The sequence below is a fragment of the Mesorhizobium prunaredense genome (genome assembly GCF_900156895.1).
GTDB classification, from domain to species: Bacteria; Pseudomonadota; Alphaproteobacteria; order Rhizobiales; family Rhizobiaceae; genus Mesorhizobium; species Mesorhizobium prunaredense.
In genome coordinates, this window is record NZ_FTPD01000027.1 from 1 (window position 1) to 55,270 (window position 55,270).

Below are 55,270 nucleotides of genomic sequence, written 5' to 3' on the forward strand. Positions count from 1 at the left end.
AGTTGACGCGGGGTGGAGCAGCGCCCCGTCCGCCCGCAAAGGCCGAAGGCCTCGAGGACGGACAAAACAAAAAACAAAAAGTCCGGGCTGCCCGGCCGGCATTCGCCGTCTAGTTGACGCGGGGTGGAGCAGCCCGGTAGCTCGTCAGGCTCATAACCTGAAGGTCACAGGTTCAAATCCTGTCCCCGCAACCAAATCCACAAAACGGCCCGCCTCGCGCGGGCCGTTTTGCGTTTGGAACCTGGCGCGGCCAGTTTGATCCTCATCAAGTTACCCGATGGTGTGGGTCTCGGCAGGCGCCGTCTTCCCGTATTAAACTGCTTGGCATGGAGATGGACACCGAAAAAATCGACAATGCCGTTCTGGGCCTGCTTTGGCTAACGCTGCACGAAGAGAGGCGCGCCTGGAAGGGAATGGATTGGGATGCTCTGGATCGCTTGCACCAGAAGGGGCTGATCGCCAATCCAGCAAACAAGGCGAAATCGGTGGTTCTGACAGATGAGGGCCTGCGACGGGCTGAGGAGCTGTTCCGCACCCTGTTCACGCGGCCGGCGCCATGAGCGCTGGCCGGCGTTCCAATTCGACAGCAAGAGTCGCGCAGGCAAAACCGATAACTTGCTCCGCAGGCTTATCCCGCAATAATTGCGGTTGGGCGTTCCGCCCGACCACCGTTTGGCGGCGGTTTCCGGAGCGGCGGATTTTCAAGTCGAATTGCTACCGCCGGCGCTGCCATGGCGCCTGGTTCAGTTGACACGGTTTTCCAACCCCACCGTCAGCGGAATCTCGAGCCCCCGCCGCAATCCCGTGGCAACGACCGACACCCTGAATTTTCCTGCGAGCGCATTGTCGAAAATGGCGCCGACGATGATGTCGGCATCGGCGTCGACCTCCTCGCGGATGCGGGTGGCGGCTTCGTCGACCTCGAACAGCGTCATGTCAGTGCCTCCCGATATCGAGACAAGGACGCCCTTGGCGCCCATCATCGACGCTTCGTCGAGAAGCGGGTTTGCGATCGCCGCTTCGGCTGCCTTCCTGGCGCGGTCCTCCCCGGTGGCTTCGCCGGTGCCCATCATCGCGCGACCCATATCGCGCATCACCGACTTCACATCGGCAAAGTCGAGATTGATCAGGCCTTCCTTGACGATGAGATCAGTGATGCAGCCGACGCCGGCGTAGAGAACGCGGTCCGCCATGGCGAAAGCGTCCGCGAAGGTCGTCTTGGCATCGGCGATCCTGAAGAGGTTCTGGTTCGGTATGACGATGACGGTATCGGCGCTTTCGCGCAGCCGCTCGATGCCCTCATTGGCGGCATGCATTCGGCGGTTTCCTTCGAAGACGAACGGCTTGGTGACGACGGCCACGGTCAGTATTCCTGCGTTGCGCGCGGCCTGCGCTATGACCGGTGCTGCACCGGTTCCAGTTCCGCCTCCCATGCCTGCGGTCACGAAACACATATGCGTTCCCGCAAGATGGTCCATGATTTCGTCGATCGATTCCACGGCCGCGGCATGGCCGACCTCGGGCAGGGATCCTGCACCAAGGCCTTCCGTGACGTGCGCTCCCAATTGGATCAGCCGCGTTGCCTTCGACATGGTAAGCGCCTGGGCATCGGTGTTGGCAACGATAAACTCGGTGCCCTGCAGGCCTTCGGCGATCATGTTGTTAATGGCGTTGCCGCCACCGCCGCCAACCCCGATGACGGATATTTTGGGCCTCATCTCCGAGATTGCCGGCCTCGTTGCAGTGTTCATTTGCCGTCTCTCCCCTTGAATGCGCAAGCGCAGCGGTCGGTGGAAGGCTTGTTCCCGGCGCACTGCAAAGACTTTGGACAGTGCGCGAATCAGGACAGCCCAGCGTAACCAAGGGAATCAGACGGTTGAACCGGCTGCAAGTGCAGTATTCGCGCTCGCGCATGTTATGCGCTATTGGTTCGCCGTCGGTGCCACGTGTGGCGGCTGACCGAAAATCGTCCGATGACAACGTTTCCCGGTAAAGCCGAGACCGATCTTTCCGTTCTACTTCACGCCGATGCCGGCAGTCAGGCCGCCATCGATCCTGTAGTCCGCGCCGGTGCAGAACCCGGCTTTCGACGAGCACAGAAAGGCGATGAGTTCCGCCACTTCCTCCGGCTCGCCGATGCGCCCGATGGGGTGCGCTTCGCCGAAGCGCTTGTAGGCGGCCTCGACATCGGCGTCGGTGCCGTTTTCGCCGCGCGCCGCCTTTTCCAGGATCGGGGTGCGGATCGAGCCCGGGCTGACGGAATTGACGCGAATGCCGGAGCGCGCATGGTCGAGCGCCAGAGCGCGCGTCAATGTGTGGATGGCGCCCTTGGTCGTGGCATAGGCGGCGACGTTCTGCTGGCAGGCGAAACCTTGCACCGAAGCCACGTTGACGATGGCGCCGCCGCCTCGCCTGATCATTTCCGGAATACCGAAATGCGCGGTCAGGTAGATCGAGCCGACATTGACGGACATCGCCCGGTTCCAGATGTCGAAATCGGTGCTAACTGCGGTGCCATACGGATGGACCGCCGCGGAATTGACGATGATATCGAGGCCGCCGAACCGCTCGACACCGGCTGCGACCGCGTCGCGAACCTGATCCGGCACGGAGACGTCGACGGCCACGACCAGCGCCTCGGCGCCGGAGTTGCCCAGTTCCGCTCTCATCGCCGTGTTGGCCGCGCGGTCGATGCCGCAGGCGATGATCGCCGCCCCGCCCGCCGCAAGACGCCTGGCGGTTGCCAGGCCGATCCCGGTCGTCCCCGTCACCAGAGCGATCTTGCCGTCGAAATCCTTCATTGCGCAAACTCCTTTAATTTGACTTCCATTGTGGCCCAACAATACGGTTCCGTTTTATCGCAAAGGAAAAGCCTCGATGGAACAATGCTGGCGCTGGTATGGCCCTGACGACCCGGTGACGCTCGATCATGTCAAGCAGGCCGGCGCCACGGGCGTTGTATCCGCCCTGCATAATATCTATGACGGTCGCGCCTGGCCTTTGACGGACATTTTGGAGCGCAAGCGGATCATCGAGGCCGAAGGGCTGACCTGGTCGGTTGTAGAGAGCATTCCCGTCCACAATTCGATCAAGATCGGCTCGGCGGAACGGCTTCGCTATGTCGGCTGGTACAAGGACACGATCCGTGCGCTCGCCAAGGCTGGCATTGCGACGATCTGCTATAACTTCATGCCGGTGGTCGACTGGACCCGCACCGACCTTGCCTATCGGCTTCCAACGACGGGCTACGCACTGCGGTTCGATGCGATCGATTTTGCCGCCTACGACCTGTTCGTCCTGAAGCGCAGGAATGCCGAATTCGGCTACAGCGCGGCGCGTACCGCGGAAGCGGAATCGCGACTGAAGGAATTGAGCGAAGAGCAGATCGACAGGATCGAGCGCAATCTCATTGCCGGCCTGCCGGCAACCGAGCGCAGCTACGACCGTGATGGTTTTCGCGAGGCATTGGCGGAATATGACTCGATCGGGCCGAAGGAGCTGCGCGACAATCTTGCCTGGTTTCTGCGCGAGATCATTCCGGTGGCCGAGCAGGAGGGGGTGCGCATGTGCATCCATCCCGACGACCCGCCATTCTCGCTCTATGGCCTGCCACGGATCGTTTCGACCACCGAGGACGCGCGTTTCATTCTCAACGCTGTCGACAGCCCGGCCAACGGCCTGACATTCTGCACCGGCTCCTACGGTACGCGCGCAGACAACGACATTGTCGGCATGGTCAAGGAGTTCGCCGACCGGATCCATTTCGTCCATCTGCGCAATGTAACCATCGAGGATGACGGCTCCTTCTATGAAGCCGAACATCTGGAGGGCGGCACCGACATGGCGCATGTCATCCTCGCTTTGATGCAGGAAGAGACGCGCCGCCGTAGGGAAGGTCGCGCCGATTGGCGGATTCCCATGCGACCCGACCATGGCCATCTGCTCGCCAACGATATCGGCAAGACCAGGATCAACCCCGGCTACTCTTTGATCGGCCGCCTGAAAGGCCTGGCCGAGCTGCGTGGCATCATGCGCGCCGTCGAACGTTTTGAGCTGGCCTGAGGATCGCAACCGGCCCTAAGGCTGATGGCTTGACGCAACAAGCTCGGCCTTGCGCCGCGCCGTCTCCAGCCCGATGGCGATGAAGCGGCGCGCATGCCGGGCCAGCTCCATATTGTCGGTCCACAGATTGCGCCAGATGGCGGTTTTCTTCGACAGGTTCTCGTCGACGATCTCCGACGAGAAGGATTCGAAGCTGAGGTCGTCGCCATAGCCGATTGCGGTCAGCGCATCGAAGATCGCGGCAAAGTCGATGTTGCCGGTGCCGAGGAAGCCGCGATGGCTCTCGCCGATATGGACATAGCCGATCTTTTTGGCGGCGTGGCGGATGGCCAAGCCGATATCGGCCTCCTCGATGTTCATATGGAACGTGTCGAGATGCAGAAAAATGTTGTCGGAACCGGTGTCCTCGACGAAGGCCAGCCCTTGCGCGGCGGTGTTGAGCAGATTGCTCTCGAAGCGGTTGACGATTTCGAGGTTGAGCGTGACGCCGGCGGCCTTGGCGGTCTCCGCGACCTTGGCAAGCGTGGCGGCACTGCGGTTCCATTGATCGCGCGTCGGCGCCTCAGTCTGCAATCCATGGCTGGTGCTGAGGATGCCGGCGACCTTCCGGCCGCCGAGATCCCGAGTGAGCGCGATCGTGTCATTGAGGACTTCGACGCCGTGCGCGGCAATCGCCTTGTCGGCGCTTGAAATGTCGCCGTCGGGCGGCAGCCCGATGCTGATCGCCACGCCGAGATCGAGGTCGGCGATGCGCTTGGCCAGCCCGCCAACATCGACATTGGCGGGGTCAAGATAGGAGAATTCGATCAGGTCGAAGCCGGCCTCCCTGGTGTTGGCCAGCGTCCGTTCGAGGTCGTCTTGCACCGAGCTCGCCGACCAGACGAAAGAGTGGATTCCAATGCGCGACATGATCGTCTCCTGCTGCTCGAGAGCCTCGGAACCAAAAGTGGGAACCGGTTTTGGGAAAAATCCGATGCTCAAACAAAAATTGGTGCGGTCGGTCACCCGGCCGCACCAGCCTTGGGAGGCTTTAGCTAGCGGGCCGCGGTCCAGCCCTTGTAGTCCTTCAGGTTCTCTGCCGTGATCAGCTGCGGGTCGAGCAGCACGGTCGCCTCGGCCGGCTTTTTGCCGGCGAGCACTTCAGCTGCCATCTGCAGCGATTGGCCGGCCATGACGTAAGGATCCTGCGAGGCCGAGGCCTTGATCATCGACGTGTCGGAAGCGAGTTCCTTCTCGATGTCGGGCGCGCCGTCGACTGCGGTGAAGATGAACTCCGAGCGGTTGAGCTGCTTGGCTGCAAGCTGGGCGCCGATCGCCGTCGGGTCGTTGATGGCGAACACCGCGTCGATCTTGTCGAAGCGGGTCAGCAGCGACTGGAACACCTTCAGGCCGCCGTCGCGCGAGCCTTCGGCATTCTGGTCGTCGGAGAGTATCTTGATGTCCGGGTGTTTTGCCAGCACGTCCTTGCAACCCTTCACCCGCTCGAGGATCGATGACGATGCAGGGCCGTTCAGGATGACATAGTCACCTTTGCCACCGGTTTGGTCGACCAGGTACTGGCAGGCGGCTTCGCCGGCCTTGACGTTGTTGGTCATCACGGTGACGTCGGCGCCGGGCGCCGAGACGTCGAACGCGGCAACAACGATGCCCGCCGCTTGCGCCTTCTTCACCGCCGGCGCGATCGCCTTGGCGTCGACGGCGTTGAGCATGATCACGTCGACGCCGGCGGCGATGAACGAGTCGACCTGCGAGACCTGCTTGTTGAGGTCGTAGTCGGCCGACACCGACGTCACCTCGACGTTCGGGTTGATCTTCCTGGCGGCGTCCTCGATGCCCTTGATGGTGGCGACGAAGAACGGGTTGCCGAGCAGGCCGACCGAGATGCCGACCTTGTTTAGGTCCTTGGCCGAAGCCGGTGCGACGGCGACGCCCGCGAGGGCAACGCCGCAGAGCAGTTTAGCGATGGTCTTCATTCTTTTCCTCCTGATGCCCCGCGCCTCTCACGGTGCGTTAAATGAAACCGGGTCGTTGACGCCGGCGACTAAGGTCAATCATGTTCTTGCTCCTGCCTGGAGCCTGTAGCGGTCGAGGGCGACCGCCACGATGATGACCAATCCCTTGATGATGTACTGCCAGATGTCCGAGACACCGGCCAGGATGAGCCCGTTGGAGAGCACCGCTATGATCAGGCCACCGATCAGCGTGCCCCAGATCGAGCCGACGCCGCCGACGAAGCTGGTGCCGCCGAGAATGACCGCGGCGATGGCGTCGAGTTCGTAGGACTGCCCAAGCTGCAGCCCATTGGCAGCGTAGAGCCGGGCCGCCGACATGGCGCCGCCAAGGCCGGCGAGAAGGCCTGAAACGCCATAGACGAAGAGCAGCACCAGCGGCACCTTGATGCCGGTGAGGCGGGCGGCCTCGGCATTGCCGCCGACGGCATAGATCCAGGTGCCGAGCACGGTGCGCTTGAGCACCAGCCAGGACAGCACCACGACCGACAGAGCGATGATGACCAGCCAGGGGATGCCGAACAGCGACCCGTTGCCGATGAAGTCGAACGGCAGGTCCGAGTTGAACACCGTGGTGTCCTGGCCGAGCAGGCGGGCGACGCCGCGCACGGCGGTCAGCGAACCCAGCGTGACGATGAAGGGCGGCAGCTTGATGTAGGCGACGAGTAGCCCGTTGATGACGCCGAAGCCGAGGCCGACCAGAATGGCCGCGGGCACGCCGAGCATGCCCCACTCCGGCACCAGCGACACCATCACCGCCACCATCGCCGAGGCGGCAAGAATGGAGCCGACGGACAGGTCGATGCCGCCGGTCAGGATAACGAAGGTCATGCCGGCCGCGAGCACGATGTTGATCGACGACTGCTGGGTGACGATCAACAGGTTGGTCTCGGTGAGGAAGCGCGGGTTCATGATCTGGAAGCCGGCCGCCAACAGGATCAGGACCGGCAGCATGCCAAGCGCGGCGAAGGCGGTGCGCAGCCGCCGGCTCCTGCCGACCGCCTGGTCACCCGCGCTGATCTCGGTTGCCTTGTCGGTCATCCCTAGGCCGCTCTTGTCGGTCATCCCTGGGCCGCTCCCGTTGCGAGTTCCATGATTGCTTCCTGACTGAGCGGCTGGCCTTCGGATGCCGTCACCTCGCCAGCGACAGTGCCGTCGCGCATCACCAGCACGCGGTCGGCGACGCCGATCACCTCCGGCAGTTCGCTGGAGATCATCAGGATGGCGATGCCTTTTTTGGCAAGATCGTCGATCAGCCGGTAGATTTCCGACTTCGCCCCGACATCGACGCCGCGCGTCGGTTCATCGAGGATGAGGACCCGCGGCTCGGTTTCGAGCAGGCGGGCGAGCAACACCTTCTGCTGGTTGCCGCCCGACAGCGAGCCGGCATTGGCCTGCACTGACCTGGTGCGGATGGAGAGCTCGGAAACGGCCTTGGCGGCGCGCCTTTCGGCCGTGGCGAAGTCGCGCAAGCCGCCGGCCTGCGCGTCCTTGGCGAGCACGCCCATGCTGATATTGTCGGAAATCGACATGTCGAGGAACAGGCCGAGTTCCTTGCGGTCTTCGGTAAGATAGGCAATGCCGGCGTCCAGAGCCTCGCGCGGCGACCCGATGGCTATCGGCTTGCCGTCGAGTTCCAGCGTGCCTGATGTGCGCCTGTCGGCGCCGAAGATCAGCCGCGCGAGCTCGGTGCGGCCCGAGCCGACCAGACCCGCCAGCGCCAGCACTTCGCCCTTGTGCAGGTCGAAGGAGCAGCTTTTCAGGAGATTGCCGTCCGACATGTCGCGCGCCGACAGTGCGATGGCGCGCTTGCTGTCCGGCGGGCGGTGATCCTTCTTGTAGAAGGCGGACAGGTCACGGCCAACCATCATCGAGACGAGGCGCGAGGCGTTCAGATCGGCGCGTTCGAGCGTGCCGACATAGCCGCTGTCGCGCAGCACGCTGACGCGGTCGGCAAGCTGGTAGACCTCTTCCATGCGGTGGCTGATGTAGATGATGGCGATGTCCTGCGCCTTCAGCGTCGAAATCACCTCGAACAGGCTGTCGGTCTCGCGCGAGGTCAGCGAGGTGGTTGGCTCGTCCATGACGATGATGCGCGCGCTGGTCGACAGCGCGCGGGCGATTTCGACCATCTGGCGTTCGCCAAGCGACAGGCTGGAGACCGAGGCGCGCGCCGAGAAGGAAACGCCGAGCCGTGCGATGATCTCCTTGGCGCGCCGATTGCACTGGTCGCGGTCGACGATGCCGAACCGTCTCGGCTCGCTGCCGAGGAAGATGTTCTGCGCGACCGTCAGGTTGGGCGCCAGCGACAGCTCCTGGTAAATGACGGCAATGCCGTTGGCGCGGGCCTTGATCGGGTCGCCGGTGGCGACCGGTGTGCCGTCGATCAGAATCTCGCCGCCGGGATCAGGTCGATAGGCGCCGGACAGCACCTTCATCAGCGTCGACTTGCCGGCGCCGTTTTCGCCCATCAGCGCGTGCAGTTCACCGGCATGGACGGTCAGCGATACGTCCTGCAAGGCGCGAATTGGGCCGAACGTCTTGGAGATGTGGCGCATCTCCAGCACCGGCTGGCGCATTGTTTCGATCCGGGCAGCGGCGGTCATCGCGCGCCTCCCGCTGCGGCATCAGCGACGCCTCGGTCGGCGGCGAGGCCGCGCCAGCTATCGCGGTGGAAGGCAAGCCCGGTGAAGCTTGAAGCACGAACAGGCTCCGGCGCCTCGGCGGCAAATTCGCGTCCAACATTCTCGAAGGCCAGCGCCGCCGCTCCGGTGGCGCTGCCCTCCAGCGTGGCGCCCTGCATGAAGGCCTGGCCGGGACGCAGCTGCGCCAGCAGGCTGGCAAGCAGGCCGCCACTGTTCAGCCCGCCATCGACGATCACGGTGTCGTTCGAATGGATCAGGTCGAGACACAGATCGACCATCAGCGCGACATAGAGCAGTGCCACGGCCGCGCGCTCCTCCGCGTTGGGGGTGCGCCCGACCAGTTCGCCGCGATGGCCAGGCATCGGCCCGCCCGGCGCGAAGCTCGGCAGCGCCATGATGCCGGCGCCGATCACTTGCTGCACGGCTGAGGGGGCGATCGCGCCCTGCCAACCGGCGCTGATCGTTGCGAATTCACGGCCGCCCATGAAGCGGATGGTCGGCACCGGGCCGCCATCGACATCGACATTGACCAGCATGTCACGGTCGCGATCGAGCGAGTCGAGCGGACAGTCCGGATTGAGCACCACAACCCAGGTGCCGGTCGAGACGACGGTGACCGGACCAAGCTCCTGCCGACGATAGGCATGGAGCGCCGCATTGCTGTCATGGACACCGTTGTGAATGGCGATCGGCCGTGTCGCCCCGCCAAAGCTCTGCTCGCCGATGACCGCGCCGGCAGGCTCGAAGGCGGGCATTTGGCGGCGCCAACCTTCGGCGTCGACCAGCGAGGAGAAATCGCGTTTGCGCGGCGCCCAAAGATGCGAGTGGCAGCCGAGATAGGACACCTCCGAGACCGCCCGGCCACCAAAGCGCCAGCTCCAGTATTGGGGATAACCGAGGATCGATTTGGCGGCGGCGAACACGCTTGGTTGCACCGTCTTCAGCCACAGCATGTGGCGACCATAGTTGAAGCCGAGCGGCAGGCGCGGCGAGAAGGTCTCGGCAAAATCCGGAATGCGCCGATCGATCTGCGCGGCAATCTCGGCCGGTGGCTCCTGCTCGTAGTCGAGTATGGAATGCGTCAGCGCCGCATCGTCGACCAAGGCAAAGGTGCAGCCATGGCCCGAAACCATCAAGCCCTCTATGCCATGGATGTCGACCGCTTCGCCGACGGCGCGCGCCGCCCAATCGTGAAGCGCTGCTTCGTCGAGCACGCTGAAGTCGCATTCGCGCGTCCAGTTCGGCTGGGTCCGGCGCTCACCCAGAATCTGCCCGTGCTGGTCGAAGACGAACAGCTTCGAGTTGGTCTTGCCGAAGTCGAGGACGGCCACCTTCACTGGATGGCTCCTGAGGCAGAGGCGATCCGCACCATGACTCCGGCGTCTTCCAGCATACGCGCGTCGGCATCGGACAGGCCGTCATCGGTCACCAGCGTGCCGATGCGCGACAAGGGCAGCGCGACGTTGCGCGCATGGATCGACAGTTTGCGGCTGTCGGCCAGCACCACGATCTGGTCGGCGCATAGACTGAGTTCGGCGATGGAGCGGACCAGCAGCGGATGCGATTCCAGCACGCCGTCCGGGCCGATGCCTTGCGCGCCAAGAAAGAACTTCGATGCGTAGAAAGGCACCGTCTGGGTGAGCGAATGGATGATGCCAGGCTCGCGATGCAGTTCGCCGCCGGCAACGGTCAGGCTGCAATGGCCGTGGTCGCTCAAATAGGCCACGAGCGGCATCGAGTTGGTATAGAGCCGGATGTTGCGGTCGGCGAGCTTGGCGCCGAGATGGAAGCAGGTCGAACCGCCATGCACGATGACGGCGTCGCCATCGCGCACCATGGTCGCCGCGAGAGCGGCGATCTGCCGCTTGGCTTCGACCGCGAGATCGCGGTTCTCGTCGTAGGGCCTGGCATAGGCGACGCCCGCCTGCGCAGCGCCATCGAGCGCCGAGATGCCGCCATAGACCTTGCGTGCTTCGCCGGCCTCGTCGATCTTGTCGATGTCGCGCCGCACCGTCGCCGCCGACACGCCGAGGCGCTCCTGCAACTCGCGCACCGAGGCGAAGGGGCGATCCCGCAACAGCTCGACGATCTGACGCTGGCGGCCGGAGTCGCTCAACGGATACCCTCCCGAAGTGCCATTTTGCCACGGCAATTGGTGCAACTTACTCAACACAGACCAGATTGCAAGCTTGATTTGGTGGGATAAGATCACTATTGACGTAACTTACTCGCTTCTGCGATACCAGCGTCACTCGTTGTTCCGGCTACGGGGATCCAAAGCCGTGGCTAGACGGCCGGTTTGTGAAGGAGTTTCGATGGCAATCAATGCGGATGCGCAGGAACTGGCTGCTTTGCGGTCGCTTTCGGCCAGCATCGGGCGCGACCCGCACTTGACCCAGGCCGCGGGCGGCAACACGTCGCTGAAAGCCGGCGACACGCTCTGGATCAAGGCTTCCGGCACCTGGTTGAAGGACGCGCTCGCCGGGGACATCATGGTCCCGGTGGCGATCCCGCCGCTGATTAGCGCTGTCGAACAGCGCGACCCGGCGGCCGATCAGCCACAGGGTTTCGCCATCGAGGCGCTCAACGCCCGCAAGCTGCGTCCTTCGATCGAGACCACGGTTCACGCGCTGATGCCGCAGCGCGTCGTTCTGCATGTCCACTGCGTCGATACCATTTCGCTTGCCGTGCAGGCCGACTGCGAGGCTCAAGTTGCTAAGCGCCTGGATGGCCTCGAATGGGCGTATGTTCCCTATCGCCGGCCGGGCCTGCCGCTTGCCCAGGGCATTGCCGAGCGCCTTCGGCCTGGGGTCGATGTGCTGATCCTTGCCAACCATGGCCTGGTCGTCGCAGCCGAGACCGTCACCGGCGCTGAGGCGCTGCTGCGTCGCGTCACACGACTTCTGGCGCGGCCGCCACGCGAGGTGGCGGAGCCCAATGTTGTTGCATTGACGGCGCTCATCGGACGCACCGGTTACAGGCTGCCGGCGGCCGCCGAAGCGCATGCCGTCGCGATCGATCCTGAAAGCGGCCGCATGGCGTCAGGAGGCAGCCTCTATCCCGATCACGTCATCTTTCTCGGCCAGGGTTCGGTCGTGGCGAGACCCGGTGAGGACGTGTTGCGTGTCACCGAACGGTGCGGCACGGCACCGGTGGCGATCCTGTTTCCCGGGCTTGGCGTGCTGATGCGCGGCGACGCCAGTGCCGGCGCCGACGCCATGCAACGCTGCCTTGCCGACGTGACGGCGCGGGTCGACGTCGCGGCGAAGCTGAACTATCTGACCGCCGCTGAGAACGACGAACTGATCAATTGGGACGCCGAGCAATATCGCCAGAAACTCAATGCAGCCGGCAGCTGAGATGGCGCTTTCAACCGGACCGCTTTCGATCGGAATCGACATCGGCACATCAGGCGCCCGCGCCGTCGCCATGCGGCCGGACTTTTCGATTGCCGCGCGTTGCGCCGTTCCACTCGACAGATTTGGCCAGAACGCCCGCGACCCGTCCGTATGGTGGTCAGCGGTCGGCGCGGCGCTGGCGGAACTGCTTTCGGGCATCGATCGCGCGGCGGTCCGCTCGATTGCCGTCGACGGCACTTCGGGCACGCTGCTGCCGGTCGACGGCGCCGGCCGGCCGCTGGCCGAGCCGTTGATGTATAACGACAAGGTCGACGACGACGCCATTCTGGCGGTGATCGCGCGCGAGGCGCCGGCGGCGAGCGCAGCCCGTGGGGCGACGTCCGGTCTCGCCAAGGCGCTGTCATTCCAGCGCCTGCCCGGCGTCGCCGCGGTGCTGCATCAGGCCGACTGGATCGCGGCACAGTTTTCCGGCCGCTTCGACACCAGCGACGAGAACAATGCCTTGAAAACCGGCTACGATTTCGAGGCCCGCCGCTGGCCGGACTGGATCGCGGCGACCGGCATGCGCATGGGATTCCTGCCTGGTGTCGTCAAGCCGGGCGATGTCACGGGAAAGCTCACCGCGAGTGCGGCGGACCTGTTCGGCCTGGCGCGCGACGTTGCCGCGGTCGCTGGCACGACGGATGGCTGCGCGTCGTTCCTGGCGACGGGTGCTGCGGCTGTTGGCGACGGCGTCACCGCGCTGGGATCCTCGCTGACCATCAAGATCCTTTCCGACCGGCCGATCTCGGCGCCGCAGTTCGGCATCTACAGTCACCGGCTGGGAGATGCCTATCTGGCGGGTGGTGCTTCGAATTCGGGCGGCAAGGTGCTGGCGCAGCATTTTTCTCTCGCGCGCATCATCGAATTGAGCGCGGTGATCGACCCCATGACCGAGACCGGCCTCGATTACTATCCGCTTCCCGCGGTCGGCGAACGCTTTCCCGTAGCCGATCCTGATTTGCCGCCACGCCTGACGCCGCGGCCGGCGGACGACGCCGACTATCTGAAAGCGATGTTCGAGGGCATTGCGGCGATCGAGGCGCTCGGCTATCGCCGGCTTGCCGAACTCGGCGCCCCCCGATTGACGTCGGTCAGGAGCGTCGGCGGCGGTGCGGCAAATCCCGCCTGGACCGCGATCCGGCAGCGCAAGCTGGGCGTCGATTTTCTGCCGGCGCTTTCGGACGAGGCGGCCGCCGGCACGGCGCGGCTGGCGCTGATGGGCGCAATCGCAGCGGGGCTGTTGTGAGCACGAAACCGGTCGAACATCTCGACGGCATCGGAGCGCTGGTCGAATGCTATCAGGTGTTCCTGCTCGATCAGTTCGGCGTGCTGCACGACGGCACGAACCCCTATCCGGGCGCCGTGGAGGCGTTGTCGGCGCTGAAGCGCGCAGGCAAGACGATCGTGCTGGTCTCGAATTCCGGCAGGCGGGCGCGGCCCAACGAGACCCGCTTGCTGAAGCTCGGCTTCGAACCAGGAAGCTGGGATCAATTTGTCTCTTCCGGCGAGATCGCGTGGCGGTCCTTTCACGAAATGGCGATATCCGGAAAGCTGCGCCCAAACACAAAGTGCCTGCTGATCAGCCGCGAGGGCGATCGCTCGGCGATTGAAGGCCTGCCTTTCGCGTTGACCAGCGACGGCGACGATGCCGAACTGGTTCTGATCGCCGCCAGCGAGGGCGACCGCTACGACATCGAGCACTACCGCAGGCTTTTTGCACCGGCAGCGATGCGGCAGGTGCCATGCTTCTGCACCAACCCCGACAAGATCATGCTGACGGCAGTGGGGCCGCGCTTTGGCGCCGGCCAGCTTGCGGATCTCTACGAGAGCCTCGGCGGCAGCGTCACCCGTATCGGCAAGCCCTACACGCCGATCTTCGACGCCGCGCTGGCACTGGCGGGCAACCCGGGCCGCAGCAGTGTGGTCTGTGTCGGCGACAGCGTCGAACACGATGTCGCCGGTGGAATTGGTGCCGGCGTGGCGACTGCGCTGGTCTTGTCCGGAATATTGGCGGACACCCCTGACCTGGCCAAGCTTTTCGACAGCCTGGACGCCTACCCCGACTACACCACGGACAGTTTCAGATTCGCAGATTGAGGCCGGCAATTCCCAGGTTGGGCGCTGCCACGGTGATCGTGCTGCTTTCGGTGGCGCAGCCCTTTGGCTGCTGTTGCCAGTTCACATCTTGTTGGTCGCAGGCTATTGAACTGCATGCGTGATTTCCAACTCCCCGGGCTGTCGTCGGCGACCTCGCCTTCATAGAAGCCGGCACGGCCACGGCGCGAGACGATGCGCAAGGTGTCGGCCAGTTGCGGCTGCCGGTGCAGCTCGCCGGCCAGCGGCGCCGAACAGGGCTACGTCGTCCAAGACCGTGTGGCCTTCGACTGGGCTGAAAGTGCTGCCTTGCTGGCCGCCGACGAACATGCCGCGCGGATTTTTCTGCAGGATGGAAAGGCGTAACGTATGGCGGGTGCGAGCGCGGCGTCGATGCCCTTTCTGCCGTGATCCTCGAGCAGCCGGCACCAGGCGTCGATGGCGCCCCGGCACGGTGACCGCGTGCGGACCGGACTCAGGCAGTTCGTCATGCCCCCTGTCCAGATACCACTCAGCCGTCGCTGCTGCCGGTGCGCGGCCGGAGCCGTTGAAGGCCAGAACCTCGCCTTGGCCGTTGGGACAGTAGAGGACGAAACAGTCGCCGCCGATACCTGTCGATTGCGGCTCGACGACCGCCTGCACCGCCGCCGCGCAGACGGCTGCGTCCATTGCATTGCCGCCGGACCGCAGCATCTCGACCGCCGCCAGCGTCGCCAGCGGGTGCGATGTCGCCGCCATCGCTTCCGTCGCACGAACCGGCGAGCCATGGTGTCGCGTCTGCGCGCTCTCGGTGGGCTGCATGCGCTCGAGGATTTTGCGGCCACGAAGGGCGACTATGTCAGGCCAGTCGGCACATCCTACCGGGGCTACGACATCCATCAGATGCCGCCGAACAACCAGGGGCTGACGGCACTGATCATGCTGAATGTGCTGTCGGGCTTTTCGCTCGGCTCGCTGGAGCCGTACGGCGCCGAGCGCTTTCACCTCGAGATCGAGGCGGGGCGGCTTGCCTATCAGGACCGCGACAATTTCATCGGCGACCAGAACCAGGTCCATGTCCCCGTGCAGCAGTTGTTGTCCAGATCCCATGCCGACCAGCTTCGCGCCGAGATCGATCCGGCGCGCGCAATGACGCATCTGCCACGCCTTGAGCTTCAGCCGAGCGATACCGTCTACATCTCGGTGGTCGACCGCGACCGTAATGCGGTCAGCTTCATCAACTCGACCTTTGGTTCGTTCGGCAGCGGCGTGGTCGGCCCCAGGACCGGCGTCGTCCTGCAGAATCGCGGCAGCAGCTTCCGCCTGGCGGCGGACCATCCAAACCGCATCGCTCCGCGGAAACGCCCGATGCACACCATCATGCCGGGCATGGTGACAGCCAAGGGCCGGGCAGTCATGCCGTTTGGCGTGATGGGCGGCGGCTACCAGCCGTTCGGCCATGTCCATTTGCTCACCAACATGATCGATTTCGGCATGGACCCGCAGGAGGCGCTCGATGCGCCGAGAGTGTTTTACCGCCAGAACGCAGTGGAGGCCGAGCGTGGCGTTCCGGCCGAGGCGATCGCCGGCCTGCGTGAGCGAGGCCACGACGTGTCCGCCCCAACCGAGCCGCATGGCGGCGGCCAGCTGGTGCTGATCGACTGGGACAAGGGCACGCTTACCGGCGCGTCCGATCCACGCAAGGATGGTTGCGCGCTGGGTTACTGACGATCGGCCGCGCCCTGCGTGCTGGTCCTGTTCAGTTTTGGCGCTGCCGCCACCAACGCCTTGCCGATCGCAGACTGCGGGGCACCGATGACCGCACGGGCGTTGCCGCTTTCGGCGACGCGGCCGGCATCGAGAATGACGACACGATGGGCGATGGCGCTGATGACGCCGAGATCATGCGAAATGAACAGGTAGGCGATCCGTTCCTCGCGTTGCAGATCGAGCAGCAATTGCAGGATCTGCCGGCGCACCGATACGTCGAGCGCGGACACCGCCTCGTCGAGGACGATCAGCGACGGGTTTGTGGCGATGGCGCGCGCGATCGCGATGCGCTGGCGCTGGCCGCCCGAGATCTCGTGGATGGCGCGGCCGGCGAGATCAGCGCTCAGGCCGACGCGCTCCAGCAGAGCGGCGATGCGGTGCGGGCGTTCTGATCGGGCTGCGATGCTATGGATGCGCAAAGGATCGTCAAGCACGCGCGCCACGCTGGCGCGCGGATTGAAGGCGGCGAGCGGGTCCTGGAAAACCATTTGCAAACGCGCGCGCCGTGCGCGCAACGCAGTATCGTTCAGGGACAGAAAATCGCCGCCTTCGAACTCGATACGGCCGGCGTCCGGTTCGATCAGCCGCAACAGCAGACGCGCGACCGTCGACTTGCCGCTGCCGGACGGGCCGGCCAGCGCCAGCGTCTCGCCGGCCTCGATGTGAAAGGAAACGTCATCGACGGCGGCGATTGTCTTGCCGCCGCGGCGATATCGTTTGGTCAGGCCGGAAACAGCCAGCAATGGACTGCTCACCGCAACGCTCCTGCCTGCCGCAGCAGCGGTTCGGCGTCGAGGCCGAGATGGGCGTCGAGCAGCGCTCTTGTGTAGGCGTGGCGCGGGCTGGCGACGATCTGCGCCGTCGCGCCGAACTCGACCAGCTCGCCGTGCTGGAACACGGCGATGCGCTCGGCAAGATCGGCGGCCAGCGCGATGTCGTGGCTGACGAACAGCAGCGTCATGCCGTCCTCGGCCACCAATTGCCGGATCAGCGCGACGATCTCGGCCTGCACGATGGTGTCGAGCGCGCTGGTCGCCTCATCGGCGATCAGCAGTTTCGGACCGGCCGCGATCGCCGCGGCGATCGCCACGCGCTGCTTCTGGCCGCCGGAAAGCTGGTGCGGATAGGCGCGCAAGGCGGCGTCCGGGTCGGGCAGGCGGACGCGTTCGAGCAGGGCTTTTGCCTTGGCATAGGATTGCGACCAAGTAAGACCGAGATGCGTGTGCGCGACTTCGGCGATCTGCTCGCCAACCGCCATTACCGGATCGAGGCTGGCCGACGGGTCCTGGAAGACGAAGCCGATGTCGCGGCCTCCGAGGGGTGTGTGGTCGCGAAGACTGGCAGGTTGGCGATCCGTCGCGCCCCCCTCTGTCCTGCCGGACATCTCCCCCACTTGGGGGGAGATTGCGCTGTCATTTCCGCTTTCGCCAAACTCCAAGGCTGCAGGGGGGGTGCCGGCGACGGAACTGCCGATCTCCCCCCTTGTGGGGGAGATGCCAAGTTTTGGCAAAGAGGGCAGGACAGAGGGGGGCGCGAAGGCATGAGGCGATCGAAGGTTCGGTAACTTCCACTCGATCGAGCCTCCAACCTTGGAAGATCCCGGCAGCAGCCCGGCAATGGCCAGCGCCAGAGTGCTCTTGCCCGAACCGCTCTCGCCAATGATGGCGAAGCGTTCGCCGGCGGTGACATCGAGGCTGACATGGTTCAGCGCCGCCACCTCCCTGCCGTCGTGGCGATAGGTCACCGTCAAATCGCGGATCGAAAGCAGCGCCGTCACGACAAGCTCCTTCTCACCGCAGCCGTTTCGACAACGCCTTCGCCGGTGAGGTAGACGCCGAGCACGGTCAGCACGAGCGCCACGCCGGGAATGATCGACAGGGAGGGCGCGGTGCGCAGCACGGCGCGACCTTCGGCGATCATGCCGCCCCAGGTCACGCGGTTGGGGTCGCCGAGGCCGAGAAACGAAAGGGCCGCTTCGGTGAGAATCGCTGCGGCGACGATCACCGACGACAATGCCAGCACCGGCGGCAATGCGTTGGGCAGCACTTCGCGAAAGGCGATCTCCAGCGGATGCATGCCGATGACGCGGGCGCCGGCGACAAAATCGCGCTCGCGGATCGACAGCACTTCGGCTCGCGCAACGCGCGCCGGCGCCGTCCAGGCGCCGAGCGCGATCGCCGCAACGACGACGCCGAGCGATGGCCCGACGACACTGACGAAAGCCAGCGCCAGCAGGAAGCTCGGCACGGTCTGGAAGGCGTCGGTGATGCGCATCAGCACTTCGTCGACGAGACTGCCGGCAAAGCCGGCCAGCGTGCCGACTACAGCGCCGAAGGCAAGGGCTGCGGCCGCCGCGGCCAGCCCAACCGCCAGCGAGGTACGGGCGCCGTGGAGAAGCGCGGCCAGCACGTCGCGGCCGAGCCGGTCGGTGCCGAGCGGCAGCGACCAGTCCTGAAAGGGCGGCAGCAATGCCGGCCCGGCAATGGCTTGCGGGTCGCCGGGAAAGAACAGCGGCGCTGTCAGCGCCATGGCGAACAGCGCTACCAGAATGATCGCGCCGGCGACCGCTTCCGGCGTGCGAAGAAAGCGGCGAAGCGGGCTCACGCACCGGCCTCGCTGGCGCCGACGCGCGGATCGAGGAAAGCGTAGGCGATGTCGACGAGAAGATTGATAACGATGACCAGAACGGCGCTGACCAGGATGATGCCGAGCAGCAGCGGCGTGTCGCGCGCTGCCACCGCTTCCTGCGCCAGCCGGCCAAGGCCGGGAACGGAAAAGACGCTTTCGATGACGACGCTGCCGCCGAGCATCTGCGCCGATTGCAGGCCGAGCATGGTGACCAGCGGCAACAACGCGTTGCGGGCAACGTGGGCGAGCACGATGCGGCGGCGGGAGAGCCCTTTGGCGCGGGCGGCGAGGACAAAATCCTGTCGCCAGACCTCGGCCATGCCGGCGCGCATCATGCGCAGATAGAGTGCCAGATAGATGAAGCCGAGTGCCGACACCGGCAGCACGAGATGGCGGGCGATATCGGCCGCGCGGTCGAGGCCGGTCCTGCCCGACGCGATGCTCTCGATGCCGCCGATCGGGAACCAGCGCAGGTCGACGGCAAAGACGATGATCAGCACCAGCCCGAGCCAGAAGCCGGGAACGGCATAGAGTGCCAGCGAGCCGATCGACAGCAAGCGGTCGCGAAAGCTCCCGGGCCTGGCGCCGGCATAGATGCCGAGCGCCGAGCCGAGCCCGAAGGAGAGCGCGGTGGCGCTGCCCATCAACAGCAGCGTGTTGGGCAGGCGCTCGAGGATGACGTCGCGGATTGGCCGCGAAAAGGTCACCGACTGGCCGAGGTCGAGATGCAGCAGCGCCCAGAGATAGGTCGCCAGTCGCGTCAACGCCGACTGGTCGAGGCCCCAGCGATGGCGCAGCAGTTCGATCATGCCGGCGTCGCCGCCGGTCGAGACGATGTAGGCGTCGACCGCGTCGCCGGGGGCGGCTTCCAGCAAAAGGAAAGTGCCGATCACGACAATCAGCAGCACGAAGACGCTGCCGACGAGGCGACGGCGAAGCAGGAGAAGCGCGCGGGTCATGGTGCACCGACATTGGCAGGTGGGCCAATTCTTCCGCGTTGCCGTAGAGCTCTCATCACCGAAGCTGAGCACCCGGATACACCATGTGCAAGCCTGGAGCGAACGTTGCTAAGCCTCCAGCCAGGTGTCCGCCCAGTTCGACACCGCCCAGCGCGGGTTGTTGGCGACATTCGCAACCGTGTCTCTGACAACGCTGATGAAGTTCCATTCGGCGACATTGATCAGCGGCAGGTCGGCCACGACCTTTTTCTGAAACTCCTTGTAAAGTTCCGTCCGCGCGGCGGGGTCGAGCGTCTCGGACGCCTTGGCGATGACTGCGTCGAGTTCGTCGTTCTTGTAGCCGCCCTGGTTGGAGAACGGCACCCCGTCTGGAATGCCGCTCTGCACCAGGATGGTGGTCGAGATTGCCGGATCGCCGCGGAACACCGGCGGCCCGACCGCAAGGTCGAAGGCGTGGTCGGTGTAGACGGCCTTGATATGCGCGGCCGAGTCGTTGTTGACCAGCTGGGCGTCGATGCCGATGGTGGCGAGCGCCTGGCGCAGATAGTCGCCGAACTGCTTGGTCTCGTTGAAATAGGGCGCCGGCAGCAGCTTCAGCGAAAAGCGCTTGCCGTCATCACCCTTGCTGTAGCCGGCTTCGTCGAGCAGGGCGTTGGCCTTGGCTACGTCGAAGGCATAAGTCGGCACATCGGCCGTATAGAACTGCGGATCGTTTTTCGGCACCGGGCCGGTGGCGCTGGCGGCATAGCCGAGGAACACCGTCTTGACGACGAAATCCTTGTCGATGGCATGGGCGATCGCCTGGCGCACCTTCAGGTCGGCCAGTTCCTTGCGGCGATGGTTGATCTCGACGACGAGTTGATAAGTCAGCGCCTCATAACCCTTGGTGATCACCTTGAGGCCAGGCACTTTTGAGATGCGGTCGAGATCGGCCAGCGGCACCGCGGAAAAGGCGGCGAGCTGGATCTCTTCGGCCTCGAGCGCGCTTGCCGCCGAGGTGCGGTCGGGCAGCACCTGATAGATGATCTCGTCGAGGTAAGGTTGGTCCTTGCCCCAATAGTCCCCATTCTTCTCAAGCCGGTAATATTCGCCTGGCTTGTGTTCGGCGAATTTGAAAGGGCCGGTGCCGACAGGCGTATTGTTGGCCGGATTCTCTTCGATCTTTCCTGTCTCGTAGACGTGCTTCGGCACCACGCTGCTCAGCGCCGGCAAGGCGTTGCGGATCAGCTGGAATGGTGTCGGTTTGGCGAATTTTAACACTGCGGTCAGTTCGTCCGGCGTGTCGACCGCCTCCAGATCCTTGAACACGGTGCGGCCGAGATTCTGCAGCGGCTTCCAGATCTGCAGCGCCGAGAACGCGACGTCGGCCGAGGTAAAGGGTTTGCCGTCATGCCATTTGACGCCTTCGCGCAATTTGAACGTCACTGACAGGCCGTCGGTAGCGCCCTCCCAGCTTGTCGCCAGGCGCGGGTCGAGCCCGTCCTTGCCGTCAAAGGACGCCTCGGCCAGCGGTTCCACAATCTTGCTCGAAATGAAGAAGACGCCGTTGGACGCGACGATCGCCGGGTTGAGGTTGCGCGGCTCGGAATCGGCGGCGACGACCAGCCGCCCGCCTTTCTTCGGCGTCTGTGCCCAGCCGATCGTCGGCAGCGCCGTCGAAGCCAGCAGCAGTGCCGAACCGGCAAGCACGCTGCGTCTGGAAATTGTGACTTCTGACATGATCGAACTCCGTCCCTCTCAGCCACTCTGGCCCGGGTGGCGAATACCCTCGGACACCGGACGGCATCCTTGCAAGGGTGATTATGAGCCTTGCCGAGGGTTTCGCCAGAGACGGATTTGGCGCATCCTTATGTGGCTTTGAAAATTTCGTCCGCTGGACCAGTTACAGAAAGCGGTTCAAGCCGACCTTATCTGGTAGGACCAGACTTATCTCGGTAAGACCAGACTGGAGACTGCCGCGATCCGAGCGGTCGGCCAGGGAATTCAGGGAGAGAGAAAGATGAACGTCGCCCCGGGTAAGAATGCCGTCAGCACCATCCCGTTCGATCACGCCAGGGTCGATCGGCTGATGGAGGAAGCCGGTATCGATTTGCTGCTCGCCACCTCCAAGCACAACACGCAATATCTGCTTGGCGGCTACAAGTTCATCTTCTTCGCCGCCATGGATGCGATCGGCCACAGCCGCTATTTGCCTGTTGTCGTCTACGAGAAGGGCGGGCCGGACCACGCCGCCTATATCGGCAACCGCATGGAGGGCGCCGAGCACCAGAACAACCCGTTCTGGACGCCGACCTTCCACGCCGCCTGCTGGGGCACGCTCGACGCCGCCAATCTAGCGGTCGAGCACCTGGCGAAAATCGGCAAGGGCGGCGCCCGCATCGGCATCGAGCCGGCTTTCCTGCCGTCGGATGCCTACACGCTGATCCGCAAGGCGCTGCCGGATGCCAGGCTGATCGATGCGACCGATATGCTGGAGCGGGTGCGGGCGATCAAGACGGATGCGGAGCTGGAGAAGCTGCGCATCGCCTCTGAACTGATCACCGATTCCATGCTGGCGACCATTGCCTGGGCACGTGAAGGCACGACCAAGACCGAGATCATCGAGCAGCTGCGGCGCGAGGAGACCAATCGCGGCGCGCATTTCGAATATTGCCTGTTGACGCTCGGCTCCAGCCACAACCGCGCCGGCTCGCCGCAGGCCTGGAAGAAGGGTGAGGTGATGTCGATCGATTCCGGCGGCAATTATCACGGCTATATCGGCGACCTCTGCCGCATGGGCATTCTCGGCGAGCCGGATGCCGAACTCGAGGATCTGTTGGCCGAAGTCGAAGCGGTGCAGCAGGCGGCCTTTTCCAAGGTACGCTCCGGCACGCTGGGTGGTGACATGATTTCCTACGCGGAAGGCGTGCTGAAAGCGTCAAAGGTCGCGCCGTATACCGATTTCTTCGCCCACGGCATGGGACTGATCACCCATGAAGCACCGTTCCTGATGACCAATCATCCGGTGACCTATGAAGGCACCTATGCTGAAAAGCCGCTGGAGAAAAACATGGTGCTCTCGGTCGAGACGACGATGCTGCACCCGACGCGCGGCTTCATCAAGCTCGAGGACACGCTGGCGGTCACCGATAGCGGCTACGTCATGTTCGGCGACCGGGGCAGGGGCTGGAACCGGGGTGGGGTGGCATAATCTCCAGCAACGGGCGGCGCCGCCCCTCATCCGCCTGCCGGCACCTTCTCCCCGTAAAAGGGCGGGGAGAAGGGGGCGTTCCGACGCTGCATGCAATTCGAGCATTTGTGATTGGCGAAACCGCTGATGACAGCGCCCGTCTCTATACGGGGAGAAGATGCCGGCAGGCAGATGAGGGGCAGCGCTGCCCAGAGGACGTTACTTCCCGCCCGGCGGCAGCAGCCTGAAATCCGGCAGGTCGCGCAGCGCCAGTTCCGGCCCGGCCGGCGAATAGACGACAAAGAGCTGCATCGGCGCGTCGCCGGTGTTCAGCGTCGAGTGGAAGCGGCTTTCCGGCACATAGATGGTGCAGCCGGGGCCGACCTTCTCGACGACCGGATTGCCGTCCTCGTCCTCGACCATCTGCTCGCCATTGCCTGATATGACGAAGATGATCTCTTCCGCACCCGGATGGTTGTGGCGCGTGTGACCCTTGCCGGACGGAAGGTCGACGACGCCGCCGGAAAAGCGCTCAGCACCATTCACTTCGGGAGCTACCGTCAGCGACAGTCTGCCCCAGTCGAAGCCGAAGGCGCTGACATCCTTCGGGTAGACAAACACCTTGCTCTTGTCGGTCATCGTCTCATCCCTTCTTTTTCTTCGCGGTCGTTTTGGCGCCGCTTTTTTTTGTTTGTTCATCGGATTTTCCCAAAACCGGTTCCCACTTTTGGGTCCGATGCTCCAGCGTGACCGCCTTGAAATCGGCAGTCTGCCTGGCGATCGCCGCTTCCGCCGGCAGCCGCTCCATCGAGCTTGCCCCGTAAAAGCCGTGCAGGCCCTTGCAGCGTTCGAGGATGTAGCGGGCATCGTCCGGCATCGAGATCGGCCCGCCATGGCAAAGCAGGATGACATCCTTGCGCACGGCACGCGCCGCTTCAGCGATGGCGTCGATCTCCGTCACGCAGTCGTCGAGCGATTTGGCCGACGTCGCACCGATCGAGCCGCCGGTGGTCACCCCCATATGAGCGACGACGATGTCGGCGCCGGCCCTGGTCATGGCGCGCGCCTCATCGGGGTTGAACACATAGGGCGTGGTCAGGAGATCGAGTTCGTGTGCCGCGGCGATCATGTCGACCTCGAGCCCGAAGCCCATGCCGGTTTCTTCGAAACTCTGCCGCATCTGGCCGTCGAACAGGCCGATGGTCGGAAAGTTCTGCACGCCGGAAAAACCCATCGTCTTCAGCTCGGCCAGCAGCAGCGGCATGATGACGAAGGGATCGGTGCCGTTGACGCCGGCCAGCACCGGCGTCTTCTTCACCACCGGCAGCACCTCGTAGGCCATCTCCTTGACGATCTCGTTGGCGTTGCCATAGGCGAGCAGGCCGGCAGCCGAGCCGCGGCCGGCCATGCGGTAGCGGCCGGAATTGTAGATGATGATCAGGTCGATGCCGCCGGCCTCCTCGGCCTTGGCCGACAGCCCGGTGCCGGCGCCGCCGCCGACGATCGGCACGCCGCCGGCAATCATCTTGCGGAACTTTTCCAGGATCTTCTTGCGCGGTATGGCGGGCATTACTTCGTCTCTCACTGTCTGGCGATGTCGAGGAAAGCCGCTACCGCAGCCTTGGCGAATTCGGGATCGTTGATGTGCAGCGGCAAGCGGATCACGCGACGCGTGTTATCCGGCATGATCGTGCGCTCGATGGCCTCGAAGAGTGCTGCATCGGCCTCGGGATCGAAAAAGGCGCCGCCTTCGATGTCGAGCGCCGAAACGCCTTTTTCGGGAATGAGGAACCGGACCGGACCCTCGCAGAGGCTCAGTTTGGCGCCGATCCATTCGCCGATCCTGCGGCTTTCGTCAGGCGTCGTGCGCATCAGCGTCACGTTCGGATTGTGTTCGTAGAACAGCCGCCCGCTATGGCGTTCCGGAATGGTCGACGGCGCCCAGAAATTCACCATGTCGAGCGCGCCGACCGAGCCGACATAGGGCAGTTTCGTGCGGGTGATCGCGCCGAAACGGTCTTCGGTTGCAGGGAGTACTCCGCCAAACAGGAGGTCGCAGACTTCTGTTGTCGTGATGTCGATGACGCCGGACAGCAAGCCGCTGTCGGCCAGCTTCTCCATGGTGCGGCCGCCGGTGCCGGTGGCGTGGAAGACCATGCAGTCATAGCTCGAACGAAGCTCGTCGGCGATCGAAGTCACGCATGGCGTGGTCACGCCGAACATGGTGAGCCCGATCGATGGTTTGCCGTCGGGCGGCGGCGCCGGTTTTGCAGACATGGCTGCTATCGCCTGGGCAGCGTTGTGCAGCACGACGCGAGACAGCCGGTTCAAGCCGGCCATGTCGGTCACCGACGGCATCATGACGATGTCGGAGACATCGACATAAGGCGCGGTGTCGCCCGAAGCGAGCGTCGAGATCATGATCTTGGGCAAGCCGAGCGGCAGCGCGCGCATGCCGGATGTGATGATCGAAGTGCCGCCACCTCCGCCGATACCGATCATGCCTGATATATCGGTTCGCGACTGGACAAACCGGGTGAAGGCGATGGCCATTGCCGCTACCGCGGTGCCGCGGTCGTCGCTGCCCAGCACGGCACTGCTGCCACCGGGATGGTGGCCGGCGACCTCTTCGGCCGAGACATCGACCGGCACGGTCGCATTGCGCGTTCCGACGTCGACGCGGGCGACAGCAGCACCGGTGGCTGCGACCGCATCGGCCAGAAAGGCGAGTTCCTCACCCTTGGTGTCGGCGGTGCCCACCACATAGACGCGCTTCATTGCGTTTCCCCGATTCGAGGCGCACTCGGCGTTGCTGCCGGCCGCTCTTTTGCTCCGGCCGTTCGGCAGCGCGAAAGGCCATTGCAATTTTTTGAGACGTGCGTATCATATTGACATGAATGTCTCACGTCAACCAGTGACAGTGCCCGACGATGCCAGTTCTGGAGCGGCGCGCGGGCCGCGCGCCCGCACAAGGCGGTTGATGCTGGAGACGGCGACAAGGCTGATGCAGGCGGGCGCCACGCCCTCGGTCAGCGAGGTCGCCGAAGCGGCGGAAGTCTCCCGCGCCACCGCCTATCGGTATTTTCCAAGCCAGGCGGCGCTGGTGCAGGCGGTGGTCGACGAAGGGCTCGGGCCGATCCTCACCTGGAAATCGGCCTCGGTCGATCCGGAGCGCCGCGTCGCCGAACTGTTCGACACGGCCATGCCGCGCATTGAAGCCTTCGAGGCGACGTTCAAGGCGGCGCTAAAACTGTCGCTCGACCAGTGGGCGCGGCAGCAGGCAGGCACGCTGGGCGGCGAGCCGGCCTTCACGCGCGGCCATCGCATCGATCTGCTCAAGGACGCGATCGCACCGCTCAAGAACCGGCTGCCGCCACGCGAATTCAAGCGCCTGGCACAGGCCCTGTCGCTGATCTTCGGCGTCGAAGTGCTGATCGTGCTGAAGGATATCTGGGGGCTGGACAGCCGCAAGATGATGTCGGTAGCGCAATGGGCAGCCGGCGCCCTGGTACGGGCTGCAGTGATGGAATCGATGACCGAAGGACACAGAAGCGCGCCGGCAACAGCTACGGAATAGTATCGATCTGGTTCGACCAGATGGGGATGCCCACTACCGACAATAGCCGATGTGCCGTAGCGCGAACAAGGGCCTTGCGTATCAACGAGTAGGAAAATTTAAGAAAAACAGACAGATGTTGCTGGAATCTGCTTGTCTGAGGCCCTGCCATCGTCCAAGAAAGAGCTTGACGTGCGTCCGAAATTGGTAATACCAGATCAGGACAATATAGCGGGTCGAAAGTGAGGGCTGCGATCCATTTCCGGCTGGGCGAGGAGGCTCAAAAACTGGAACGGCGCCATCACTGAAGGAACTACCAGGGCCGGCCTCATCGCCGGCTCGGATGATACGGTAGAATGCGCACAAGGGAGGAAATCATCATGCGCAAGACAATGACCAGCATGCTTGCTGGTGTCGGCTTAGTGCTCGCCTGCGGAACGTCCGTCTACGCGCAGGATAAGGAACTCACCATATTCTGGGCTGAGTGGGATCCGGCGAACTATTTGCAGGAACTCGTCAACCTTTACGAGGCCGAGAGCGGCGTGAAGGTCACGGTCGAGACGACGCCGTGGGGGGATTTCCAGACCAAGGCGTTCACCGAATTCAACGCCAAGGGCAGCGCCTACGACATGGTCGTCGGCGACTCGCAGTGGATCGGCGCGGCCTCCGAGGCCGGTCACTATGTCGACCTCACCGACTTCTTCAACAAGCACAATCTGAAGGAAGTGATGGCGCCGGCGACGGTGAAATACTACGCCGAATATCCGTCCAACTCTGGCAAATACTGGTCGATCCCGGCCGAGGGCGACGCGGTCGGCTGGTCCTATCGCAAGGACTGGTTCGAAGACCCGAAGGAGATGGAAGCCTTCAAAGCCAAGTACGGCTACGATCTCGGCGTGCCGAAGGACTGGAAGCAGCTGCGCGACATCGCCGAATTCTTCCACCGTCCCGACGAAAAGCGCTACGGCGTCGCCATCTACACCGATAACTCCTACGATGCTCTGGTGATGGGCGTCGAGAACTCCATCTTCTCCTTCGGCGGCGAGCTTGGCGACTATGCCACTTACAAGGTCGACGGGATCATCAACTCCGAGCAGAACGTCAAGGCGCTCGAGGCCTACAAGGAGCTCTATTCCTTCACCCCTCCTGGTTGGGCCAAGGCGTTCTTCATCGAGGACAACCAGGCGATCACCGAGAACCTGGCGGCGATGAGCATGAACTACTTCGCTTTCTTCCCAGCGCTGATCAACGAAGCCTCCAATCCGAATGCCAAGGCCACCGGCTTCTTCGCCAACCCTCCAGGACCGAATGGCGACCAGTTCGCCGCGCTCGGCGGCCAGGGCATCTCCGTCGTCTCCTATTCGCAGAATCAGGAAGAGGCGATGAAGTTCCTGGAATGGTTCATCAAGGACGAGACCCAGAAGAAATGGGCGGAACTCGGCGGTTACACGGCAAGCGCCAAGGTGCTCGAGTCGCCTGAATTCCAGAACGCCACGCCTTACAACAAGGCCTTCTACGAAACCATGTTCAAGGTGAAGGACTTCTGGGCGACGCCGGAATATGCCGAGCTGCTCATCCAGATGAACCAACGCGTCTATCCGTACATCACCGGCAATCAGGGCACGGCCAAGGAAGTGCTCGATGCACTGGCCGCGGACTGGAACGCGACGTTCAAGAAATACAACCGCCTCAAGTAAACGGCGCTAACGCTCGGAGGGGGCGGGAGCCGCCCCTTCCGTTTTCTTTTCCGGACAAGGAAGGAACGGGCCTTGGCCACTGCAGTCATGACCACGCTGGATCCCAACTCGCGCTCCGCCGCCCGCGGTATGAGCGACCTTACGATCCGCAATCTCTTCATCATTCCGACGATCGTTTTCCTGATCGTCTTCAATATCTTTCCACTGCTCTATTCGCTCGGCTATTCGTTCACCGACTTTCGCGCGTCGAGCCCCGCGGCGGCCAATTTCGTCGGACTGCAGAATTACCGCGAGTTGCTCAACGACCCGTTCATCTGGTCGAATTTCGCCATCACCGCCAAATATGTCATCGTCTCCGTGGTCGGCCAGGTCATCGTCGGCTTCGGCGTGGCGTTGCTGCTCAACCGGGATATCCCGTTGAAGGGCCTGCTGACGACACTGCTGCTGTTGCCGATGATGCTGTCGATGGCTGTCGTCGGCCTGTTCTGGAAACTGCTCTACGATCCGTCCTTCGGCATCATCAACTATACGCTCGGCCTCGGCTCCTTCGAGTGGCTGTCCAACCCCGACATGGCGCTCTACGCAGTTGCCATCACCGACATCTGGATGTGGTCGCCCTTCGTCATGCTGCTGTCGCTCGCCGGCCTGTCGGCGGTGCCGAAGCACCTCTACGAGGCGGCCGCGATCGACCGCGCCGGCTCGTTCTATACGTTCTTTCGCATTACGCTGCCCTTGGTCGCGCCGATCCTGATGATCGCGATCATCTTTCGCACCATGGAGGCGTTCAAGACCTTCGATCTTGCCTACATCCTGACCAGCCAGCCGACCACCGAGGTGATCTCGATCCGGCTCTACAAGATGGCGTTCCAGGAATGGCAGACCGGGCGCTCCTGCGCGCTCGCCTACATCGTGCTGATCATGATCCTGGCGATCACCAACATCTACGTCAAATACCTGAACAAGGTGAAGGAGCGCTAGCATGGCCGCTGTCACCACCTCTGCCGAGCGTTCGCTCAACAAGCTCGCCATCGTCGGCGTGCTGATCGTCACGATTATCTTCCTGGCGCCGATCTACTGGATAGCCTCGACGGCGTTCAAGCCGCGCAACCTCGCCACCACCATCCCGCCGACGGTGGTGTTCCAGCCGGAGATATCGCCCTTCGTCAAGCTGTTCACCAAGCGCTCGCAACTGCGCACAGCGCCGACGCCGGAACAATACGCCGCCGCTCCGTGGTGGGAGCGGCTGGTGTTTGACGGCGGCGAGAAGGTGGTGCGCTCGGGCAGGGGCGAGGTGCAGTGGTCCGGTTATCCGAGCCGCTTCATGAATTCGCTGATCGTGGCCATCACCTCGACGATCCTCGCCGTCGGCATGGGCACTTTCACCGCTTACGGGTTTTCCCGCTTCAAGATAAAGGGGGAACAGGACCTGCTCTTCTTCATCCTGTCGACGCGCATGCTGCCGCCGGTGGTGGTGGCGATCCCGATGTTCCTTATGTATCGGGTCGTTGGCCTCAACGACACCCATTGGGGCCTGATCATCCTCTATACCGCCTTCAACCTCAGCTTCTCTGTATGGCTGATGAAGGGGTTCATGGACGAAATTCCGAAGGAGTACGAGGAGGCGGCGCTTGTCGACGGCTATACGCGCATGGAGGCCTTCTTCAAGATCGTGCTGCCGGAGGCGGCCACCGGCATCGCCGCCACCGCCGTGTTCTGCTTCATCACCGCGTGGAACGAATATGCCTTCGCGCTGATCATGACCAACCGGCGTGCCCAGACCGCGCCGCCGTTCATTCCAAGCCAGGTCGGTTCCGGCCTGCCGGACTGGACGGTCATCGCCGCCGGCACCTTCCTGTTCCTGCTGCCGGTCGCGATCTTCACCTTCCTGTTGCGCAACCACCTCCTGCGCGGCATGTCCTTCGGAGCGATCCGCAAATGATCCGCCATGCTACAATCCAGCGCACGGCCGAGATCGTGATGGTGCTCGGCATCATCGCGCTCTGCCAGCCGTGGAATTTCTTCCTGCACCGCTACGGCCTGACGATCATCATCGTCGGGCTGCTGACGTTCATGATCACCGGCTGGGTCGGTCCAAGGCAGGAGCCGCAGGCGACCGGCGCGCCGGAAAAAGAAGGTCACGCATGACCCAGATCGAGCTTCGTGGCGTCCAGAAATTCTTTGGCGCCGTCCAGGTCATCAAGGACCTCAATCTCCAGATCGACGACAACGAGTTCATCGTGCTGCTCGGCCAGTCGGGCTGCGGCAAGACGACGACGCTTCGCGCCATCGCCGGCCTGGAGACGATCGACGGCGGCGATGTCCTCATCGACGGCAAGCCGGTCCAGCATCTCAAGGCTGCCGACCGCGACATCGCCATGGTGTTCCAGTCGTTCTCGCTCTATCCGCATATGAGCGTCTACGAGAACATCGCTTTTCCGTTGCGCGCCATGCGCAAGAGCAGGGCGGAGATCGACGGCGAGGTGCGCTCGGTCGCCAAAGTGCTGCAGATCACCGACCTGCTCGGCAAGAAGCCGTCGGCGCTGTCGGGTGGCGACATGCAGCGCGTGGCGATCGGCCGGGCGCTGGTGCGGCGGCCAAAGGCGATGCTGATGGACGAGCCGATCGGCGCGCTCGACGCCAAGCTGCGCGAGGAGATGCGGGCCGAGATCAAGCGGCTGCATATCAAGCAGGGCTCGACCACCATCTACGTCACCCACGACCAGATCGAGGCGATGAGCCTTGCCGACCGCATCGTCATCATGCATGAGGGCGTTCTGCAGCAGGTAGGCAGCCCATCGGAAGTGTATACGCACCCGGCCAATCTGTTCGTCGCGCAATTCGTTGGCTCGCCGGTGATGAACGTCGCCAACGCGGCGGTGACGATGAACGGCTCCGGCGCCAGGGTCACCGTCGACGGGGCCGCGGAAGGGTTCGTTTTCCCGGCCGAACTGGTCGGCCAGCTCGACGCCGCAAACGTCGGGCAGGACCGCCTTGCGCTCGGCATCCGCCCCGAAGGCGTGATGGTCTCGCGCGAGCCGGCGGACGGTTACCTGCCGGTCGAGGCGCACATCATCGAACCGCTTGGCTCCTACGATATCGTCGACCTCAAGGTCGGGACACAGATGTTGCGCGCCCGAACCCGTTCCGGTTTCGTCGGCAAGCCGGGGGTCCAGGTCTTCGCCAGGCTCGACCCGGCGCAGGCGCACTTCTTCGACACGGCAAGCGGCAATTCGCTGGGGGTGAGACTCTGATGGCCCATATCCAGCTCAAGAATATCTCGAAGGCATTCGGCAATCACGCCGCATTGACCGGGCTCAATCTCGACATTGCCGACGGCGAGTTCTTCGTGCTGCTCGGCGAGACCGGCGCCGGCAAGACGACGACGCTGCGCATGATTGCCGGCCTGGAAAAGCCGGACCAGGGGCAGATACTCATCGACGGCGCTGATGTCGCTGACTGGGGTGCGGCCGAGCGCGACGTGGCGCTGGTTCTGCAGCAATACTCGCTCTATCCGCGCTATACGGTGCGCGAGAATCTCGAATTCCCGCTGAAGCCGAAAATCCGCCGCATCGAGCCCGACGAGATCAAGACGCGCGTCGATCGCGTTGCCAAGACCTTGCGTATCGAGCATCTGCTCGACCGCAAGACGGATCGCCTCTCTGGCGGCGAGATGCAGCGCGTCTCGATTGGTCGCGCCATCGTCAGGAAGCCGCGCGTATTCCTGATGGATGAGCCGCTGTCGGCGCTCGACGCCAAGTTGCGCGAGGCGCTGCGCACCGAGCTGAAGAACATCCAAATGAACCTTGGTCAGACCTTCCTGTTCGTCACGCACGATCAAATCGAGGCGATGTCGATGGGCGACAAGGTTGGCGTGCTCAATCATGGCCGCATCGTCCAGACCGGCACGCCCTATGAGATCTACAACAATCCGCGCGACACCTATGTGGCGAGCTTCGTCGGCTCGCCGCCGATGAACCTCATCGACGGCAAGCTCGTCAACGGCCGCGCGGTGATGGCACCGCTGAATTTCGAACTGCCTTTTGCGGGGGCGGCCAGGACGAGCGGCGAGACCGACGGTCGCCCGCTCGTATTCGGTATTCGTCCCGAGGATCTCTATCTCGAGAGCGGGGCGCCGGTGGAAGCGCGCGTCCACGATGTCGAGAACCATGGCGTCGAAAAGATCCTTACCCTGCGGGTCGGCGACGCCATGCTGCGGGCCACGGTGCCGGCCAGAACCGATGTCGAGATCGAGCAGCCGGTGCGCTTTGCCTGGGATCCGGACAAGGTGGTGCTGTTCGACAAGGGTACCGGGATAAGCCTCCGTCACGCAGGCTAAAGCGCGTCGCGCAAAAATGCGCGTCGGTTGGGCGGGAGGATGCTAGAGCGGGACGCGTTCAAACTGAACGAGGCATCCCGCTCTATCTATTTGTTTTAGCCGCATTTCTGCGACGCCAAGTGATTCCACTTGCTGCAAAATGCTCTCGCGGCTTGAAGCCTGTGGCCAGGGTTTAGCCGGCTTGGCGGGTTTCAGCCTGTTCCTCGGCCCGGAAATGGCTGGGAGCCGATCCGATGACGCGCTTGAACGCCCGACTGAACGACGCGTCGGATTCATAGCGGAGGCGTGCGGCGACGACGGAAATCTTCAAGCGGTCGCGGACCAGCCATTGCCGTGCCTGGTGCATTCTCACCTGGGTGACATATTTGGCCGGCGTTTCGCCGACGATCGTCGCGAAGCGCTCGGCGAAGCCCGACCGCGAGGCGCCCATCATCCTGGCCAGGGTCTCCACCGTCCAGTCGCGGTGCGGTTCGAGGTGGATCGCGGCCAGCACGCGCCCGATCTCGCGATCTCTCACCGCGGCAATCCATCCGGACGAGTCGCCGCAGCCGCGCTCGACCCATGAGCGGATGACGGTGGCGGCCAGCACATCGGCAAGCCGTGCCAGAATGCCGCCGGAGCCGACGCGTTCCATCGTCACTTCGCGTGCCATGGCCTCCAGCAGATGCGGGATACCAGGTTCATAGGCTTCCAACTCGTGCGCGCGCATTACGTCCGGCATCATGCCGAGCAATGGGTGCAAACCGTCGAGATTGAAATACATGCTGCCAAAAAACAGCAGCGTCCCCGGCCGGCAACCTTCATTGGACATGCAGTAAACGTTCTTGCAGATCTCGGCGACCTCGTAGCCCTGGATCGGCGAAGCCTCGGTGCCCGGCTCGCTCGCCAGGACGTGTGCGGCACCGCGCGGAAGCAGCACCGCGTCGCCCGCCTTGAGTTCCACCCATTCGCCGGACGGCTGCAGCAGCCAGCATCCCGTGCGGCCGATGAAATGAAACCGCGCCGCCGTCTGGGCCGGAAACTGGAGACCCCAGGGCTCCTGCATTTCACAGCGGCCGTATTCGACGCCGTCGAGCCTTAACCCGCGCAATATGTCTGTCAGCGGATCGCCGGTGACCGGAACTTTGGACGAATGGTCAAGCATGACGGTGTTTCTAGCATGGAACCTCCAGGCGGTCACTCCCTATGTTGCACTGCAGCCAGATGTTGCGCTGCAACCAGATCGGAGATCCCACCATGACCGAACCCGCGACAGGCGTCATCGACGCCGTTCTCGATCCCGCGGAAACCGACGAACGAGCCGAGCCGGCGTGGGGAGCGGTCGTCTCCCTCGCGCTCGGTGTGTTTGGGCTGGTGACCGCGGAATTCCTGCCTGCCAGCCTGCTGACGCCGCTGGCGCAGGATCTCGGTGTGACCGAAGGCACCGCCGGCCAAGCGGTGACGGCAACCGCCGTTGCCGGCGCGATAGCCGCTCCGACCATGGCCATCGTCACCAAACGGCTGGACCGCAGGCTCGTCATGTGGGGACTGACCGTGCTGCTGATCCTGTCGAACCTCTTGGCGGCGTTTGCGTCCTCGCTTCCCGTTCTTCTGATCGCCCGCATCATGCTCGGGATCAGCCTCGGCGGCTTCTGGTCGATGTCGGCGGCCATGGCGATGCGGCTTGTCCCGATGCGGCTGATGCCACGCGCCATGTCGATCATCCTCACCGGCGTTTCGGTGGCGACCGTCTGCGCGGCCCCGGTCGGCGCCTATGTCGGTGACATCTGGGGATGGCGAACGGCCTTCATGATCGCAGCTGTTGTCGGCGCCCTGGCGCTGCTCGTGCAGATCGCCACCCTTCCGAAGCTGCCGCCGGCGGGCGTGGCAAGCTTTCGGACCCTGTTTGAAGTGCTGAAGCGGCCGATGATCAGGGTTGCGCTTCTGGTGGTCGTGCTGGTCGCCTCGGGACACTTTGCCGGCTTCACCTATGTCCGCCCGTTTCTTGAGAAGGTGCCCGCGCTGGACATCGAGACGATCTCGCTTGTGCTGCTCGCCTACGGTATCGGTGGCTTCTTCGGCAATTTTGCCGGCGGGTTCATGGCCGAACGCAGCCTCAAAACCGCGGTGGGGCTTGCGCCGCTGCTGATTGCGGTCGCAGCACTTCTGCTGCTGACCATCGGCGCCTCGCCCGCGGTGGCGGCGATAGCGGTTGCCGCCTGGGGTTTTGCCTTTGGCGCGGTGCCGGTCGGGCTGCAGACCTGGCTGGTGCGAGCCGCTCCCGACCAGGCTGAAAGCGCCGGCGGGCTGATGGTCGCCACGTTCCAGGTGGCCATCGCACTGGGCGCTGTTTTCGGCGGCCTGCTGGTCGACAATGCCGGCGTTGCCAGCGCGTTCGCCTATTGCGGGATCGCGACGTCGCTGGCGGCCTTGGCGGCGTTCCTGCTCGGCCCAAGGAGCGCAACCTAAGCCATCCGTAGGTGCGTCCCGCGTAGGACGCCTCCAAGAACTGGCCCGAAATCGGTTATGGTTTTCGGGCCGTGACGATTGCGGCGACAAAACGGCCCAGACTGTCTTCGACGTAGGATGCAACTTCGGCCTTCGGGTCGAAACTCCACCAAAGCAGCGAACCTTGCCAGTGCGATGCCGTCAGCAGGCCGATGTCCAACGGCGTGTCGACGACAGAGGCAAAGCAAGAGTCGAGGATGTTGCACAGGGATGCCTTCCACGACGCCCCCCGCGCGCGAAGCACCGGATCGCGCAGATCTTCGCGCAGGACGAGCAGGCCCTCGGCATAGGATTCAATGCCGCCATAGTCACGCGACAGCGCCACCAGCAATTTGATCGCGCCAGCAGGGGTCCTCGGCGTCGCGTTTGCGAGCTTTGTCGTCTTCGCGTCCAGCCTGTCCCATGCCTGCAGCAAGGTTCTTTGCCTGAGCGTGGCCTTGTTCTTAAAACGCTGCACCAGGGTCGAACCGGAGAGCCCGCAAGTTTTGGACAGCCGTTCAAATGTGAGTGCCTCCGGGCCATGCCTGTGGATCAGCCGGTGCGCCGCTTCCAGCACGTCCTCGTCGGATTGCGTTTTTTTCCGAGGCATCTTGACATCCATTTATAACCGAATGATCATTTATATATCTTAACATCGAAGAAGGCCAGCGTTGGTTGGTCAGAGCGTTGGTTGGTCAGAGCGTTGGTTGGTCAGAGTCTGGGGAGGTTCAATGACGCTTGAGGGAAAAGTCGCTTTGGTCGCTGGCGCCACGCGCGGTGCGGGGAGAGGTATTGCTGTCGAACTGGGTGCCGCGGGCGCGACGGTCTACGTCACCGGGCGGACGACACACGCGCATCAGTCCGAATACGCTCGCCCGGAAACCATCGAGGAAACGGCGGAGCTTGTTTCAGCGCATGGCGGCCATGGCATCGCTGTGCAAGTCGACCATCTGGTTGCCGAAGACGTGCGCAAGCTGGTCGACCGGATACGTGCCGAGCAGGGCCGCCTCGATGTGCTGGTCAACGACATCTGGGGCGGCGAGAAACTGTTCGAATGGAACAAGCCGGTCTGGGAGCATGATCTCACCAATGGTTTGCGCATGTTGCGGCTGGGCATCGACACGCATCTGATCACAGCGCATTTCGCGCTGCCGCTTCTGATCGAGCGCCCGGGCGGCCTGCTGGTCGAAGTCACCGACGGCACCGCGGAGTATAATGCCGAGCATTATCGGCTCTCGCCGTTCTATGACCTCGCCAAAGTGTCGGTGACCCGTATGGCCTGGGCCCATGCCAAGGACCTCGCCCCGCACGGCGCCATCTCGATTGCGCTGACACCCGGCTGGCTGCGTTCGGAAATGATGTTGGAAGCTTTCGGGGTGACCGAGGACAACTGGCGTGATGCGACAACAAAAGTGCCGCATTTCGTCATTTCCGAGACCCCGCGCTTTATCGGGCGCGCAGTGGCGGCGCTTGCGGCGGACCCGGACCGTTCGCGCTGGAACGGACAGTCGCTGTCGAGTGGCGGGCTGGCGCAGGTCTACGGCTTTACCGATCTCGACGGCTCGCGGCCTGACGCGTGGCGCTACGTTCCCGAGGTTCAGGACGCCGGCAAACCAGCCGATGCGACTGGCTATCGCTAGAGCTATCGACGTCAGTGTGCTGGGCTGTTCGGGCGACAATAAAAAAGTAGACTGTGCCATGCAATCAGCCCGCGACCGCCTCGAAGCCGTCCTTTCGCGTCTCGCCGTCCGCGCCGACAATGAAAGCGTATTCGTAAAACTCTATCCGGAAGCCGCACGAGCAGCAGCCGACGCCGCCGATGCCAGGCGCAGAGCCGGCGTGACGCTCGGGCCGCTCGACGGAACAATTCTGTCGATCAAGGACCTGTTCGATGTTGCCGGCGAGCCGACCACGGCCGGTTCGTTGTTGCTCAGCACCGCGGCGCCGGCGCTGCGAGATGCCGCCATCGTGCGGCGGCTGCGGCAAGCGGGCGCGGTGATCTTCGGCAAGACCAACATGACCGAATTCGCCTTCACCGCGATCGGCGTCAACCCGCATTACGGCACGCCCGGCAATGCGACCGACGCCGGCCGGATCGCGGGCGGCTCATCCTCCGGCGCCGGTGTTTCCGTTGCCGAAGGCACAAGCGAGATATCGATCGGCTCCGACACCGGCGGCTCGGTGCGTATTCCGTCGGCGCTGAACGGTGTCGTCGGCTTCAAGCCGACGGCGCGGCGCGTGTCTCGCGTTGGCGTCTTCCCGCTGTCCGACACGCTCGACTCTATCGGCCCGCTTGCGCGCACCGTCGCCGAATGTGCGGCAGCCGATGCGGTGATGGCGGGCGAGGAGCCTGTGGCTCTGGTTCCGCTTCCGCTTGCCGGACTGCGCATCGGCGTCCCGCGCGGCGTGCTCTTCGAGGATACGGAAAAAGAGGTCGCGGCGGCGTTCGAGCGATGTGCTCGCAAGCTGGAACTCGCCGGTGCACGCCTCACTGATCTGTCCATCGATGACCTCCTTGCCGATTTGCGCGCGGCAACCAGGCGGGCCTCGATCGCGGCAATGGAGGGCGCCGCGGTCCATGCAGATTGGCTGGCAGAAGGTGCGGCGACACCGGTCGATCCGCGGGTGAGCGAGCCGTTGTCGCGCGCCGCTGCCGTTCCGGCCACGGCCTATATAAGGGCAATCCGCCGCCGCACGGCGCTTGTCGCCACCATGGACGAGCGGCTGGCGTCTGTCGATGTGCTGGCCCTGCCGACCACGCCGGTCACCGCGCTGACCATCGTGTCGATGACCAGCGACGAAGCTCTGTGTGAGCGTACGGAAGGCCTTCTGCTGCGCAACACGCAGGTCGCCAACCAGTTCGACCTCTGCGCGATCTCGCTGCCGATGCCGGGAATGGCGCGCCCGGCCGGGCTGATGCTGGTGGCGCGCAACGGCGACGACCATCGTCTGCTGCGCATCGCTGCGGAAGTCGAGGCACTGCTTGGCCGTTGAAGATGTGAACATTAATGCGCCGAACAGTGGCCGCGTTCGCTGTCCCTGGACGCGCGTTCGATACCGGTCGCGACCAGCCATGGCAGAGTGTATTGCTTGCCGTCGAGGGTCTGGGTGCGATTCTCGATGGAGCCAACGACGACGACCTTGCCGGCGTAGAGCTTGTCCGAAAGATCGAGCGCCTTGTCCTGCTGCGGCAATTCCTCGATGTCGATCGCCACGCCCTTGATGATCTTGCCCGTGGCAAGCTCGAGCGCGCTGTTCGACGGACAGGGCGTTATCACGCACCGCAGGCCGTTGTCGCAATAGACATAACTGCTCTCGGCCGCAGCTACCGAGGGCAGGACGCAGATCGAAACGATCGCAACAAGCAGCGGCGTGCGGCGAAAAACGAGCATTGGGTGCAGCATCGTGCAGAAATTGGGCGATACGGCGATGGCGCTACGCGTCGGCCGGGAACCGCCGCCGGTAGTGCTCGACCACTTCGGGATTGCGCAGGTTGACCGGCAATTTGTTGGCCAGCACCAGCAAGGTTTCATCAGCCGAACCGACGCCCATGCGCATCATCGACTGCTCGGTGATGCCGGCCATGTGCGGCGTGACAATGACATTGTCGAAGCCGAAATAGGGGTGATTGGGCGGCAGCGGCTGCGTCGCAAAGACATCGAGCGCGGCACCGCCGATACGGTCCTTCTGCAGCGCTTCGATCAGCGCCTCGTCGTCGATCACCGGCCCGCGCGAAATATTGATCAGCAGCGCATGCGGCTTCATTCGACCGATGCGCTCGCGGTTGATCAGGCCGCGCGTCTCCGCTGTCAGCGGGCAGCACAGAACGATGATGTCGCTCTGCTCGACCAGCGCGTCGATCGACAGGAAGCCGATCCTGTCCGGCGCCGGCCTCATGCTGCGCGTCGTCGCCACCACGTTCAGGTCGAAACCATGCGCCGCGATGTGGCCGACTGCCTGTCCGATGGCGCCGAAGCCGACAATGCCGATCGTCTTGCCGGCGAGTTCGCTGGCGAGAATGGTGTGATCGCGGCCGGCCAGCCAGCCCTTCGCCCGCAAGTCGCGGTCGACCATGCGGAAACGCCGCAGCAGCGCCAAGGCCGCGAACATCACGTATTCGGCGACCGAGCGCGCATTGACCGCCGGCACGTTTGCCACCAGCACGCCGGCCGCCGTGGCGGCTTCCATGGGGACCATGTCGAGCCCGGCGCCGTGGCGGATTGCCGCCCGGAGCTTCGTCGCCCCTTCGAAAAGCGCTGATGGCAGCGGCGCACGAACGATGATGATATCGGCGTCCCTAGCCTCAGTCGCCAGCGTGTCGGCATCGAGGGCGGAGGCGACGACGAGTTCGCCGGCGCCGGTCAGCATGGCGGAAGCGCGCGGATGCAGCGTGTGTGTCGTCAGGATTTTTGGCATGTTAGACCGGTTCGAGCGCTGGGCTATTGGGTTCTGCCCCGCCGCCCTCGATCAGGCCTTTCCAGTAGCTTTCCGCGCCTTGCAGATGGGCGCTCATCAGCGCCTGGGCGAGATTGCCGTCGCGGCGCAGCAGCGCCTCGTAGATCTGGATGTGCTCGGCATGCGAGCGCATGCTGCGTTCGGGATCGTTGAAGTAGATCGGCAGGCGTTGCTCGCCCATCAGGTAATAGACGCTGCATATGTTGTGAAAAACGCTGTTCTTGGTTGCCCGCACGATCTCAAGGTGAAATTCGCGGTCCTCCTTGGCGAGGCCCTCGCCCGCCGCAATGCGGTCTTCCGAAGCCTTGAGGATTTCGCGCAGCCGTTCGAAATTTTCCTCGGTGGCGCGCGAGCAGGCAAGCTCTGCAGCCTTGATCTCGTGGATCTTGCGCAACTCGACGGTCTCGTAGATCTGGATCGGATCGAGCGGCAGGCCGGCCCTGGCAAAAAGCGCCATCGCCTCGACGCTGGCCTGCTTGGTGTCGATGTAGATGCCGGACTTGGCCCGGCGCTCGACGATGCGCATGGCTTCAAGGATGGCCAGCGCTTCGCGGATCTGGCCGCGGCTGACGGCGAAATGCTCGGCCAGCTCACGCTCCGACGGCGTTCGGCCCGTCGCCTTGTCGGAGTGCGAGAACAGATAGGCGGCGAGTTCCGCGAGAAGGTTCTTTTCTTTCATGATCAGCCGCGTAGCGCGTGCGCCTCCAGGAACCGTTCCGAAAGGGTGAATCCCAGTCCAGGCTTCTCGGGGATCGCTATCATACCGTCCTTTGCTTCGACAGTCTCCTCGATCAGATCGTGGATCATCGGATTGGCGCCGAGCGAATATTCGACGGTAAAGCTAGCCGGCGAAGCCGCGCAGACATGCAGCCCGGCAAAGAAGCAAGGCGCGCCGGCCCACAGATGCGGCGCGAAGCGCAGATTGAAGGCGCTGGCGATGGTGCCGATCTTCATCGCCTCGCTGATGCCGCCGCAGAAGGCCGGGTCAGGCTGGAAGATGTCGGCAGCCTTGAGCGTGGCGAGGTCGCGGAAGGCATAGCGCGTCGCTTCGCTTTCGCCGGTGGCGATCGGGATGGAGCCGGACGCCCGCACTTCGGCCATCCCAGGCTTGTCGTCGGCGATGACCGGCTCCTCGAACCAGGCCAGATCGAGATCGCCGGCGAGATGGATGAAGCGTTTGGCTTCCGCCACCGTATAGGTGCCGTGCGCATCGACCATCAGGTCGACTTCGGGGCCGAGCGCCTGTCTTGCGGCGCGGACGCGGGCGGCGGAATTGTGCGGAGCACCGTCCATCGCGCCGATCCGCATCTTCAGCGCCTTGAAGCCGCCCTTGGCGATATAGGATTTCAACTGCTCGCCGATCGCCTCGGTGGAGGCCCAGCCGCCGGAAGCATAGGCCGGCATGCGGTCAAGCTTGCGGCCGCCGAGCAGCCGCCAGACCGGAAGCCCCAACGACTTGCCCAGAATATCCCACAAGGCGATGTCGACGGCGCTGATTGCGGCGACGCTGATGCCGCGCCGCGCCAATTGCGGCATGGCATGGCCGTTTTGCGCGGCGCTGTCGTGGCGCACGCCATTGTAGAGCATCTCCCAGATCACCCCGATGTCGGCCGGATCGCAGCCGATCAGCTGCGGGCCGACCTCGTGGTTCAGCATGTGGACGAGGGCGCCATAGCTGCCGGTGCTGCCGGCGGCATTCTTGCCTTCGCCCCAGCCGACCAGCCCATCGGCGGTCTCGATGCGCAGGATTGCGGCGTCGAACGTTGTCACCTGACCGAAGTCGCTGCGGTGCTGCCGCGCGGCTTCGATCGGTATGCGGACCCACCAGGCTTGGACAGTCTTGATGCGCATGTTCATCCTCTGCCTTGCCGCCGTTAGGGGCCGCCGTCGGGCGGAAAGGCTCGTTTCCAGAGATCGATTACTTGATCAGCGGCAGCAGCGTTTCGGCGGTGATGCGCATTTGGTCGGTGTAGAATTTTTCCGTGAGCACGCTGGAACCGTGGTCCTGGATGAATTTGAGCTGCTCCGGCGAGATGTCGACCGGGTTGCGTTCGACCATGTCGGGATAGGGAGCAGCCGGCGTGCGGTCGACAGGGGCGACGAACTCGTTGGTCAACGCGCCGTCGTAACCGACTTCTTTCAGGGTGCCGACGATCTTCGGCCAGTCGATCTGTCCGAGGCCGGCGGCGAAGCGGTTGTTGTCAGCGACGTGGAAATCGAACAGGCGGTTTCCGACCTGCCGGATGGCATCGTAGACGTTAAACTCCTCCATGTGGAGGTGATAGGCGTCAAGGCAGACACCGCATTCGGGGCTGACCGCATCGGCCAGCGCCAGCGCCTGGGCGCCGCGGTTGAACAGATAGGTCTCGAAGCGGTTGAGCGGCTCGATCGCGACCTTGACGCCCACCTTCTTGGCATGGGTAAAGCATTCCCTGGTGGCGTCGACCACCCATTCCCATTCTTCTTCCTCGGTGCCGTCCGGCACCACCTTGCCGACGGTGGCGGGAACGAGCGTGATGATCTCGCCGTCGAGTTCGCTCACCATCGTCAGCACCTCCTTGACATACTGCACCGAGCGCTCGCGCTGGCCCTGGTCCCTGGCGGCGAGATTGCGCTCGCCCAGCATCAGCGTCACCGCTCCCCAGCAGCGGATGCCGTGCTCGTTCAGGAGGGCACGTGTCTCATTGATCTTGTATTGCCCGGGCTCGCCGGAAATCTCGATCGACTCATAGCCGAATTTCTTGATGCGCTTGAGCGTCGTCTCCAGCGGTTCCGCCCGCATCCAGTTGTGCGTCGAAAGATGCATGGTCTGTCCTTCCCAGAATTCGCCTGTAACAATTCGCCTGCGACGCACCCCAGATTGCGTTGCATGGTTCCTCCCCAAGGCGCTCCAGCATTTTTCGTAACTGGTTCGACCAATTGGGCGTGAAAAGAGGTCTACAGCAATTTCATCTGGACGGCAAGAAATCCTGCAAGGCAGCCCCGGTTCATGATTATTTCTTTGATTAAACTGGCATATTTGCCCGCTGCCCGGTGATTTGCGCAGCGCTGCTTGCGCGCGACGGCGCTTGACCAAATGAGCATATTTGGTAATACCAGAATGGCGGTGCGCACTAGCGCCTGTCGAGAAAGACCAAACAGGCTGGCCCTGCTTTCAATCGGCGCTATGCTTGGTCGTGGATAATTAGGGAGGATGCCGATGCCGTCGACAATGAAAGGTCCTGGGCTGTTTCTGGCGCAGTTCGCGGGCGATGCCGCACCGTTCAATTCGCTGCCGTCGATCACCAGATGGGCGGCCGGGCTGGGCTACAAGGGCGTGCAGATCCCGACCTGGGACAGCCGGCTGTTCGACCTCGAGAAAGCGGCGTCTTCCCAGGCCTATTGCGACGAGGTGAAGGGCATCTGCAGCGATGCCGGCGTCGAGATCACCGAGCTGTCGACGCACCTGCAGGGGCAGTTGGTGGCGGTGCATCCGGCCTATGACGCGCAGTTCGACGGCTTCGCACCGCCTGCGGTGCACAACAACCCGAAGGCCAGACAGCAATGGGCGGTCGAACAGATGAAGTTCGGCGCCAAGGCTTCGAAGAACCTCGGGCTCAAGGCGTCGGTGTCGTTTTGTGGAGCGTTGGCTTTTCCCTACCTTTATCCGTGGCCGCAACGGCCGGCGGGATTGATCGAGGAAGCGTTTTCCGAGCTGGGGAAGCGCTGGAAACCGATCCTCGACGTCTATGAGGACAATGGCGTCGATCTCGGCTACGAGATCCATCCGGGCGAGGACGTCTTCGACGGTGCGACATTCGAGATGTTCCTTGACGCGGTCGGCGGCCACAAGCGCTGCAACATCAATTACGACCCGTCGCATTTCCTGCTGCAGCAGCTCGACTATCTCGAATTCATCGACATCTATCACGAGCGGATCAAGGCCTTCCACGCCAAGGATGCCGAGTTCAATCCGACCGGCCGGCAAGGCGTCTATTCCGGTTATCAGAGCTGGACGAACCGGGCCGGGCGTTTCCGCTCGCTCGGCGATGGCCAGGTGGACTTCGGCGGCATCTTCTCCAAGCTCGCCCAGTATGACTACGATTCATGGGCGGTTCTGGAATGGGAGTGCTGCCTGAAGCACCCCGAGGATGGCGCGGCCGAAGGCGCGCCCTTCATCCAGCATCACATCATCAGGGTGACGGAAAAGGCATTCGACGATTTCGCCGGCGGCGCGACCGATAAAAAGGTGCTGCGCGCCATGATGGGAATCTAGCTTTTTTCCCTCCCCCTCGAGGGGAGGGTCGATCCGCGCAGCGGATCGGGGTGGGGTCGCTGAGCATGGAGCTCGGCATGAACCGACCCCTCCCGGCCCTTCGGGCCACCCTCCCCTCAAGGGGGAGGGGTATTTCAGACGAGGGAGAAAGATCATGGTCGGCGCATCGAAGTCGGAAACGGGAGGCGGCCCGATCCGCTACGGCATGGTCGGCGGCGGGCAAGGCGCCTTCATCGGCGCGGTGCACCGGATCGCGGCGCGCATGGACAATGAGTTCGTGCTGGTCGCCGGTGCCCTGTCATCTGACCCGGCGCGTGCCAAGGCCTCGGCCGAGGAGCTTGGGCTCGATCCGGCGCGCAGCTACGGCTCGTTCGCCGGGATGGCCAAGGCCGAGGCCAAGCGGCCGGACGGCATCGAGGTGGTGGCCATCGTCACGCCCAACAATGTGCACGTGCCGGCGGCGAAGGCGTTTCTCGAAGCCGGCATCCACGTCATCTGCGACAAGCCGCTGGCGACGACGTTGGCGGAAGCGAAGAAGCTGGCGGCACTGGTCGAAAAGACCGGCAAGGTCTTCGTCCTCACCCACAACTACACCGCCTATCCGATGGTGCGGCAGGCGCGCGAGATGGTGGCCAAGGGGCAGCTTGGCGACATCCGCATCGTGCAGTCGGAATATCCGCAGGATTGGCTGACCGAGGACCTTGCCGCCACCGGCCAGAAGCAGGCGGCCTGGCGCTCGGATCCCAAACAGGCCGGCGCCGGCGGGGCGCTGGGCGACATCGGCACGCATGCCTACAATCTCGCACGCTTCGTCTGCGGGCTTGAGCTCGATGCGCTTTCCGCCGATCTCGACGCCTTCGTGCCGGGGCGGCAGCTCGACGACAATGTCAATGTGATGCTGCGCTTCAAGCCGGTCGGCAAGTCGCACCCTGCCAAGGGCATGTTGTGGGCGAGCCAGGTGGCGCCCGGCCACGAGAACGGGCTGAAGCTGCGCATCTACGGCTCGAAAGGCGGGCTTGAATGGGTGCAGGCCGACCCGAACTACCTCTGGTACACGCCGTTCGGCCAGCCGAAGCAGTTGATCACTCGAAATGGCGCCGGCGCGCTGCCCGTCGCCGGGCGCGTCAGCCGCGTTCCGTCAGGCCATCCGGAAGGCTATCTCGAAGGCTTCGCCAACATCTACCAGGAGGCGGCCCGCGCCATCCGCGCGGCGCGCCGGAAGGGCGGCAAGCCGGCTAAGGACGTTATCTTCCCGACCATCCAGGACGGTGTCGAAGGCATGGCCTTCATCGAAGCCTGCGTAAAGTCGTCGAAGAAGAACGGGGCCTGGACGAAGCTCTAGAGAACAATCGAAAATCATGAGGAGGGGGCGTCGATGAAAATCGGCATGTGCATGTTTTTGTGGACGACGGCCGTGTCGAAAAAACACGAGCCGCTGCTCAGGGATATCAAGGCGACCGGCTTCGATGGCGTCGAGATACCGATCTTTGCCGGCACGCCGGACGATTACAAAAAGCTCGGCGCGCTGCTCGACCGCATCGGGCTAGAACGCACCGCCGTTTCGGCGATGGGCGATCCGGCGATGAATTTGATCGCGGCCGATGCCTCAACGCGCAAAGCCGGCATCGACTATATGAAATGGGCGATCGACTGCACACAAGCGCTTGGCGCCAAAACGCTGAGCGGCCCGCTGCATTCGACGCTCGGCGCCTTTTCCGGCAGCGGACCGACGGCGGCGGAGAAAAAGCGCTCCGTCGCCTCGCAACGCGCCATCGGCGACCATGCCGGCAACAAGAACGTCACCATCGGGCTGGAGGCGCTCAATCGCTTCGAATGCTATCTGCTCAACACGATGGACGATCTGTCGGAGCATATCGACGCAATCGACCGGCCGCACATCAAGGCGATGTACGACACTTTCCACGCCAATATCGAAGAGACGGACGCGATCGGCGCCTATACGCGCAACCGCAAGAATGTCGTCCATATCCATATTTCGGAGAATGATCGCGGCGTGCCCGGGCGCGGCCACATTCCGTGGCAAGAGACGTTTTCGGCCATCCGCAAGAGCGGCTATGACGACTGGCTGACGATCGAGGCCTTCGGCCGCTCGCTGAAAGATTTGGCGGCGGCCACCAAGGTCTGGCGCGACTTTTCGGAAAGCCCGGAAGCCGTCTACCGCGACGGCTACAAGCACATCAAGAGCGGCTGGAAAAAGGCTGGTGCGCCTAGGACGCAGCCTTCCTCTCAGGCGATCTGAGCTGCCGGCGGGCGGGCGGAAACGCGCCGCTCATCATTGCTGTTTGCGACACTCCCCATCAGCTTGCGGCGGAGATAGCTGGAGATGTTGTCAAAGACGAAGACGACAAGCAGAATCAGCAGAACCATGTAGAAAACATTGGCCCAGTTGGTGTTGGTGCGCATGGCCTCCCACAATTTCAGGCCGATGCCGCCGGCGCCGACAGCGCCTATGATCGTCGCTGACCGGGTGTTCGATTCCCAGAAATAGAGGGATTGGCTGAGGAATACCGGCAGAACCTGGGGCAGCACGCCATAGCGCTGCACCATTGCCGGCGTGGCGCCGACCGAGCGGATGCCCTCGCGCTGCTTGTCGTCGATATTTTCCAGCGCCTCGGAATAAAGTTTGCCGAGGGTTCCGGTGTCGGTGAAGAAGATCGCCGACATGCCGGCCAGCGGCCCAGGACCAAAGCCGCGCGTAAAAAACAGCGCCCAGATCAGCATGTCGACCGAGCGCAGGAAATCGAAGAAGCGCTTTGTCACCTGGTTGGCTATCCGGCTCGGCGTGACGTTGCGCGCAGCCAGGAAGGCGAGCGGAAAGGCGACGATCGAGGCCAGCACGGTGCCGACGAAAGCCATGACGATGGTCTGCAAGAGTTTCAGCCAGACGTCGCCGTGCTGCCACTCGGCGTTGTTCAAAATGTTGTCCCAGGCGAGCGCCGCGTTTGACCGCGACGGGTTGATGCGAGCCCCGGAGACGATCAGTGAAGCGACCTCGCCGAACGGCTTTCCCCAGAATGGCGAGTTGGTGTCGAACACGAAATTGGCCCAGCCGAAGAAACGTCGCCAGGCGACCACCTCGTCGTTCTGCACCTCGGCGCGGCCGAGAAATCCGAACGAGACATAGGCTGTCGAGCCTGGCCTGCGTTGCTCGATCCAGTCAGGCAGCGGTGTGCGCGGTGTCACAGAACTGCCCTTGGCGATGTCGAAGACGACGCTTTCGGCGCCGCGCGTCACGGTGACCAGGCTTGGCGTGACGGCGATCTGGCCATTGCCAAGGGTGACGGTCGCCGCCACGACGGCGTTTTCGCGCACTGTTTCAGGCACCGCAGGAGCGGATTGGCCCGACGGGGCGGCCGGGCTTTCGGCAGTTGGCGCACCAGGCGCCATGAACGAATCCTGCGACGACTTGTTGGTCGCGATCGCCGGTGCCGGCGCTGCCTCGACCTGCCGCTCGATGACGGCCATCTGCTTGGCCACCCAGTCGGGATTTGGGTTGGATCCCAGCTTGGAGAAGCGGGAGTAGTCGATCGTCAGATGATTGTCCTTGAATTCGATGTCGGGCCGGATTTCGTAGGACACCCAGTCGGCGAGATAAGCGCCGGCAAGGTTCCAGTTCGCCTTTTCGAGAACGCTGCCGACCGAGAAGAACCACGAACAGTAGAAGGTGTAGAGAATGCAAAGAAGGATGCCGATCGGAGTGGCGTAGCGTTTCCACAGCGAGCGCCGGAAAGCGTCCGGGTGGCGAGCGGCGATGGCGTCGATGGCATCCGGATTCATTGCACTACTCTCCGCGCCCGTATGCGAACGCCTGCCGGCCGACAAGACGGTGTCTCAGCCATGCCGAAAGCTGGTCGACGGCGACGATCGTGCAGAACAGCAGAAAGACGATGGCGATGGTCTTGGCCTCATGGCCCCGGCCGATCGAAAGACGCAGGGATTCGCCGATGCCGCCGGCGCCGACGGCGCCAAGTATGGTCGAAGCGCGCACATTGATCTCGAGGCGAAGCAGGAAATAGCTCATGAAGTTGGGCAGGATCTGGGGCACGATGCCGAACCACACCCGTTCGACCCAGTTGGCGCCCACGGCGCGCAAGCCTTCTTCAGGCTTCATGTCGGCATTTTCGACGACTTCGAAGAACATTTTTCCGAGCGCGCCGACGGTATGGATGCTGACCGCAATGATCGCAGGAATCGGTCCTAGTGAGAAAATCGCCAGGAAAAAGCCGGCAATGACAATTTCCGGAAAGGCGCGGACAATTTCAAGGAAGCGGCGCGTGACGAAACGGAGCCAGCGGCTGGCCGTGATATTGCCTGCGGCGAAGAAGCAGAGCAGGAAACCGAATGTGGCGCCCACCAGCGTCGAAAACAGGGCGATGTTCAGCGTCTCGATCATCCGGTGGAAGTACTCCGGAATGTAGATGCTCTGGGTCAGGTAGACGCGGCCTTCCGGGTAGTCGAACTTGAGGCTGCCGTCGTCATAGGGGGACGGCAGGTCGAACAGCGCGCGCGCCGGGTCGAACCAGTCGCGCGGCTTCAATTCGGCGAAAAAGTCGGCGACGTGGGGAAGGCGGTCGAAGAACTTTCCGGCGTTGGTTTCGTTGGCGAACCAGAGCGAGCCAGACAGTGCAAGAAACAGGAAAACCAGGCCGCCGACCGTGTACAGGCGCCGGCGGGCGGCGAGGTCGCGCCAGTGCCGCTCGACGGTGGCTCCCACCGGTGAAAGCGCAGGCGCGCGGCAGACGTCGGTCGCACTCATCGATATTTTTCCCGGCCCCTGATGCGGCAACGCCGCCGGCGGCTCATGGCCCCGGCGGCGTTGTGGCAGGTTACTTACGAGCCGATCTTCGCCTTACGGGCGTCGATGATCGGCTGGTAGAATTCCGGGGTAACCGGCGAATAGCCCTTGTAGTCGCCGCCTTGTATCGCCGAGAAACAGGCCGGATCGGTTTCCGGCAGCTTGGTCAGGAAATCGGTGATCTTCTGCTTGTCGCTGGCGTCGATCGACGTACGCAATACCAGCGGGCCGTTCGGGATCAGCGGCGACTGCCACAGTTCGACGAGGTCATCCATCTTCAGGACGCCCTTGTCGACCATCTTGCGCAGATTGCCCGAGCTGTAGCCGTCGTTGAAGTCGCCGATGCCGGAGGCCCAGGTGGTGCCGGCATCGAACGTGCCCTTCAGGACTTCAAGGACAAGCTGTTCGTGGCCGCCGCCGAAACCGGTCGACGCGAAGTAGCTCTTGACATCCATGCCGATGTCCTTGGGCAATGACGTGACCGGGATCAGGTAACCGGAAGTCGAATCGGGATCGGCGAAACCGAGTTTCTTGCCCTTCATGTCGGCGAGCGTCTTGATGCCGGAATCAGCACGCGCGACCATGACCGCACGGTAGCCGGTCGAGCCGTCGGTCTGGATCGTCGTCAGGATCGGTTGAACCGCGTCCTTGTTTTCGAGATAGACCTTGGCGTAGGCGGAAGCGCCGAGCTCGGCAAAGTCGAGCGTGCCGCCGAGCAGGCCCTGGATGACGCCGTCGTAGTCGGCGGCCGGGAACAGCGAAACTTTTTCCACGCCGAGGACTTGCTTGATGTGGTCGGCGAAGCACTGGTAGTTGCGCAGGCGGTCGGCCTCGTTCTCGCCGCCCAGAATGCCGACGCGGAACTCCTTCAGATCCTGTGCCTGAACCGCGCCCACCGCCATGGCGATGATGGAAACGGCACCGAAAAGTATTTTTCTAAACATTTCGCGTCTCTCCTGTTGGTTCCGGCGTCGCGCCGGAAGCGTTTTTACGCCCGGCCTTGATGCGGACTGGCGGTCCGGGCGCTCTGTCGTCGTCTGCTTTCGTATACTCGTATACCGATATCCACTTCCGGGATTTTGGAGCTAGTAGCCGGGAAATGCCGGCTCGAGCGGTCCGGCGGATGCGGCGATCTTTTGCTTGATGGCGACGCTGGTCGAGGTGATCGCCTCGGAGATTTCACCGCCATTGCTGTCGGCGCCATAGACCATGCGCACGGCCTCGCGGTTGAGCTCTTCGGGCGGTCCGTCGAACACCACCTTGCCGGCGGCCATGCCGATGATGCGGTTGCAATAGGTGCGCGCGGTATCCAGCGTGTGCAGATTGGTGACCACGGTGAGGCCCTCGCGCAGATTGATGTCCTGCAGCGAATCCATCACCACCTTGGCGTTGAGCGGGTCGAGCGAGGCGATCGGCTCGTCGGCGAGGATGACTTTCGGCTGCTGCATCATGGCACGGGCAATCGCAACGCGCTGCTGCTGGCCGCCGGACAAGGTGCCGGCCGGCTGCAGCGCCGTGCGGGCGATGTCGAGACGTTCGAGCGCCGCGATCGCCTCGGCCCGTTCCTCGCGGGAGAAGACACCGAGCAGATTGACAAGGGTCGAGCGGTGATTGAGCCGGCCGAGCAGCACATTAGTCAGCACGTCGAGGCGCGGCACCAGGTTGAATTGCTGAAAGATCATGGCGCAATCGCGCTGCCAGCGCCTGAGCAGCGAGCCGCGCAGGCTGGAGACTTCGGCGCCGTCAAAGAAAATCGACCCTTGGCTCGGATCGATGAGGCGGTTGATCATGCGCAAAAGCGTCGACTTGCCGGCGCCCGAGCGGCCGATGATGCCGACCATCTGGCCTTGAGGGATCGAGATGTCGACATTGCTGACGGCGGTGTTCCTGCCAAACCGACGGGTGACGCCGCGGATTTCGAGCGTGGCTGAGGTTGCTGACATAGGCAAGTTCCAGTCCAGTCGCAGTTGAAGGTCTGTTAACCTTGGCTAGCGCAGCCGCGTGAAACCGCGGTGTCGGATTGATGTCAGTTTTGTTACCGTCCACAGCCTGAAAGGGGCGAGCCGGCGGCCGCAGTTCGATCAAGTGAATGGTGAATGGTGAATGGTGATAAGAACGGCGTCCCTGCCGCCATTCACTATTGACCATTCACCATTCACTAACTGCCGTATTTCTCCAGAAATGCTTCCGCCGAAAGCGCGCGAAAATCGTCGAGCGCGGCGCGCAGGCGGGCATGGTCCCAATCCCACCAGGCAAGTGCCTGATAGCGTCCCGCCGTGCGGCGGTCAAAGCGTTCGCGGATCGGTTTGGCCGGCACGCCGCCGACAATGGTGTAGGGCGCGACGTCTTTCGACACCACGGCGCCGGCGCCGACCGCTGCGCCATCGCCGACGCTGATGCCGGGCAGGATGGTCGAGCCGTGGCCGAGCCAGGTGTCGTGGCCGATGGTGACCCGCCTGGCGCGGCGCTGGGCGAAGAATTCGCTCTCGTGCTCGGCGTCGTCCCAATAGTCCGAGGCGCGATAGGTGAAATGGTGCAGCGTCGGCCGCCAGGTCGGATGGTTGGTGGCGTTGATGCGCACGCTGGCGGCGATGTTGGCGAATTTGCCGATCGTCGCGCACCAGGCGCTGCAGTCCTGCATCATGTAGGAATAGTCGCCGAGCGTGCTTTCCGAGACCCGGCAGCGTTCGGCGATCTCAGTCCAGCGGCCGAGCGTCGAGTTCTCGACTTCCGCTGTCTCGTGGACCAGCGGCGTTTCCGACAGTTTCCGCGTCATGCGGCGATTTTCCCGGCGGCAAAAGCGGTCACGTCGATGACGCGGTCGGCCACTGCCTCGCGCACGTCGTGGTCGTGGAAGATGCCAAGCAGGGCGACGCCGGCCGCCTTCTTGGCCGCGATCAGCGCAATCACCACGTCGCGGTTGCTGGCGTCGAGCGAAGCGGTCGGCTCGTCGAGTAGCAGGATCGGGTGCTCGGTTATGAAGCCGCGCGCGATGTTGACGCGCTGTTGCTCGCCGCCGGAAAAGGTCGCCGGCGGCAGCATCCAGAGCTTTTCCGGCAGGTTGAGTTGCGCCAGCAAGGCGCGTGCCTTGTTGCGCGCAACGTCAGGGTCCTCGCCGCGCTCGACCAGCGGTTCGGCGACGACATCCAGCGCCGAGACGCGCGGCACTGTGCGCAGGAACTGGCTGACATAGCCGATCGTGAGGCGGCGCACGGCAAGCACCATGCGTGGGCTGGCCGTCGCCAGATCGATGAGCCCGTCCTCGTGCTGGACAATGATCTGGCCTGCATCGACGGCGTAGTTGCCGTAGAGCATCTTCAGGATCGAGCTCTTGCCGGCGCCGGAGGGGCCGCCGAGCACGGCGCATTCGCCGCTCCTGATCGAGAACGACACGCCGGCGACGACAGGCAGTCTGATGCCGTCGCGCAGATGCATGGTGAAGCTCTTGGCGACATCGGAGACGACGAGCGGGGTTGCCATCAGAAAATTCTCCGATCGTCGTTCGTTTGCGGGCCAGCACCCGGAACAATCATCGTCACACCTGCAGAATGGAAGAAACGAGAAGCTGAGTGTAGGGCGCGCGCGGATCGTCGAGCACGCGGTCGGTGAGGCCGCTTTCGACGACGCGGCCGTCCTTCATCACCATCATGCGTTGCGACAGCAGACGCGCTACCGCGAGGTCGTGGGTGACGACGATCGCCGCCAGGCCGAGATCGGTGACCAGGCCGCGCAACAGGTCGAGCAGGCGCGCCTGCACGGAAACGTCGAGGCCGCCGGTCGGCTCGTCCATGAACACCAGGCGCGGCCCGGTGACGAGGTTGCGGGCGATCTGCAGGCGCTGGCGCATGCCGCCGGAAAAGGCCCGCGGTTCGTCGTCGATACGGTCCTCGTCGATCTCTACGCGCGACAGCCAGTCGACGGCGGTAGCGCGGATTTTGCCATAGTGGCGGTCGCCGACCGCCATCAGCCGCTCGCCGACATTGGCGCCGGCCGATACCGTCATGCGCAGCCCGTCGGCAGGGTTCTGGTGGACAAAACCCCAGTCGGTACGCATCAGGAAGCGGCGCTCGGCCTCGCTCATGCGGTAAAGCTCGCGGAACTGGCCGTCGCGCATGCGGTAGCTGGCGGTGCCGGAGCTCGGCAGCAATCTGGTCGACAGGCAGTTGAGCAGCGTCGTCTTGCCGGATCCGGATTCGCCGACCACCGCCAACACCTCGCCCGGCCACAGGTCGAAGCTGACGTTCTCGCAACCAATGCGCGAACCGTAGAACTTGGACAGCGCGGAAACGCGCAGCAGCGGCACGTCGCTCATTGCGTCGGCTCCATCGTCTCGGGCGCGAGGTCGCCGCGACGGCCTTGCTCGCGCCGCTTCTCGCAATGGTCGGTATCGGAGCAGACGAACATGTGGTCACCATGGTCGTCGAGGATGACCTCGTCGAGATAGACGTTCTCGGCCGCGCACAGTGCGCAGGGCTGGTCGAAGGTCTGCACCTCGAACGGATGGTCCTCGAAGTCGAGGCTGACTACGTCGGTGAAAGGCGGCAGCGCATAGATGCGCTTTTCGCGGCCGGCACCGAACAGTTGCAGAGCCGGCGAACGGTGCATTTTCGGGTTATCGAACTTCGGCGTCGGCGACGGGTCCATCACATAGCGACCCTCGACCTTGACCGGATAGGCGTAGGTGGTGGCGATGCGGCCGTGCCGGGCGATGTCTTCGTAGAGTTTTACATGCATGAGTCCGTATTCCTCCAGCGCATGCATTTTGCGCGTTTCCGTCTCGCGCGGCTCGAGGAAGCGCAGCGGCTCGGGGATCGGCACCTGATAGACCAGCACCTGGCCCGATGTCAGCGGATGTTCGGGAATGCGGTGGCGGGTCTGGATGATGGTCGCCTTGGCCGTCTCGGTGGTGACGGCGACATTGGCGACCTTCTTGAAGAAGGCGCGGATCGAGACGGCATTGGTGGTGTCGTCGGCGCCCTGGTCGATGACCTTCAGCACATCGTCGGGGCCGATGATCGAGGCGGTGACCTGGACGCCGCCGGTGCCCCAGCCATAGGGCATCGGCATTTCGCGTGAGGCGAACGGCACCTGATAGCCGGGAATGGCGATACCCTTGAGGATCGCGCGGCGGATCATCCGCTTGGTCTGCTCGTCGAGATAGGCGAAGTTGTAGGTGGCGATATCGGTCGGTTGTGCGGTCATTCCGCGGCCTCCCTTTTTTCTTCCACCTTGCCGCCGTTTTCGCGGGCATCGTGCTCGGCGCGCATGCGGCGCACCAGGTCGAGCTCGGCCTGGAAGTCGACATAGTGCGGCAGCTTGAGGTGCTCGACGAAGCCGGTCGCCTGGACATTGTCGGAATGGGAGATGACGAATTCTTCGTCCTGGGCGGCGGCGACGACATCTTCGCCGAATTCGGTTGCACGAAGCGCGCGGTCGCACAGCGCCATGGCCATCGCCTTGCGCTCGCTCTGGCCGAAGACGAGGCCGTAGCCGCGGGTGAATTGCGGCGGCGCCTTGGCCGAGCCCTTGAACTGGTTGACCATCTGGCACTCGGTGACACGCGCAGAACCGAGCGGTACGGCGAATGGCAGCTCCGGCACGTCGAGTTCCAGCTCGACCTCGCCGATGCGAACCTCACCGACGAACGGATGGTTGCGGGCATAGCCGCGCTGGGTGGAATAGCCGAGCGCCAGCAAAAAACCCTCGTCGCCGCGTGACAGCGCCTGCAGGCGGATGTCGCGCGCCATTGGGAATTCCAGCGGCTCGCGGGTGATGTCGCCGGGGATATGGTCCTGCGGCATGTCGCCATCAGGCTCGATCAGCCCTTCGCGGGCGAGGATGGCGGAGACACGCGGCATGGCGTCCGCCTCGCTAGCGCGCTGCAGCGGCGAGGCGACATCGCCGCCCGCGGCAAGCCCGGGATCGAGCAACCTGTGCGTGTAGTCGAAGGTCGGGCCGAGGAGCTGGCCGCCGGGCAGATCCTTGTAGGTCGCCGACACGCGCCGCTCGACCAGCATCGCGCCGGTGTCGATCGCCCTGGTGTAGCCGAAGCGTGGCAGCGTGGTGCGATAGGCGCGGATCAGGAAGATCGCCTCGATCATGTCGCCGCGCGCCTGAACGATGGCCAGCGCCGCCAATTCGCGGTCGTAGAGCGAGCCTTCGCTCATCACCCGGTCGACGCCGAGCGCCAGTTGCTCGACGATCTGGTCGAGGCGAAGAGCCGGCACCGAACGGTCGCCGCGGCGGCGGTCGGCGAGCAGGGCGTGGGCGTTGGCAATGGCCGCTTCACCGCCTTTTACCGCGACATACATATCACGCCTCCATCGTCTTGATGCGCGTCGTGCGCGGCAGGCAGGCAACGCCTTCCGGGGTGGCGAGGATAATGTCGACACCACGGGGGAAACGCTGATTGTTCTGCTTCCATTGTTCGACGAAGTGGCGCGGCATCTGCGCCGGCGCGATTGTCACGGTTGTTTCGATGCCAGGACCTTCGAGCAGCAGCGGGGCCCCTGAGACGAGATCGCTCACCTGCAGGATCAGCGTCGTCGAGCGGTCGGGATAGTCCTGGGTGCCTTGTGAAAAGCCGTCGAGCGCCATCATCTCGGCCGGCGTGGCGATCAGCGCGAAATGCGCATCGGCTGGCGTGTGGGCCAGTGGCGCGCCGGTGTGGAAGCCGAGCCAGGATTTCACCGCTGCTGGTGCCTGCAAAACGAGGTCGAGCCAGATCGGCGTGTCGTTGTCGCACAGCGCCAGCGCGATAGCACCCGCGGTGGCCGACAGTGGTGCCGGCGGGCGGGCAAAGACCGGCAGAGGCTGCAGGGTGCCGGGCCGCGCCATTGCGTCCATCACGGCGCGGAACACCGTCTGGGCGTCGAACACCGGATCGACAAAGCCGCCCTCGATCGCCTGGGTTGCGATTTCCATCAGTCTTCTCCGCGTACCATGGTGAAGAAATCGACCTTCGTTGCCGCCG

Annotated in this window: 54 protein-coding genes, 1 tRNA gene and 1 pseudogene (1 of these 56 cut by a window edge); 21 read left to right on the top strand and 35 right to left on the bottom strand. The window is 63.7% G+C overall.

Going from position 1 to position 55,270, the window contains the following annotated elements; genetic code table 11:
• Positions 1-117: 117 nt before the first annotated feature.
• Both BQ8794_RS20955 and BQ8794_RS20960 read left to right on the top strand, forming a co-directional pair.
• Positions 118-194: transfer RNA gene (locus tag BQ8794_RS20955), tRNA-Met, on the top strand.
• A 132-nt stretch (positions 195-326) separates the two neighbouring features.
• On the top strand, positions 327-560 hold the full coding sequence (locus BQ8794_RS20960; RefSeq protein WP_077380596.1) for a DUF6429 family protein: 234 nt from the start codon (positions 327-329) through the stop codon (positions 558-560).
• A 183-nt stretch (positions 561-743) separates the two neighbouring features.
• Here the strand turns inward: BQ8794_RS20960 and ftsZ are convergent, their stop codons facing one another.
• Both ftsZ and BQ8794_RS20970 read right to left on the bottom strand, forming a co-directional pair.
• The gene (gene ftsZ, locus BQ8794_RS20965) at positions 744-1,751 is read right to left on the bottom strand and encodes a cell division protein FtsZ (protein ID WP_077380597.1); all 1,008 of its coding nucleotides are present in this window, start codon (positions 1,749-1,751) and stop codon (positions 744-746) included.
• A gap of 264 nt (positions 1,752-2,015) precedes the next feature.
• Positions 2,016-2,801, bottom strand: a complete 786-nt coding sequence (locus BQ8794_RS20970) for an SDR family NAD(P)-dependent oxidoreductase (RefSeq protein ID WP_077380598.1) — start codon at positions 2,799-2,801, stop codon at positions 2,016-2,018.
• 76 nt (positions 2,802-2,877) lie between these two features.
• Between BQ8794_RS20970 and uxuA the strand changes: the two genes are divergently transcribed.
• A complete protein-coding gene (uxuA, locus tag BQ8794_RS20975; protein WP_077380668.1) occupies positions 2,878-4,062 on the top strand; it encodes a mannonate dehydratase in 1,185 nt (394 codons plus the stop codon).
• Positions 4,063-4,077: 15 nt separating this feature from the next.
• On the opposite strand, the gene BQ8794_RS20980 is transcribed toward uxuA, so the two are convergent.
• The 6 genes from BQ8794_RS20980 to BQ8794_RS21005 form a co-directional block, all read right to left on the bottom strand.
• Positions 4,078-4,971, bottom strand: a complete 894-nt coding sequence (locus tag BQ8794_RS20980; RefSeq protein ID WP_077380669.1) for a sugar phosphate isomerase/epimerase family protein — start codon at positions 4,969-4,971, stop codon at positions 4,078-4,080.
• A gap of 125 nt (positions 4,972-5,096) precedes the next feature.
• Positions 5,097-6,035, bottom strand: coding sequence for an ABC transporter substrate-binding protein (locus BQ8794_RS20985; RefSeq protein ID WP_077380599.1), 939 nt, complete (start codon positions 6,033-6,035; stop codon positions 5,097-5,099).
• A 78-nt stretch (positions 6,036-6,113) separates the two neighbouring features.
• On the bottom strand, positions 6,114-7,112 hold the full coding sequence (locus tag BQ8794_RS20990) for an ABC transporter permease subunit (RefSeq protein WP_077380670.1): 999 nt from the start codon (positions 7,110-7,112) through the stop codon (positions 6,114-6,116).
• Positions 7,113-7,132: 20 nt separating this feature from the next.
• Entirely contained in the window at positions 7,133-8,677 is a 1,545-nt protein-coding gene (locus tag BQ8794_RS20995; RefSeq protein WP_077380600.1) for a sugar ABC transporter ATP-binding protein, read from the bottom strand.
• Positions 8,674-10,053 (bottom strand): FGGY-family carbohydrate kinase, encoded by a 1,380-nt coding sequence (locus BQ8794_RS21000; RefSeq protein ID WP_077380601.1) that lies wholly within the window; start codon positions 10,051-10,053, stop codon positions 8,674-8,676. The genes BQ8794_RS20995 and BQ8794_RS21000 overlap by 4 nt, the downstream gene beginning before the upstream one ends.
• The gene (locus tag BQ8794_RS21005) at positions 10,050-10,832 is read right to left on the bottom strand and encodes a DeoR/GlpR family DNA-binding transcription regulator (RefSeq protein WP_077380602.1); all 783 of its coding nucleotides are present in this window, start codon (positions 10,830-10,832) and stop codon (positions 10,050-10,052) included. The genes BQ8794_RS21000 and BQ8794_RS21005 overlap by 4 nt, the downstream gene beginning before the upstream one ends.
• Before the next feature lie 199 nt (positions 10,833-11,031).
• On the opposite strand from BQ8794_RS21005, the gene BQ8794_RS21010 reads away from it, so the two are divergent.
• From BQ8794_RS21010 to BQ8794_RS21020, 3 genes are read left to right on the top strand one after another with little or no spacing between them, the layout of a single operon-like run.
• Positions 11,032-12,075: a class II aldolase/adducin family protein gene (locus BQ8794_RS21010; RefSeq protein ID WP_077380603.1), complete on the top strand. Its 1,044-nt coding sequence runs from the start codon at positions 11,032-11,034 to the stop codon at positions 12,073-12,075.
• A gap of 1 nt (position 12,076) precedes the next feature.
• Entirely contained in the window at positions 12,077-13,363 is a 1,287-nt protein-coding gene (locus BQ8794_RS21015; protein ID WP_077380671.1) for an FGGY-family carbohydrate kinase, read from the top strand.
• Complete coding sequence (locus BQ8794_RS21020; protein WP_077380604.1) at positions 13,360-14,214, top strand: TIGR01459 family HAD-type hydrolase; 855 nt, start codon at positions 13,360-13,362, stop codon at positions 14,212-14,214. The genes BQ8794_RS21015 and BQ8794_RS21020 overlap by 4 nt, the downstream gene beginning before the upstream one ends.
• A 140-nt stretch (positions 14,215-14,354) precedes the next feature.
• Here the strand turns inward: BQ8794_RS21020 and BQ8794_RS34965 are convergent.
• Positions 14,355-14,949: pseudogene (locus BQ8794_RS34965) on the bottom strand (gamma-glutamyltransferase); the annotation flags it as partial.
• A gap of 30 nt (positions 14,950-14,979) precedes the next feature.
• Here BQ8794_RS34965 and BQ8794_RS21030 point away from each other — a divergent pair.
• A complete protein-coding gene (locus tag BQ8794_RS21030; RefSeq protein WP_244555054.1) occupies positions 14,980-15,918 on the top strand; it encodes a gamma-glutamyltransferase family protein in 939 nt (312 codons plus the stop codon).
• Here BQ8794_RS21030 and BQ8794_RS21035 read toward each other — a convergent pair.
• The 5 genes from BQ8794_RS21035 to BQ8794_RS21055 form a co-directional block, all read right to left on the bottom strand.
• Positions 15,912-16,715 (bottom strand): ABC transporter ATP-binding protein, encoded by an 804-nt coding sequence (locus tag BQ8794_RS21035; RefSeq protein ID WP_077380605.1) that lies wholly within the window; start codon positions 16,713-16,715, stop codon positions 15,912-15,914. The two genes, BQ8794_RS21030 and BQ8794_RS21035, sit on opposite strands and share 7 nt — an antisense overlap.
• Positions 16,712-17,737, bottom strand: a complete 1,026-nt coding sequence (locus BQ8794_RS21040; RefSeq protein ID WP_167378802.1) for an ABC transporter ATP-binding protein — start codon at positions 17,735-17,737, stop codon at positions 16,712-16,714. Before BQ8794_RS21040 ends, BQ8794_RS21035 begins: the two co-directional genes overlap by 4 nt.
• Complete coding sequence (locus BQ8794_RS21045) at positions 17,734-18,564, bottom strand: ABC transporter permease (RefSeq protein ID WP_077380606.1); 831 nt, start codon at positions 18,562-18,564, stop codon at positions 17,734-17,736. The genes BQ8794_RS21040 and BQ8794_RS21045 overlap by 4 nt, the downstream gene beginning before the upstream one ends.
• A complete protein-coding gene (locus BQ8794_RS21050; protein ID WP_077380607.1) occupies positions 18,561-19,547 on the bottom strand; it encodes an ABC transporter permease in 987 nt (328 codons plus the stop codon). The genes BQ8794_RS21045 and BQ8794_RS21050 overlap by 4 nt, the downstream gene beginning before the upstream one ends.
• Positions 19,548-19,655: 108 nt before the next feature.
• Entirely contained in the window at positions 19,656-21,266 is a 1,611-nt protein-coding gene (locus BQ8794_RS21055) for an ABC transporter substrate-binding protein (RefSeq protein WP_077380608.1), read from the bottom strand.
• A gap of 280 nt (positions 21,267-21,546) precedes the next feature.
• Here BQ8794_RS21055 and BQ8794_RS21060 point away from each other — a divergent pair, with 280 nt between their 5' ends.
• Positions 21,547-22,737, top strand: a complete 1,191-nt coding sequence (locus tag BQ8794_RS21060; protein WP_077380609.1) for a M24 family metallopeptidase — start codon at positions 21,547-21,549, stop codon at positions 22,735-22,737.
• A 198-nt stretch (positions 22,738-22,935) separates the two neighbouring features.
• Here BQ8794_RS21060 and BQ8794_RS21065 read toward each other — a convergent pair whose 3' ends face one another.
• Genes BQ8794_RS21065 through BQ8794_RS21075 form a run of 3 tightly spaced genes read right to left on the bottom strand, consistent with a single transcriptional unit; the run spans position 22,936 to position 25,494 of the window.
• Positions 22,936-23,355, bottom strand: coding sequence for a cupin domain-containing protein (locus BQ8794_RS21065; protein WP_077380610.1), 420 nt, complete (start codon positions 23,353-23,355; stop codon positions 22,936-22,938).
• A 4-nt stretch (positions 23,356-23,359) separates the two neighbouring features.
• Entirely contained in the window at positions 23,360-24,286 is a 927-nt protein-coding gene (locus BQ8794_RS21070) for a phosphoenolpyruvate hydrolase family protein (RefSeq protein WP_077380611.1), read from the bottom strand.
• Between the two features lie 11 nt (positions 24,287-24,297).
• On the bottom strand, positions 24,298-25,494 hold the full coding sequence (locus tag BQ8794_RS21075; RefSeq protein ID WP_077380673.1) for a Tm-1-like ATP-binding domain-containing protein: 1,197 nt from the start codon (positions 25,492-25,494) through the stop codon (positions 24,298-24,300).
• A gap of 115 nt (positions 25,495-25,609) precedes the next feature.
• On the opposite strand from BQ8794_RS21075, the gene BQ8794_RS21080 reads away from it, so the two are divergent.
• From BQ8794_RS21080 to BQ8794_RS21110, 7 genes are all read left to right on the top strand, one after another.
• Positions 25,610-26,293 (top strand): TetR/AcrR family transcriptional regulator, encoded by a 684-nt coding sequence (locus tag BQ8794_RS21080; RefSeq protein WP_077380612.1) that lies wholly within the window; start codon positions 25,610-25,612, stop codon positions 26,291-26,293.
• Positions 26,294-26,652: 359 nt separating this feature from the next.
• Entirely contained in the window at positions 26,653-27,969 is a 1,317-nt protein-coding gene (locus tag BQ8794_RS21085) for an ABC transporter substrate-binding protein (protein ID WP_077380674.1), read from the top strand.
• A gap of 72 nt (positions 27,970-28,041) precedes the next feature.
• Entirely contained in the window at positions 28,042-28,947 is a 906-nt protein-coding gene (locus BQ8794_RS21090; protein WP_027153143.1) for a carbohydrate ABC transporter permease, read from the top strand.
• A 1-nt stretch (position 28,948) separates the two neighbouring features.
• Positions 28,949-29,908, top strand: coding sequence for a carbohydrate ABC transporter permease (locus BQ8794_RS21095; RefSeq protein ID WP_027153142.1), 960 nt, complete (start codon positions 28,949-28,951; stop codon positions 29,906-29,908).
• Positions 29,905-30,114 (top strand): hypothetical protein, encoded by a 210-nt coding sequence (locus BQ8794_RS21100; protein WP_077380613.1) that lies wholly within the window; start codon positions 29,905-29,907, stop codon positions 30,112-30,114. Before BQ8794_RS21095 ends, BQ8794_RS21100 begins: the two co-directional genes overlap by 4 nt.
• Complete coding sequence (locus tag BQ8794_RS21105; protein WP_077380614.1) at positions 30,111-31,220, top strand: ABC transporter ATP-binding protein; 1,110 nt, start codon at positions 30,111-30,113, stop codon at positions 31,218-31,220. The genes BQ8794_RS21100 and BQ8794_RS21105 overlap by 4 nt, the downstream gene beginning before the upstream one ends.
• Positions 31,220-32,305 carry an ABC transporter ATP-binding protein gene (locus BQ8794_RS21110; RefSeq protein WP_077380615.1) on the top strand — a complete coding sequence of 362 codons (1,086 nt, stop codon included), beginning with the start codon at positions 31,220-31,222 and terminating at the stop codon, positions 32,303-32,305. Before BQ8794_RS21105 ends, BQ8794_RS21110 begins: the two co-directional genes overlap by 1 nt.
• Positions 32,306-32,477: 172 nt before the next feature.
• Here the strand turns inward: BQ8794_RS21110 and BQ8794_RS21115 are convergent, their stop codons facing one another.
• Entirely contained in the window at positions 32,478-33,449 is a 972-nt protein-coding gene (locus tag BQ8794_RS21115) for an AraC family transcriptional regulator (protein WP_077380616.1), read from the bottom strand.
• A 92-nt stretch (positions 33,450-33,541) separates the two neighbouring features.
• Here BQ8794_RS21115 and BQ8794_RS21120 point away from each other — a divergent pair, with 92 nt between their 5' ends.
• The gene (locus tag BQ8794_RS21120) at positions 33,542-34,753 is read left to right on the top strand and encodes an MFS transporter (RefSeq protein ID WP_077380675.1); all 1,212 of its coding nucleotides are present in this window, start codon (positions 33,542-33,544) and stop codon (positions 34,751-34,753) included.
• A gap of 55 nt (positions 34,754-34,808) precedes the next feature.
• On the opposite strand, the gene BQ8794_RS21125 is transcribed toward BQ8794_RS21120, so the two are convergent.
• Positions 34,809-35,381 carry a TetR/AcrR family transcriptional regulator gene (locus BQ8794_RS21125; RefSeq protein WP_077380676.1) on the bottom strand — a complete coding sequence of 191 codons (573 nt, stop codon included), beginning with the start codon at positions 35,379-35,381 and terminating at the stop codon, positions 34,809-34,811.
• A 121-nt stretch (positions 35,382-35,502) separates the two neighbouring features.
• On the opposite strand from BQ8794_RS21125, the gene BQ8794_RS21130 reads away from it, so the two are divergent.
• On the top strand, positions 35,503-36,411 hold the full coding sequence (locus BQ8794_RS21130) for an SDR family oxidoreductase (RefSeq protein ID WP_077380617.1): 909 nt from the start codon (positions 35,503-35,505) through the stop codon (positions 36,409-36,411).
• A gap of 58 nt (positions 36,412-36,469) precedes the next feature.
• Positions 36,470-37,765: an amidase gene (locus BQ8794_RS21135; RefSeq protein WP_077380618.1), complete on the top strand. Its 1,296-nt coding sequence runs from the start codon at positions 36,470-36,472 to the stop codon at positions 37,763-37,765.
• Positions 37,766-37,776: 11 nt separating this feature from the next.
• Here the strand turns inward: BQ8794_RS21135 and BQ8794_RS21140 are convergent, their stop codons facing one another.
• From BQ8794_RS21140 to BQ8794_RS21160, 5 genes are all read right to left on the bottom strand, one after another.
• Positions 37,777-38,163 (bottom strand): DUF6748 domain-containing protein, encoded by a 387-nt coding sequence (locus tag BQ8794_RS21140; RefSeq protein ID WP_077380619.1) that lies wholly within the window; start codon positions 38,161-38,163, stop codon positions 37,777-37,779.
• Positions 38,164-38,206: 43 nt separating this feature from the next.
• Complete coding sequence (locus BQ8794_RS21145; RefSeq protein WP_077380620.1) at positions 38,207-39,187, bottom strand: hydroxyacid dehydrogenase; 981 nt, start codon at positions 39,185-39,187, stop codon at positions 38,207-38,209.
• Between the two features lies 1 nt (position 39,188).
• Positions 39,189-39,905: a FadR/GntR family transcriptional regulator gene (locus BQ8794_RS21150; protein ID WP_077380621.1), complete on the bottom strand. Its 717-nt coding sequence runs from the start codon at positions 39,903-39,905 to the stop codon at positions 39,189-39,191.
• Positions 39,906-39,907: 2 nt separating this feature from the next.
• Entirely contained in the window at positions 39,908-41,077 is a 1,170-nt protein-coding gene (locus BQ8794_RS21155) for a mandelate racemase/muconate lactonizing enzyme family protein (protein WP_077380677.1), read from the bottom strand.
• 67 nt (positions 41,078-41,144) lie between these two features.
• Complete coding sequence (locus BQ8794_RS21160; RefSeq protein ID WP_077380622.1) at positions 41,145-42,032, bottom strand: sugar phosphate isomerase/epimerase family protein; 888 nt, start codon at positions 42,030-42,032, stop codon at positions 41,145-41,147.
• Positions 42,033-42,425: 393 nt separating this feature from the next.
• Here BQ8794_RS21160 and BQ8794_RS21165 point away from each other — a divergent pair, with 393 nt between their 5' ends.
• The 3 genes from BQ8794_RS21165 to BQ8794_RS21175 all read left to right on the top strand — a co-directional run bounded on the left by BQ8794_RS21165 (position 42,426) and on the right by BQ8794_RS21175 (position 45,741).
• Complete coding sequence (locus tag BQ8794_RS21165; RefSeq protein ID WP_077380678.1) at positions 42,426-43,481, top strand: sugar phosphate isomerase/epimerase family protein; 1,056 nt, start codon at positions 42,426-42,428, stop codon at positions 43,479-43,481.
• Positions 43,482-43,635: 154 nt separating this feature from the next.
• On the top strand, positions 43,636-44,823 hold the full coding sequence (locus tag BQ8794_RS21170) for a Gfo/Idh/MocA family protein (RefSeq protein WP_077380623.1): 1,188 nt from the start codon (positions 43,636-43,638) through the stop codon (positions 44,821-44,823).
• A 33-nt stretch (positions 44,824-44,856) separates the two neighbouring features.
• Positions 44,857-45,741, top strand: a complete 885-nt coding sequence (locus BQ8794_RS21175; RefSeq protein WP_077380624.1) for a sugar phosphate isomerase/epimerase family protein — start codon at positions 44,857-44,859, stop codon at positions 45,739-45,741.
• Here BQ8794_RS21175 and phnE (BQ8794_RS21180) read toward each other — a convergent pair.
• From phnE (BQ8794_RS21180) to phnG, 11 genes are all read right to left on the bottom strand, one after another.
• Entirely contained in the window at positions 45,729-47,279 is a 1,551-nt protein-coding gene (gene phnE / locus BQ8794_RS21180; protein WP_077380625.1) for a phosphonate ABC transporter, permease protein PhnE, read from the bottom strand. The genes BQ8794_RS21175 and phnE (BQ8794_RS21180) overlap by 13 nt on opposite strands.
• A gap of 4 nt (positions 47,280-47,283) precedes the next feature.
• Positions 47,284-48,258 (bottom strand): phosphonate ABC transporter, permease protein PhnE, encoded by a 975-nt coding sequence (phnE, locus tag BQ8794_RS21185; protein ID WP_077380626.1) that lies wholly within the window; start codon positions 48,256-48,258, stop codon positions 47,284-47,286.
• Positions 48,259-48,332: 74 nt separating this feature from the next.
• On the bottom strand, positions 48,333-49,241 hold the full coding sequence (phnD, locus tag BQ8794_RS21190; protein WP_077380627.1) for a phosphonate ABC transporter substrate-binding protein: 909 nt from the start codon (positions 49,239-49,241) through the stop codon (positions 48,333-48,335).
• A 141-nt stretch (positions 49,242-49,382) separates the two neighbouring features.
• Entirely contained in the window at positions 49,383-50,240 is an 858-nt protein-coding gene (phnC, locus tag BQ8794_RS21195) for a phosphonate ABC transporter ATP-binding protein (RefSeq protein ID WP_077380628.1), read from the bottom strand.
• Positions 50,241-50,455: 215 nt separating this feature from the next.
• Complete coding sequence (locus BQ8794_RS21200; protein WP_077380629.1) at positions 50,456-51,073, bottom strand: DapH/DapD/GlmU-related protein; 618 nt, start codon at positions 51,071-51,073, stop codon at positions 50,456-50,458.
• Positions 51,070-51,777, bottom strand: a complete 708-nt coding sequence (gene phnL / locus BQ8794_RS21205; protein ID WP_077380630.1) for a phosphonate C-P lyase system protein PhnL — start codon at positions 51,775-51,777, stop codon at positions 51,070-51,072. Before phnL ends, BQ8794_RS21200 begins: the two co-directional genes overlap by 4 nt.
• Before the next feature lie 55 nt (positions 51,778-51,832).
• A complete protein-coding gene (gene phnK / locus BQ8794_RS21210; RefSeq protein ID WP_077380631.1) occupies positions 51,833-52,609 on the bottom strand; it encodes a phosphonate C-P lyase system protein PhnK in 777 nt (258 codons plus the stop codon).
• Entirely contained in the window at positions 52,606-53,499 is an 894-nt protein-coding gene (locus tag BQ8794_RS21215) for an alpha-D-ribose 1-methylphosphonate 5-phosphate C-P-lyase PhnJ (protein WP_077380632.1), read from the bottom strand. Before BQ8794_RS21215 ends, phnK begins: the two co-directional genes overlap by 4 nt.
• Positions 53,496-54,608, bottom strand: coding sequence for a carbon-phosphorus lyase complex subunit (locus BQ8794_RS21220; RefSeq protein WP_077380633.1), 1,113 nt, complete (start codon positions 54,606-54,608; stop codon positions 53,496-53,498). The genes BQ8794_RS21215 and BQ8794_RS21220 overlap by 4 nt, the downstream gene beginning before the upstream one ends.
• Position 54,609: 1 nt before the next feature.
• The gene (gene phnH, locus BQ8794_RS21225) at positions 54,610-55,221 is read right to left on the bottom strand and encodes a phosphonate C-P lyase system protein PhnH (RefSeq protein WP_077380634.1); all 612 of its coding nucleotides are present in this window, start codon (positions 55,219-55,221) and stop codon (positions 54,610-54,612) included.
• Positions 55,221-55,270, bottom strand: the final stretch of a protein-coding gene (gene phnG / locus BQ8794_RS21230) for a phosphonate C-P lyase system protein PhnG (protein ID WP_077380635.1). The gene runs 412 nt beyond the window's last position; only the last 50 of its 462 coding nucleotides appear in the window; the start codon falls outside the window, past its right edge — the gene reads right to left on this strand; it ends in the stop codon at positions 55,221-55,223. Before phnG ends, phnH begins: the two co-directional genes overlap by 1 nt.

What these genes read in the sequence shown, in the direction of transcription:
- BQ8794_RS20960 (WP_077380596.1), top strand. Translation starts at nt 327, where the DNA reads ATGGAGATGGACACCGAAAAAATCGACAATGCCGTTCTGGGCCTGCTT.
- ftsZ (WP_077380597.1), bottom strand. Translation starts at nt 1,751, where the DNA reads ATGAACACTGCAACGAGGCCGGCAATCTCGGAGATGAGGCCCAAAATA.
- BQ8794_RS20970 (WP_077380598.1), bottom strand. Translation starts at nt 2,801, where the DNA reads ATGAAGGATTTCGACGGCAAGATCGCTCTGGTGACGGGGACGACCGGG.
- uxuA (WP_077380668.1), top strand. Translation starts at nt 2,878, where the DNA reads ATGGAACAATGCTGGCGCTGGTATGGCCCTGACGACCCGGTGACGCTC.
- BQ8794_RS20980 (WP_077380669.1), bottom strand. Translation starts at nt 4,971, where the DNA reads ATGTCGCGCATTGGAATCCACTCTTTCGTCTGGTCGGCGAGCTCGGTG.
- BQ8794_RS20985 (WP_077380599.1), bottom strand. Translation starts at nt 6,035, where the DNA reads ATGAAGACCATCGCTAAACTGCTCTGCGGCGTTGCCCTCGCGGGCGTC.
- BQ8794_RS20990 (WP_077380670.1), bottom strand. Translation starts at nt 7,112, where the DNA reads ATGACCGACAAGGCAACCGAGATCAGCGCGGGTGACCAGGCGGTCGGC.
- BQ8794_RS20995 (WP_077380600.1), bottom strand. Translation starts at nt 8,677, where the DNA reads ATGACCGCCGCTGCCCGGATCGAAACAATGCGCCAGCCGGTGCTGGAG.
- BQ8794_RS21010 (WP_077380603.1), top strand. Translation starts at nt 11,032, where the DNA reads ATGGCAATCAATGCGGATGCGCAGGAACTGGCTGCTTTGCGGTCGCTT.
- BQ8794_RS21015 (WP_077380671.1), top strand. Translation starts at nt 12,077, where the DNA reads ATGGCGCTTTCAACCGGACCGCTTTCGATCGGAATCGACATCGGCACA.
- BQ8794_RS21050 (WP_077380607.1), bottom strand. Translation starts at nt 19,547, where the DNA reads ATGACCCGCGCGCTTCTCCTGCTTCGCCGTCGCCTCGTCGGCAGCGTC.
- BQ8794_RS21055 (WP_077380608.1), bottom strand. Translation starts at nt 21,266, where the DNA reads ATGTCAGAAGTCACAATTTCCAGACGCAGCGTGCTTGCCGGTTCGGCA.
- BQ8794_RS21060 (WP_077380609.1), top strand. Translation starts at nt 21,547, where the DNA reads ATGAACGTCGCCCCGGGTAAGAATGCCGTCAGCACCATCCCGTTCGAT.
- BQ8794_RS21065 (WP_077380610.1), bottom strand. Translation starts at nt 23,355, where the DNA reads ATGACCGACAAGAGCAAGGTGTTTGTCTACCCGAAGGATGTCAGCGCC.
- BQ8794_RS21070 (WP_077380611.1), bottom strand. Translation starts at nt 24,286, where the DNA reads ATGCCCGCCATACCGCGCAAGAAGATCCTGGAAAAGTTCCGCAAGATG.
- BQ8794_RS21075 (WP_077380673.1), bottom strand. Translation starts at nt 25,494, where the DNA reads ATGAAGCGCGTCTATGTGGTGGGCACCGCCGACACCAAGGGTGAGGAA.
- BQ8794_RS21080 (WP_077380612.1), top strand. Translation starts at nt 25,610, where the DNA reads ATGAATGTCTCACGTCAACCAGTGACAGTGCCCGACGATGCCAGTTCT.
- BQ8794_RS21085 (WP_077380674.1), top strand. Translation starts at nt 26,653, where the DNA reads ATGCGCAAGACAATGACCAGCATGCTTGCTGGTGTCGGCTTAGTGCTC.
- BQ8794_RS21095 (WP_027153142.1), top strand. Translation starts at nt 28,949, where the DNA reads ATGGCCGCTGTCACCACCTCTGCCGAGCGTTCGCTCAACAAGCTCGCC.
- BQ8794_RS21100 (WP_077380613.1), top strand. Translation starts at nt 29,905, where the DNA reads ATGATCCGCCATGCTACAATCCAGCGCACGGCCGAGATCGTGATGGTG.
- BQ8794_RS21105 (WP_077380614.1), top strand. Translation starts at nt 30,111, where the DNA reads ATGACCCAGATCGAGCTTCGTGGCGTCCAGAAATTCTTTGGCGCCGTC.
- BQ8794_RS21110 (WP_077380615.1), top strand. Translation starts at nt 31,220, where the DNA reads ATGGCCCATATCCAGCTCAAGAATATCTCGAAGGCATTCGGCAATCAC.
- BQ8794_RS21115 (WP_077380616.1), bottom strand. Translation starts at nt 33,449, where the DNA reads ATGCTTGACCATTCGTCCAAAGTTCCGGTCACCGGCGATCCGCTGACA.
- BQ8794_RS21120 (WP_077380675.1), top strand. Translation starts at nt 33,542, where the DNA reads ATGACCGAACCCGCGACAGGCGTCATCGACGCCGTTCTCGATCCCGCG.
- BQ8794_RS21125 (WP_077380676.1), bottom strand. Translation starts at nt 35,381, where the DNA reads ATGCCTCGGAAAAAAACGCAATCCGACGAGGACGTGCTGGAAGCGGCG.
- BQ8794_RS21130 (WP_077380617.1), top strand. Translation starts at nt 35,503, where the DNA reads ATGACGCTTGAGGGAAAAGTCGCTTTGGTCGCTGGCGCCACGCGCGGT.
- BQ8794_RS21135 (WP_077380618.1), top strand. Translation starts at nt 36,470, where the DNA reads ATGCAATCAGCCCGCGACCGCCTCGAAGCCGTCCTTTCGCGTCTCGCC.
- BQ8794_RS21140 (WP_077380619.1), bottom strand. Translation starts at nt 38,163, where the DNA reads ATGCTCGTTTTTCGCCGCACGCCGCTGCTTGTTGCGATCGTTTCGATC.
- BQ8794_RS21145 (WP_077380620.1), bottom strand. Translation starts at nt 39,187, where the DNA reads ATGCCAAAAATCCTGACGACACACACGCTGCATCCGCGCGCTTCCGCC.
- BQ8794_RS21150 (WP_077380621.1), bottom strand. Translation starts at nt 39,905, where the DNA reads ATGAAAGAAAAGAACCTTCTCGCGGAACTCGCCGCCTATCTGTTCTCG.
- BQ8794_RS21155 (WP_077380677.1), bottom strand. Translation starts at nt 41,077, where the DNA reads ATGCGCATCAAGACTGTCCAAGCCTGGTGGGTCCGCATACCGATCGAA.
- BQ8794_RS21160 (WP_077380622.1), bottom strand. Translation starts at nt 42,032, where the DNA reads ATGCATCTTTCGACGCACAACTGGATGCGGGCGGAACCGCTGGAGACG.
- BQ8794_RS21165 (WP_077380678.1), top strand. Translation starts at nt 42,426, where the DNA reads ATGCCGTCGACAATGAAAGGTCCTGGGCTGTTTCTGGCGCAGTTCGCG.
- BQ8794_RS21170 (WP_077380623.1), top strand. Translation starts at nt 43,636, where the DNA reads ATGGTCGGCGCATCGAAGTCGGAAACGGGAGGCGGCCCGATCCGCTAC.
- BQ8794_RS21175 (WP_077380624.1), top strand. Translation starts at nt 44,857, where the DNA reads ATGAAAATCGGCATGTGCATGTTTTTGTGGACGACGGCCGTGTCGAAA.
- phnE (WP_077380625.1), bottom strand. Translation starts at nt 47,279, where the DNA reads ATGAATCCGGATGCCATCGACGCCATCGCCGCTCGCCACCCGGACGCT.
- phnE (WP_077380626.1), bottom strand. Translation starts at nt 48,258, where the DNA reads ATGAGTGCGACCGACGTCTGCCGCGCGCCTGCGCTTTCACCGGTGGGA.
- phnD (WP_077380627.1), bottom strand. Translation starts at nt 49,241, where the DNA reads ATGTTTAGAAAAATACTTTTCGGTGCCGTTTCCATCATCGCCATGGCG.
- phnC (WP_077380628.1), bottom strand. Translation starts at nt 50,240, where the DNA reads ATGTCAGCAACCTCAGCCACGCTCGAAATCCGCGGCGTCACCCGTCGG.
- BQ8794_RS21200 (WP_077380629.1), bottom strand. Translation starts at nt 51,073, where the DNA reads ATGACGCGGAAACTGTCGGAAACGCCGCTGGTCCACGAGACAGCGGAA.
- phnL (WP_077380630.1), bottom strand. Translation starts at nt 51,777, where the DNA reads ATGGCAACCCCGCTCGTCGTCTCCGATGTCGCCAAGAGCTTCACCATG.
- phnK (WP_077380631.1), bottom strand. Translation starts at nt 52,609, where the DNA reads ATGAGCGACGTGCCGCTGCTGCGCGTTTCCGCGCTGTCCAAGTTCTAC.
- BQ8794_RS21215 (WP_077380632.1), bottom strand. Translation starts at nt 53,499, where the DNA reads ATGACCGCACAACCGACCGATATCGCCACCTACAACTTCGCCTATCTC.
- BQ8794_RS21220 (WP_077380633.1), bottom strand. Translation starts at nt 54,608, where the DNA reads ATGTATGTCGCGGTAAAAGGCGGTGAAGCGGCCATTGCCAACGCCCAC.
- phnH (WP_077380634.1), bottom strand. Translation starts at nt 55,221, where the DNA reads ATGGAAATCGCAACCCAGGCGATCGAGGGCGGCTTTGTCGATCCGGTG.